This is a genomic window from Streptomyces sp. NPDC037288, assembly GCF_055603265.1.
Genome location: NZ_JBVJVY010000018.1, coordinates 115,344 through 160,259, shown reverse-complemented (window position 1 = coordinate 160,259; position 44,916 = coordinate 115,344). Strand labels below are relative to the sequence as shown.

The 44,916-nt window shown below is 73.3% G+C and carries 38 protein-coding genes and 1 pseudogene (1 of these 39 cut by a window edge); 20 read left to right on the top strand and 19 right to left on the bottom strand.

Going from position 1 to position 44,916, the window contains the following annotated elements; genetic code table 11:
* Positions 1-182 precede the first annotated feature (182 nt).
* Positions 183-506: pseudogene (locus ACZ7GZ_RS21575) on the top strand (short-chain dehydrogenase); the annotation flags it as partial.
* A 66-nt stretch (positions 507-572) separates the two neighbouring features.
* Here ACZ7GZ_RS21575 and ACZ7GZ_RS21570 read toward each other — a convergent pair.
* The gene (locus ACZ7GZ_RS21570) at positions 573-1,475 is read right to left on the bottom strand and encodes a LysR family transcriptional regulator (RefSeq protein ID WP_471026404.1); all 903 of its coding nucleotides are present in this window, start codon (positions 1,473-1,475) and stop codon (positions 573-575) included.
* A gap of 70 nt (positions 1,476-1,545) precedes the next feature.
* Between ACZ7GZ_RS21570 and ACZ7GZ_RS21565 the strand changes: the two genes are divergently transcribed.
* The 3 genes from ACZ7GZ_RS21565 (at position 1,546) to ACZ7GZ_RS21555 (ending at position 3,361) form a co-directional block, all read left to right on the top strand.
* A complete protein-coding gene (locus ACZ7GZ_RS21565) occupies positions 1,546-2,208 on the top strand; it encodes a maleylpyruvate isomerase family mycothiol-dependent enzyme (protein WP_471026402.1) in 663 nt (220 codons plus the stop codon).
* 113 nt (positions 2,209-2,321) lie between these two features.
* A complete protein-coding gene (locus ACZ7GZ_RS21560) occupies positions 2,322-3,017 on the top strand; it encodes a L,D-transpeptidase family protein (protein WP_471026400.1) in 696 nt (231 codons plus the stop codon).
* Between the two features lie 158 nt (positions 3,018-3,175).
* Positions 3,176-3,361: a hypothetical protein gene (locus ACZ7GZ_RS21555; RefSeq protein WP_471026398.1), complete on the top strand. Its 186-nt coding sequence runs from the start codon at positions 3,176-3,178 to the stop codon at positions 3,359-3,361.
* Positions 3,362-3,442: 81 nt separating this feature from the next.
* On the opposite strand, the gene ACZ7GZ_RS21550 is transcribed toward ACZ7GZ_RS21555, so the two are convergent.
* A complete protein-coding gene (locus ACZ7GZ_RS21550; protein WP_471026396.1) occupies positions 3,443-4,825 on the bottom strand; it encodes a S1 family peptidase in 1,383 nt (460 codons plus the stop codon).
* 136 nt (positions 4,826-4,961) lie between these two features.
* On the bottom strand, positions 4,962-5,792 hold the full coding sequence (locus ACZ7GZ_RS21545; RefSeq protein ID WP_471026394.1) for an SAM-dependent methyltransferase: 831 nt from the start codon (positions 5,790-5,792) through the stop codon (positions 4,962-4,964).
* Between the two features lie 147 nt (positions 5,793-5,939).
* Between ACZ7GZ_RS21545 and ACZ7GZ_RS21540 the strand changes: the two genes are divergently transcribed.
* Complete coding sequence (locus ACZ7GZ_RS21540) at positions 5,940-7,118, top strand: MalY/PatB family protein (RefSeq protein ID WP_471026392.1); 1,179 nt, start codon at positions 5,940-5,942, stop codon at positions 7,116-7,118.
* A gap of 43 nt (positions 7,119-7,161) precedes the next feature.
* A complete protein-coding gene (locus ACZ7GZ_RS21535; RefSeq protein WP_471026391.1) occupies positions 7,162-7,548 on the top strand; it encodes a PPOX class F420-dependent oxidoreductase in 387 nt (128 codons plus the stop codon).
* 21 nt (positions 7,549-7,569) lie between these two features.
* Here ACZ7GZ_RS21535 and ACZ7GZ_RS21530 read toward each other — a convergent pair whose 3' ends face one another.
* The 3 genes from ACZ7GZ_RS21530 to ACZ7GZ_RS21520 form a co-directional block, all read right to left on the bottom strand.
* Positions 7,570-10,347: an alpha/beta hydrolase gene (locus tag ACZ7GZ_RS21530; RefSeq protein WP_471026388.1), complete on the bottom strand. Its 2,778-nt coding sequence runs from the start codon at positions 10,345-10,347 to the stop codon at positions 7,570-7,572.
* Positions 10,348-11,073: 726 nt separating this feature from the next.
* Positions 11,074-11,493 carry a Zn-ribbon domain-containing OB-fold protein gene (locus ACZ7GZ_RS21525; protein WP_471026387.1) on the bottom strand — a complete coding sequence of 140 codons (420 nt, stop codon included), beginning with the start codon at positions 11,491-11,493 and terminating at the stop codon, positions 11,074-11,076.
* Between the two features lie 159 nt (positions 11,494-11,652).
* A complete protein-coding gene (locus tag ACZ7GZ_RS21520; protein WP_471026385.1) occupies positions 11,653-12,399 on the bottom strand; it encodes a TetR family transcriptional regulator in 747 nt (248 codons plus the stop codon).
* A 378-nt stretch (positions 12,400-12,777) separates the two neighbouring features.
* On the opposite strand from ACZ7GZ_RS21520, the gene ACZ7GZ_RS21515 reads away from it, so the two are divergent.
* Positions 12,778-13,620, top strand: a complete 843-nt coding sequence (locus tag ACZ7GZ_RS21515; protein ID WP_471026382.1) for an ATP-grasp domain-containing protein — start codon at positions 12,778-12,780, stop codon at positions 13,618-13,620.
* Here ACZ7GZ_RS21515 and ACZ7GZ_RS21510 read toward each other — a convergent pair.
* Positions 13,607-16,024 carry a polysaccharide lyase 8 family protein gene (locus ACZ7GZ_RS21510; protein ID WP_471026379.1) on the bottom strand — a complete coding sequence of 806 codons (2,418 nt, stop codon included), beginning with the start codon at positions 16,022-16,024 and terminating at the stop codon, positions 13,607-13,609. The two genes, ACZ7GZ_RS21515 and ACZ7GZ_RS21510, sit on opposite strands and share 14 nt — an antisense overlap.
* A gap of 195 nt (positions 16,025-16,219) precedes the next feature.
* Here ACZ7GZ_RS21510 and ACZ7GZ_RS21505 point away from each other — a divergent pair, with 195 nt between their 5' ends.
* Both ACZ7GZ_RS21505 and ACZ7GZ_RS21500 read left to right on the top strand, forming a co-directional pair.
* Positions 16,220-16,888: a peptidoglycan-binding protein gene (locus ACZ7GZ_RS21505; protein WP_471026377.1), complete on the top strand. Its 669-nt coding sequence runs from the start codon at positions 16,220-16,222 to the stop codon at positions 16,886-16,888.
* Positions 16,889-17,111: 223 nt separating this feature from the next.
* Positions 17,112-17,603 carry a flavin reductase family protein gene (locus ACZ7GZ_RS21500; RefSeq protein ID WP_471026423.1) on the top strand — a complete coding sequence of 164 codons (492 nt, stop codon included), beginning with the start codon at positions 17,112-17,114 and terminating at the stop codon, positions 17,601-17,603.
* Between the two features lie 322 nt (positions 17,604-17,925).
* Here the strand turns inward: ACZ7GZ_RS21500 and ACZ7GZ_RS21495 are convergent, their stop codons facing one another.
* The 6 genes from ACZ7GZ_RS21495 to ACZ7GZ_RS21470 form a co-directional block, all read right to left on the bottom strand.
* Positions 17,926-20,361, bottom strand: coding sequence for a SpoIIE family protein phosphatase (locus ACZ7GZ_RS21495; RefSeq protein ID WP_471026374.1), 2,436 nt, complete (start codon positions 20,359-20,361; stop codon positions 17,926-17,928).
* 232 nt (positions 20,362-20,593) lie between these two features.
* Positions 20,594-20,974, bottom strand: coding sequence for a hypothetical protein (locus ACZ7GZ_RS21490; protein ID WP_363220584.1), 381 nt, complete (start codon positions 20,972-20,974; stop codon positions 20,594-20,596).
* A gap of 474 nt (positions 20,975-21,448) precedes the next feature.
* Positions 21,449-22,366, bottom strand: a complete 918-nt coding sequence (locus tag ACZ7GZ_RS21485) for a MurR/RpiR family transcriptional regulator (RefSeq protein ID WP_471026372.1) — start codon at positions 22,364-22,366, stop codon at positions 21,449-21,451.
* A gap of 77 nt (positions 22,367-22,443) precedes the next feature.
* On the bottom strand, positions 22,444-24,531 hold the full coding sequence (locus ACZ7GZ_RS21480; protein ID WP_471026370.1) for a phospholipid carrier-dependent glycosyltransferase: 2,088 nt from the start codon (positions 24,529-24,531) through the stop codon (positions 22,444-22,446).
* Between the two features lie 253 nt (positions 24,532-24,784).
* The gene (locus tag ACZ7GZ_RS21475) at positions 24,785-25,294 is read right to left on the bottom strand and encodes a hypothetical protein (protein WP_471026368.1); all 510 of its coding nucleotides are present in this window, start codon (positions 25,292-25,294) and stop codon (positions 24,785-24,787) included.
* Positions 25,295-25,351: 57 nt separating this feature from the next.
* Positions 25,352-25,984: a nucleoside/nucleotide kinase family protein gene (locus tag ACZ7GZ_RS21470; RefSeq protein WP_471026367.1), complete on the bottom strand. Its 633-nt coding sequence runs from the start codon at positions 25,982-25,984 to the stop codon at positions 25,352-25,354.
* An 85-nt stretch (positions 25,985-26,069) separates the two neighbouring features.
* Here ACZ7GZ_RS21470 and ACZ7GZ_RS21465 point away from each other — a divergent pair, with 85 nt between their 5' ends.
* Together ACZ7GZ_RS21465 and ACZ7GZ_RS21460 are read left to right on the top strand one after the other, a co-directional pair.
* On the top strand, positions 26,070-26,810 hold the full coding sequence (locus ACZ7GZ_RS21465) for an HAD family hydrolase (RefSeq protein WP_471026365.1): 741 nt from the start codon (positions 26,070-26,072) through the stop codon (positions 26,808-26,810).
* Positions 26,807-29,161 carry a glycoside hydrolase family 65 protein gene (locus ACZ7GZ_RS21460; RefSeq protein WP_471026363.1) on the top strand — a complete coding sequence of 785 codons (2,355 nt, stop codon included), beginning with the start codon at positions 26,807-26,809 and terminating at the stop codon, positions 29,159-29,161. The genes ACZ7GZ_RS21465 and ACZ7GZ_RS21460 overlap by 4 nt, the downstream gene beginning before the upstream one ends.
* Positions 29,162-29,275: 114 nt before the next feature.
* On the opposite strand, the gene ACZ7GZ_RS21455 is transcribed toward ACZ7GZ_RS21460, so the two are convergent.
* The gene (locus ACZ7GZ_RS21455; RefSeq protein WP_471026361.1) at positions 29,276-30,163 is read right to left on the bottom strand and encodes a M48 family metalloprotease; all 888 of its coding nucleotides are present in this window, start codon (positions 30,161-30,163) and stop codon (positions 29,276-29,278) included.
* Complete coding sequence (locus tag ACZ7GZ_RS21450) at positions 30,160-30,543, bottom strand: BlaI/MecI/CopY family transcriptional regulator (RefSeq protein ID WP_471026358.1); 384 nt, start codon at positions 30,541-30,543, stop codon at positions 30,160-30,162. The genes ACZ7GZ_RS21455 and ACZ7GZ_RS21450 overlap by 4 nt, the downstream gene beginning before the upstream one ends.
* Before the next feature lie 136 nt (positions 30,544-30,679).
* Here ACZ7GZ_RS21450 and ACZ7GZ_RS21445 point away from each other — a divergent pair, with 136 nt between their 5' ends.
* The 3 genes from ACZ7GZ_RS21445 (at position 30,680) to prcB (ending at position 34,043) form a co-directional block, all read left to right on the top strand.
* Positions 30,680-32,164 carry a hypothetical protein gene (locus ACZ7GZ_RS21445; RefSeq protein WP_471026422.1) on the top strand — a complete coding sequence of 495 codons (1,485 nt, stop codon included), beginning with the start codon at positions 30,680-30,682 and terminating at the stop codon, positions 32,162-32,164.
* Complete coding sequence (locus ACZ7GZ_RS21440; RefSeq protein WP_471026357.1) at positions 32,161-33,108, top strand: lysylphosphatidylglycerol synthase transmembrane domain-containing protein; 948 nt, start codon at positions 32,161-32,163, stop codon at positions 33,106-33,108. The genes ACZ7GZ_RS21445 and ACZ7GZ_RS21440 overlap by 4 nt, the downstream gene beginning before the upstream one ends.
* A gap of 74 nt (positions 33,109-33,182) precedes the next feature.
* Positions 33,183-34,043: a proteasome subunit beta gene (gene prcB, locus ACZ7GZ_RS21435; protein WP_471026354.1), complete on the top strand. Its 861-nt coding sequence runs from the start codon at positions 33,183-33,185 to the stop codon at positions 34,041-34,043.
* Between the two features lie 92 nt (positions 34,044-34,135).
* On the opposite strand, the gene ACZ7GZ_RS21430 is transcribed toward prcB, so the two are convergent.
* Positions 34,136-34,798, bottom strand: a complete 663-nt coding sequence (locus tag ACZ7GZ_RS21430) for a DedA family protein (protein ID WP_471026351.1) — start codon at positions 34,796-34,798, stop codon at positions 34,136-34,138.
* Positions 34,799-35,073: 275 nt separating this feature from the next.
* Between ACZ7GZ_RS21430 and efeU the strand changes: the two genes are divergently transcribed.
* The 3 genes from efeU to ACZ7GZ_RS21415 all read left to right on the top strand — a co-directional run bounded on the left by efeU (position 35,074) and on the right by ACZ7GZ_RS21415 (position 38,989).
* Positions 35,074-37,104, top strand: a complete 2,031-nt coding sequence (efeU, locus tag ACZ7GZ_RS21425; protein WP_471026350.1) for an iron uptake transporter permease EfeU — start codon at positions 35,074-35,076, stop codon at positions 37,102-37,104.
* A 47-nt stretch (positions 37,105-37,151) separates the two neighbouring features.
* Complete coding sequence (gene efeB / locus ACZ7GZ_RS21420) at positions 37,152-38,423, top strand: iron uptake transporter deferrochelatase/peroxidase subunit (RefSeq protein ID WP_471026419.1); 1,272 nt, start codon at positions 37,152-37,154, stop codon at positions 38,421-38,423.
* Between the two features lie 89 nt (positions 38,424-38,512).
* Positions 38,513-38,989, top strand: a complete 477-nt coding sequence (locus ACZ7GZ_RS21415; RefSeq protein WP_471026348.1) for a DUF5709 domain-containing protein — start codon at positions 38,513-38,515, stop codon at positions 38,987-38,989.
* 6 nt (positions 38,990-38,995) lie between these two features.
* Here the strand turns inward: ACZ7GZ_RS21415 and sthA are convergent, their stop codons facing one another.
* The gene (gene sthA, locus ACZ7GZ_RS21410) at positions 38,996-40,396 is read right to left on the bottom strand and encodes a Si-specific NAD(P)(+) transhydrogenase (protein WP_471026346.1); all 1,401 of its coding nucleotides are present in this window, start codon (positions 40,394-40,396) and stop codon (positions 38,996-38,998) included.
* A gap of 133 nt (positions 40,397-40,529) precedes the next feature.
* Here sthA and ACZ7GZ_RS21405 point away from each other — a divergent pair, with 133 nt between their 5' ends.
* A complete protein-coding gene (locus tag ACZ7GZ_RS21405; RefSeq protein ID WP_471026345.1) occupies positions 40,530-41,663 on the top strand; it encodes a molybdopterin-dependent oxidoreductase in 1,134 nt (377 codons plus the stop codon).
* 118 nt (positions 41,664-41,781) lie between these two features.
* On the opposite strand, the gene ACZ7GZ_RS21400 is transcribed toward ACZ7GZ_RS21405, so the two are convergent.
* Positions 41,782-41,988, bottom strand: coding sequence for a hypothetical protein (locus ACZ7GZ_RS21400; protein WP_471026343.1), 207 nt, complete (start codon positions 41,986-41,988; stop codon positions 41,782-41,784).
* Between the two features lie 197 nt (positions 41,989-42,185).
* Between ACZ7GZ_RS21400 and ACZ7GZ_RS21395 the strand changes: the two genes are divergently transcribed.
* Together ACZ7GZ_RS21395 and ACZ7GZ_RS21390 are read left to right on the top strand one after the other, a co-directional pair.
* Positions 42,186-44,033, top strand: coding sequence for a glycoside hydrolase family 15 protein (locus ACZ7GZ_RS21395; RefSeq protein ID WP_471026341.1), 1,848 nt, complete (start codon positions 42,186-42,188; stop codon positions 44,031-44,033).
* Between the two features lie 86 nt (positions 44,034-44,119).
* A complete protein-coding gene (locus tag ACZ7GZ_RS21390) occupies positions 44,120-44,353 on the top strand; it encodes a hypothetical protein (protein WP_360081611.1) in 234 nt (77 codons plus the stop codon).
* Positions 44,354-44,590: 237 nt separating this feature from the next.
* Here the strand turns inward: ACZ7GZ_RS21390 and ACZ7GZ_RS21385 are convergent, their stop codons facing one another.
* Positions 44,591-44,916: the final stretch of a SpoIIE family protein phosphatase gene (locus tag ACZ7GZ_RS21385; protein WP_471026339.1), read on the bottom strand. Its footprint extends 2,413 nt past the window's final position; only the last 326 of its 2,739 coding nucleotides appear in the window; the start codon falls outside the window, past its right edge — the gene reads right to left on this strand; its stop codon occupies positions 44,591-44,593.

The following is a 44,916-nucleotide window of genomic DNA, read 5'->3' as shown; positions in this document are numbered from 1 at the left end:
GATCATGCGAGGGCCGTCCGCCTGTCCGGCGAATCCCCAGGTGAGTGACGGTGTGCGACCCGTCGTTCGAGGCCAGAGGTTAAATAACAAGCTGAGAACGCGCCGGCAATCCCGACAGAGGATGTCCGGCTTTCCCGCGACCGTGGACGGCGACAGCAGCCGAAGCGCACGGGAGGCCGGACATGCCAGGACCGCTCAAGGACAAGGTGGCGCTGGTCGCGGGGGCGACCCGCGGCGCCGGACGCGGCATCGCCGTGCCGGCCGACCACCTGGACCCGGCCGCCGTACGCGCCGTGGTGGACCGCATCGACGGCGAACAGGGTCGCCTGGACGTCCTCGTCAACGACATCTGGGGCGGCGAGAAACTCTTCGAGTGGAACACCCCCGTCTGGGAGCACGACCTGGACAACGGACTCAGACTGCTCCGGCTCGCTGTCGAGACACACGCCGTCACCAGCCACTTCGCGCTGCCGCTCCTGCCGACGGCACTGCCGTTCCCCGGGGGCGCGGGGAACGGCACGCGCAACCACGCCGGACCCGCGCCCGGCAAGGATCAAAGACCCCTATGGCGCTCACCCGCCCCCGCCCATCCCCTTCCGCAGCCGCCCCAGAAGCTCTCGCGCCGCCGGCGCCATGGGTCCCTCCGAGCGCCACGCCAGGGCCACCCGACCGCGGGCGCGGGGATCGGCCAAGGGCAGGGTGGCGAGGCCCGGCCGGGGGCCGAGACCGGGCAGGACGGCGACCCCGAGGCCGCGAGCCGCCAGCCGGCGCAGCGCGTCCGGGGTCGCCGCCTCGACCGGGATGTGCGGCTGGAAGCCCGCCTCGGCGCACAGCCGGTCCAGAACCCCGCGCATCCCGGTTCCGCGCGGCAGACTGATCAGCCGGTGCCCGCGCAGGGCCGCCGGCGGAACGGCATCGGCGCCGTCGTACTCGACGAGCAGGGGGTGTCCGGGCACGGCCGCCGCGGCCAGCGGTTCGTCGATCACCACATGCAGATCGACGCCCGCCGGCGGTGCCTCCCCGGCGACACCGACCACGGCCAGGTCCAGCTCGCCCCGGCGCAGCGCGGCCAGCATCCGGTCCGAGGTGTCCTCGCTGAGGGTGACCTCCACCCGAGGATGCGCGTCATGGAAGTCCGCCAGCTGCCCGGCCACGTCGAAGGCGTGCGCGAGGGTGCCGGGGACGAGACCGACGGCGACCCGGCCGCGCAGCAGGCCGGTGTACTCCTCCACCGTCTGCCGCACCCCCTCGACGGCCGCGAGCGCGGCCCGCGCGTACGGCAGGACCGCCTCACCCACCTCCGTCGGCCGCACCGAGCGGCCCGAGCGGTCCAGCAGCGGCTGCCCCAACTCCCGCTCCAGCTGCCGTACCTGTGCGCTCAGCCCCGGCTGGGCCAGGTGCAACCGCTCGGCGGCCCGGGTGAAGCCGCCCTCCTCCACCACCGTCACGAAGTACCGCAGCTGCCTCAACTCCATAACCGATCATGCTAGATGCGAGACACACCATGTCTTGGACTTCTGGCCGTGCCGTCACCACCCTGGAGGCATGGGGAAAGAAGCACGCACCGCAGCACGCACCGCGGCGGACACCGCCACCACGGCGGCCGCCATCGCCGCCGAACGACGAGAACTGGCCGATCTCTTCGAGGCGTTGACGCCCGATCAGTGGGACGCGCCCAGCCTGTGCGCGGGCTGGCGGGTGCGCGAGGTCGTGGCACACATGTCGATGGGCTTCCGCCACCCGACCTCCCGGGTCCTGCTGGAACTGGTCAAGGCGCGCGGCAGCCTGCACCGCACGACCGACCGGCTCGCCCGCCGCGACGCGGCCGCCCACCCCGACGCCGAACTCGCCGCCTTCCTGCGCGTCCACGCCCACCACCCGTGGACGCCCCCGATAGGCGGCCTCACCTCGGCCCTCGGCCACGATGTCGTCCACGGCCTGGACGTCACCGTCGCCCTCGGCCTGGACCGCGACATCCCCGTGGACCGGCTGCGGATCCTCCTCGACGCGATCGACCCGCGCGCCTTCCGTGTCTTCGGCACCGACCTCACCGGCGTACGGTTGTGCGCGGACGACCTCGACTGGTCCTTCGGCTCGGGAACGCCCCTGTACGGCCGTGGCCAGGACCTGCTGCTGGTCGCCTACGGCCGCAGACTCCCCGCCGGGCGGCTGCGCGGTGACGAAGTTCACCGTTTCGTCACAGCCTGACCGGAACCACAACCCCCGCGCCCCCGCGCAGGTCTAGTAGTCCGGTATTGCGGGAATCGCGCAGGGAGGCACCCGGGGCAGGCCCTGGGCGACAAGGGGAGAAGAAGATGCGCATGGGGGATGTACGCAGACGAGGTGTCGTCGCGCTCGGCGTCACGGGACTGATGGCACCGCTCACGCTGGCCCTCACCGCGGCACCGGCCCAGGCCGCGAGCTGCACCACGCAGGCGGGGCCGTACCAGAAGCAGGTGGAGAGGTTCCTCGGCCGGCCGGTCGACGGCAAGCAGTCCGCCGCCGACTGCACGGCCATCCAGGCCTTCCAGAACAGGCACGGCATCACGCCCGCCGTCGGCTACGCCGGACCGGTCACCTGGGGCGTGATGGACCTCATGAACAAGCAGAAGGCCGTCGGTAACAACCCCAACAAGGACGGCGCGTGCCCGGTGAACAAGGGCCGCGTCGCCTGCGTGAACCTCACGCTCCAGCTCAGCTGGATCCAGGACGGCAAGAAGCTCGTCCACGGTCCCGTTCCCGTGCGCACCGGCCGCAAGGGCTACACCACCCGCACCGGCCTGAAGAAGATCTACTGGCGGGACATCGACCACGTCTCGACCCTCTACAACGTGCCGATGCCCTACAGCCAGTTCTTCGACGGCGGCCAGGCCTTCCACTCGGTCAACCTGAGCATGTGGAACCCGCCGGGCTCGCACGGCTGCGTCAACATGACCACCAAGGACGCCAAGGCCTACTGGTCGCTGCTGAGGACGGGCGACGACGTCTTCGTCTACGGCCGCAAGCCGGGCACCTGAGCCGTTCCGTCACTTCTCGCTGGATGTGGCCGGGAACACGGGTGAGGGCCTGGTGTGAAGTCGTGTCCTGCTCTTGACACATTGACGTGATGAGTAACACGGTCCGGAATGTCCGCATCGAGTGTACTTACTCACAGCGCCTTCACGTTGATCAGCATATGCTTCACAGCATGTTCACCACTGTTGAAGCCGCCCCCGAGCGATCGGCCGCGGAGGTCAACGAGGAGATCAGGGCCCTGTGGCGCCGGTCGGGCGGGACACTGACCACCGAGCAGCGCGCGCAGTACCAGCGCCTCGTGATGGAGTGGGCCGCCGCGACCCCGAGGGCGCACCGGGCGGCCTGACCTCCCTCGCGCGGACCGCACCGCATTCGTCCAGGGCACCCGTGAGCGCACGGGTGCCCTTCGCGTAGCGCAGGGGTTTCCTCAGCCCCAGGTCGCCGAGTAGTACCGCCGATACGCCTTGCGGTCCTGCTCCGCCCGGATGTAGCGGGTGGCGACCAGCGCGATCAGACTGCCCGCGATCACCAGCAGCCCGGGACCGACGTTCCGGGTGTCCGTCAGCCGTGCCAGCAGCGTCTGCCCCGGCGTGCCCGTCACCGGCGCCGAGGAGCCGGGCGAGGCCGCGCTCGGTGCCACCGCGCCCTGTGCGGCCGAGGCGGACGGCGCGGGGGAGGAGCCCTGCCGGGCCGCGCCACCGGCGTTCTGCGCGGACACGATCAGCTTGACGTTCAGCGCCGCCATCGCCTTGGTCACCGGCTGGAAGAACGTCGTCCCGCCCGTCGTGCAGTCACCGCTGCCGCCCGAGGTGACACCGAGCGCGATCCCGTCGGAGAACAGCGGTCCGCCGCTGTCGCCGGGTTCGGCGCACACATTGGTCTCGATGAGTCCGGTGACCGTCCCCTCGGGATAGTTGACGGTCGCGTTCAGCGCCGTGACCGTCCCGTCATGCAGGCCGCTGGTGCTGCCGCTGCGGAACACCCGCTGCCCCACCGCCGCATCCGCGACGCCCGTGATCCGGACCCCGTTGCCGCCGCCGATCGCGACGACGTCGGCGCCGTCACCGGCCTTGCCGGAGGCGTACTGCACGAGGGAGAAGTCCGTGCCGGGGAAAGCGCTGCTCACCGTCCGGCCCAGCTGCTGGTTGCCCTGGTTGTCGGCGAACCAGGTGGATCCCGCGGGACCGCAGTGACCGGCCGTGAGAATGAAGTCGCTCTGCCCGTTGGTCACGTTGAACCCGGCCGAGCAGCGGCCACCGGTCGACAGGATCGGCTGGGCACCGTTCAGCCGTGTGGTGAACGTGCCCTTCATGCGCTCCATCCGCACGAAGCCGCCGATCCTCCCGGCGACGCGGCTCATCCGGGACCAGTCCCCGGCGGACACCGTGCTGTCCGCGCTCACCATGACCCGGTTGGTGCGGTAGTCCACCGCCCACGCGGTGCCCGCCACGCGTGGCGCCGCACGCAGCGCGGCCGTGGCCGACCTGAGCTCGTCCATGCTGTGCGACACGACCTTCGCCGCCGCGCCCGCGCTCCGTACCTCCCGCGCCGCCGCCTCGTCGGTGACCGCCACGACCGGCCGGCCGTCGGCGCCGATCCAGTTGCCCGCCGTCCGTGCCGTGCCGAGCCGCGCCACCAGCGTGGCGCCGGGGTCCGCGCCGCCGGTGGCCGAAGCGAACGGTCGGGTGGCGGCCGGAGGTGTCTCGCTCGCCATGGCCGCCTGGGTGACCATCGCGCCCCCCAGGAGGAGTCCGCCGACCGCCGTCAGGCGTGTCACCCGCCTGACGATCCGTCGTCGTGCGTGCCGCATGCAGGGCTCCCGAAGCCGAACGCGCGCTGCCGGTCGACGGCGGCGCGAGGCCCTCGGGTCGTCGAGGGCCCGCACCTCCATACGCGTCCGGCGGCCGGGGCGTTCACCGCCGGACGTGATCTGTGCTGTCCGGGCCTCAGTTCTTGCGGGCCACCCCGCCGAACATCGCGACCTCCTCCGGCTCGGCCCCGTGGTCGTGCTCGGGGCGCCAGCGCGAGCAGGACACGACGCCCGGCTCCAGCAGCTCGAGACCGTCGAAGAACCGGGCCACGTCCTCGGGGGTGCGCTGGGTCAGCTTCGGCGTGCCGTGCTCGTTCCAGAACCTCACCGCCTCGTCCACGTCCGGCATCGACGGGTGGGTGACGGTGTGCGACAGCACCAGGTGGCTGCCCGCCGGCAGCCGCTCGGTCAACTGCCGTACCAGACCGTACGGGTCCTCGTCGTCGCCGACGAAGATGACCACGCCGAGCAGCATCAGCGCCACCGGCTCGCTGAAGTCCAGTGTCCTCGCCGCGTGTTCGAGGATCGCGTCGACGTTGCGCAGGTCCTCGTCCAGATAGTCCGTACGGCCCTCCCGCGTGCTCGTCAGCAGGGCACGCGCGTGCGCGAGGACCAGCGGGTCGTTGTCGACGTACACGATCCGCGACTCGGGCGCGATGCGCTGGGCGACCTCGTGCGTGTTGTCGGCGGTGGGCAGCCCGGTGCCGATGTCCAGGAACTGCCGGATGCCGAGCTCACCGGCCAGATGGCGTACGGCCCGGCCGAGGAACAGCCGGTCGGCGCGCGCGTACTCCCCGATGCCCGGGTGCAGTTGCCGGATCTGGTCGCCGGCCGCGCGGTCGACGTCGTAGTTGTCCTTGCCACCGAGCCAGTAGTTCCAGATCCGGGCGGTGTGCGGCTGGCTGGTGTTGATACGGGCACGCAGCGACACGGCCACGTCGTCGGTGGCTGCCGGGTTGTCGGTCACGTGGGTCAGCTCCTGGATGCGGATGAGATGCCTGACGAGGGATACACACCGTGCAAGACGCAATCTAGACGCCCGAGTTGATCTCCGCCGCGCGTCCCCGGAACTGCGCCCGTGCCCCCTGCCCCCGCAGCCCCTATCGTGAGCCCCATGACCGGCATCCCGCACGACACCCCGGGCGAGGGCGACCCGCTGCGCGCCCTCGGCCTGGAGCAGCTGCGCCGTCGTACGAGCATGAAATGGCGCACCTACCCCGAGGATGTGCTGCCGCTGTGGGTGGCCGAGATGGACGTACCGCTCGCCGGGCCCGTGGTCCGCGCCGTGACCGACGCGCTCGCCCTCGGCGACACCGGGTACCCGGCCGGCACCGCCTACGCCGAGGCGCTGGCCGCGTTCGCCGCCGCACGCTGGAACTGGGACGGGATCGCCGTCGAGCGCACCGCGATCGTTCCGGACGTGATGCTCGGCGTCGTCGAGATGATCAAACTGGTCACCGGGCCCGGCGATCCGGTGATCGTCAACCCGCCGGTGTATCCGCCGTTCTTCCAGTTCGTCACCCACATGGACCGCCGGGTGGTGGAGGCCCCGCTCGGCGCCGACCTGCGTATCGACCCGGCCGCGCTGGAGGAGGCGTTCCGGCGGGCGACCGCCGGGTCCGGCCGCGCCGCCTTCCTGCTGTGCAGCCCGCACAACCCCACCGGCACCGTGCACACCGCCGCCGAACTGACGGCCGTCGCCGCCCTCGCCGACCGGTACGGCGTCCGGGTCGTCGCGGACGAGATCCACGCCCCGCTCGTCACCCCGGGCGTCCCCTTCGTGCCGTACCTGAGCGTTCCCGGAGCCGAGAACGGCCTGTCCCTGATGTCGGCCTCCAAGGGCTGGAACCTGGCCGGTCTCAAGGCCGCCGTCGCCCTCGCCGGACCGAAGGCCGCCGCCGACCTCGACCGGCTCCCCGAGGAGGTCGGCCACGGCCCCAGCCACGTCGGCGTCATCGCCCACACGGCCGCCCTGCGCGAGGGCACCGGCTGGCTGGACGCCCTGCTGGCCGGACTGCACGCCAACCGGGACCTGCTCGCCGCCCTGCTCGCCGAGCACCTGCCCGCGATCCGCCCGCAGCCCGCCGAGGCCACCTTTCTGGCCTGGCTCGACTGCCGCGCCCTCGGCCTCGGCGACGACCCCGCCCAGGTCTTCCTCGACCGCGGCCGGGTCGCCCTCAGCTCGGGCCTGCCCTTCGGCACCGGCGGCGCGGGGCACGTACGGCTGAACCTGGCCACCTCGCCGGAGATCCTCACCGAGGGCGTACGGCGCATGACGGCGGCCCTGACCTGACCGGGCCGGTCACGAAGGCGGCCGGCCTCCTAGACTGCCGGGCATGGACGACACGCGGCTGGACCGGCTCGGCTCCGGCAAGTACCTGCTGGTCACCAGCTACCGCAAGAACGGCACCCCGGTCGCCACCCCGGTGTGGGTGGTCCGTGACGGTGCCGGCCTCGGAGTGTGGACCGCCGCCGACAGCTTCAAGGTCAAGCGGATCCGGCGCCGCCCCGACGTCCTCGTCGGCCCCTGCGACCTGCGCGGCAACCCCACCGGCGAGCAACTGCCGGCCACCGCGCGGATCACGGACGCCGCCACCACGGCCCGCTACCGGAACCTCGTCGCCCGCAAGTACGGCATCGTCGGCCGCCTCACCCTGCTCGGCAGCAGGCTGCGGCGCGGCGCGGACGGCACGGTCGGCATCCGGGTGACCCTCGCCGAGTGAGGGCCACCCGGAACCGGCCCGCTACGACGCGTCCAGCACCGATCCGGACAGCACCAGCCCACCGGGGCGCGGCTCACCGGTCTGCATGTCGATCTGCCGGAAGCGCACCGACTCCGCCCGCTCCTTCACCCGGTCCTTGACCGTCGGCACGGTGATGTCCGCGCTCGTCCGCCCCGCCGGGATGTCGACCCACAGGGTGAGACCGCCGACCTTCGACAGGGGCCGCTCCGGGTCGGGCTTCGCCCCGGCGGTCTCCTCCAGCCAGCGCGCCGGGACGTCCTTCGTGGACAGCTCCGGCGCGGTGGCCGGCACCACCGCGAACATCGCGCTCATGTCGACGTCGACCGCCTCCGACAGGGACAGCCGCCACTTCAGGGACTGCCCCTCCGCCACCCGCCCGTCGACCGGCGTGACCGTCATCGCCGGAGCCGGATCGTCGTCGTGGACGCTGATCCCGCCCCGGTAGGAGCCGACGACCGCACCGCGCACCGCCTTGACCAGGACGTCGTACGACACGTCCGTGCCGTAGCGCGTGTTGCCCCGCACCTCGACCGGTACGTCGATGTCGTGGCCGCCGGGGTGCACCGTCACCAGCCGGTCCTCGGCCTTCCCGGTGGCCGGGTCGACGACGTACACCCGGACCTGCCCGCTGCCGTGGCCCGACACCCGGACCGGAACGCGGTACGTGCGCACGCCCGAGTCACCCTCGGCCACCGTGCGGCGGCCGATGTCCACGCGGGGCAGCGCCGCCGCCCGCGCCGCGGGCGTCCCCGGCCGCCAGCCCCACGCGTCCATCAGCCAGGCCTGCCCGGACGCCGAACGCGCCGTCAGCTCCATGGACTTGACCGAGCCGAGCCTGAGTCCGGCGCGGGTGGCCGCGGTCAGCGGCACCCGGAACTCGCGGGCCCAGTAGGACGTGGTCCGCTCGCTGCCGGGCAGCCCGTCGGCACTGATGCGGCCCAGCTTCGCCGTACGGCCCGAGGTGTCGGTGAGGGACACGTCCAGCTTCGTGCCCCGGGAGTTCGGCGGCACGAACAGCCGCAGCGCCAGCGCCTTGGCGCCGGACAGCGACACGGGCCGCTTCAGGCTTGTCCGTGCCGGTGCACCGGCACGCGTCCAGCGCAGCGCGATCGCGTGCCGGCCGGTCTCCCGGCCGGTCTCCCACTGTGCGAAGTGCGGTGACGCGCCCTTCGCGCCCTGCCCCAGACAGGCCCTTGCCGGGCTGGGGTCCACCGCGGCGCACAGCCGGGCGCCGGTCACCGTCACTCCGCCGTCGGGAAGGAACCCGGCATCCCGGCGCGCGCCCACCGCGTGGCTGAGCACCCGCGCCGGGTCCGCCGAGGGGGCCCGCTTCCCGGAGCCGTCCAGCAGCGGCCGCACCCGGTCGTCGCCGGCGAGGAACAGCCGCGCGGCGGTCGCGATGTACGTCGAACCGGCCCGGTGCTGCTGGTCGGCGGTCAGCCGGGTCGCCGCGTGTTCGCCGCAGACCGGGTCCGGGTGGTCCGGGTCGTCGGAGAAGTCGTCCTCCGCGGGCGCCGCGGCCTGGCCCGGCGTCCACTCGGAGTTGAAGAAGTTGTGGTCGGCGCCGATGACGTACACGGCACTGTGCAGCGCGCTGCCGTCGCTGACCGCGCGGGTGCCGTCGACGTAGACCTCGCCCTCCAGGTCGGAGACGTCACCGTCGCAGCCGGGCAGGATCGTCACGGACGGCACGTCGGGCACCGGGTTCTGACCGAAGGCGGTGGGACCGATGAGGACCGTGCCACGGATGGTCCAGCGGACCGGACCGTGATAGCCGTCCTGGTCGGCGGACGGCGGATACAGGCTGTCCAGGGCCGCCCGGTCGACGCCCTCGCCGCCCCGGGAATGCCCGACGAGCAGCACGCGCGACAGGTCGGTGCGGGGTGCCTGGCGGACGGCGGACGGCGCGGTCCCGGGGTGCGCGGCCCAGTCGGCCCATCGAGCCAGGTGCAGCCGCACCAGCGAGGAGCGGGCCTGCGCGCCGCCGTCCTCGGCCGCGGAGTCCTGGCCGTTGATCCCGTTGGCGGAGACCGAGACGGTCACATAGCCCTGGGAGGCGAGGAGTCTTTGGTCGCGCAGGTAACCGCGGTGGCTCGGCACGGGCCTCGTGCCGGACTTGCACGGCCAGTCACCGGTGATGCCCTGGCCCTTGTAGCAGGTGAAGTGGCGGCCGTGCAGGAACAGCGCGAGCGGACGCCGGCCGGATACGCCGACCGGGGCGACGACCACGGCGCGCATCTCCACCGGCGCCGAAAGGCCGGGCAGCTTCACCGACTTCAGGCTGTACTCGCCGGTCCGGGTCCGGTACGGACCGGGCTTTCCGGGATCGACCTCGTTCGCGGGCAGCGGGGCCGGCGGCCGGGGCGCGGACGAGGCCCCGAGGCTGTTGTGCGCGCCGGTGGTGGGCCGCGCGTCCAACCGCCGCCCACCGGACCACACCTGCAGCCCCTGCAGCTCCGTGGCCCGGTGCCCGTCCAGCGGCAGCCGGAAGGAACGCCCGTCCGGGCCGGGCCGGGGCACTCCCAACAGCCGCCCGTCCGACCGGAATTCGACCCGGGCATCACCCATCGGCACCGGCCGGTCCGACCGCCACACCAGCTGCGGCGCCGACCGGCCGCCGGCGATCCCCCACCCCGGTGGCAGCGTTCCGTCCTCCGGGGAATCCAACGACCCCGTGTGTGACGGTGGTTGGGCATGAGCCACTGCCGCCCCTGGGGATGCCCCCGCCACCGCGAGCAACGCGGCGGCGGTCACCCATATACGCCGGGCACGGACCACTGTTCCTCCTTCAGCCCCCGACCTCGGGCGTCCCGTCCGTCCCGGGAGCCCCTCGCCCCCGGAGGACGGAAGGCGGAGTCTGTGGGTTGCCTGTGCAGGAGACGTGACCGATCACATCGTGCCACTACGGCAACGGCGGTCGGCAGCGGTCCAGTTGCCCGGAGGGCCGCCCGGTGGCGGTCCCGGCCGGCCGGCGACACGGGAGCCGACGACCCGGCACGCGTCCGCTCCGGCGAAGGCGGCTGGCAGGTGGGCGAGTGCCGCTTCCTCCGTCGGCCCCGGGGCGCGTTCGCCGGGCGGCGCCGGCACGCGGTCGGCTCCTTCGGGGGCCGCGGGGAGCCCGGGGCGGTCGGCGTGTGAGCCTGTGCCGTACGGAACAGACCGTGGAGGGCGGACCCGGCCGGGCTCGGCTCCGCGGCATCGGGAGCCGGTCCGCCGCCGCCTCTCGTACCCCGGCACGGCGGCACGGCAGGCCGGCGGCGTACGGCTCACCGCCCGCCCGCTGCGGCATCCCCCGGCGGAGATCCCGCCGCGGGCCGCCGGCGAGGCACGCGGCGTCGGGGACCCGCGGATGCCGGACGCCTGGCGTGGACCGGTGGACGGGGAGGGTGACCGCGCCGGCGGTCCCGCTCACGGCTCGGCGGCCACCGAACCCCGTGTCTCGTCCCGACAAGGGAGTTGGTGTCCGGGTTGGGGCGCCGGTGACGGCAAGCGCGAGGCCCGGTGTCAGGTCCAGGCGCTCCGGTACGACTCGTCCAGCAGCTGGAAGACCGGCTCGCCGCGCACCGGATCCAGGGCGGTGGACAGCCGGACCCGGTCTCCGCTGTGGATGCCGACCGGCGGACCCATGACCCGGCCCCGTACGACGAACCCCTCGGCCATCTCTATCAGCGAGACATTGCGTGCCGCGGGCGTGTTGCGGTGCACCACGGTGGAGTGCCGGACCGTCCCGACGCCCTCGCTGCGCTCCGTGCGCAGCTCGCTGCCCTGGCACACCGGACACAGCAGCCGGTGGTACATCGCGGTGCCGCACCAGGTGCACCGCTGGAAGAGGATGGCGTCCTTGGAGTCCGCGGAGACGGGATCGAGAACTCCCGCCGCGGAACCGGCCGCCGGATGCGAGGCGTTTGCTGAGTGGTGGTACACGCTGGTCAACTCCCTGCGCTCGGCCGGAATCCCGCGTGTCCGGCGCGCACCGGGCACACGCGTGCGCGGCAGCCGTGCCACCGTGCACGCCGACAGAGTATGGCACTGAGTGTCACTCGTAAAGGCACTCCGTACCCCTATTTCGGCGAGGGGGTGCCCTCAGGCGCGACCGAGTGCCGTCTCCAGCTCCTGCACCACCCGCCACAGCGGGGCGTCCCGGCGGGAGACCAGCACCACCACGTCGTCGGGACGGCCCTCCGGCTCGCCGCCCGGCACCGGTCCGGTCAGGGCGATCCGGGCGGCGGGCCCCGGGGCACGCCCGAACGCCGTCTGCACATGCCCCAGCGCGTGGTCCACCGCCGCGCCCGCGTCGCCGAGGCCGTCCGAACGCAGCCAGGAGCGCAGGGCGTTGTTGTGCGCGGCGACGACCGCGGCCGCGACGACGTCGGCCCGCAGCGTCCCGTCGGGCCGTCCGGCGAACCGCCCGCGCAGGTACTCGGCGAGCGCGCGCTCGTAGCGCCACACCACCGACAGCTCGTAGGCGCGCAGGCCCGGAACCTGCTTGGTGAGGCGGTAGCGCTGCACGGAGAACGTCGGGTTCTCCGCGTACATCCCCAGCACCAGGCGGGCCGCGTCGCACACCCGCCGCACCGGTTCGTGTTCTTCACCGCTCTCGGCGAGGAACGCGGTCATGTCGGCGAGACAGCGCTCGTGGTCGGGGAAGACCACGTCCTCCTTGGAGGGGAAGTAGCGGAAGAACGAACGCCGGCCGACCCCGGCGAGGGCCACGATGTCGTCCACGGTGGTCTGCTCGTACCCGCGTTCCAGGAAGAGCCGGAAGGCGGCCGCGACGAGGGCCTCACGCATCGGCGGCTTCGCGGCCGGCGCCGCGCTGCTGGAGCTCATGGAGGGGAACGTAGCATCCGGACGGGCTGGGTGACACTCAGTGCAATTCGAGCCCCCTTGTGGGGGAACTGAGTGCTTTGAGAGCACGGTACCGAGCATGGTCGACACCCTCACCGGACCTGCCCACCCCGCACCTCGACGCCCTCACGGCCGCAGGATTCCCCGGTCGAGGTGGACGACGGCACGTCCACCACGTCCGGCCCCTGCTGGGCGGCGGGCCTCTGACGCCGGAGCGGACCCCGCCCGCCCCCGCCGCCCGCCCTGCGACGTAACCTTTCTGCACCGTGCCGGGACCGGCCCGTGCCGGCAGGCCCCCCGCCTCCGGGCGCCGGGCGACCGGCCGCCCCGACACCGGCGCACCGCCCGAGGAGATGCCCCATGCCCGCCGCCCGCCCCCGCCTGCTCTACGTCACCGACCTGGCGTACGAGGCCCGCGGGCGCCGCTACTGCGACGAGGACATCTTCCTCACCTCACGGCTCCGCGCCCGATTCGACCTCGCCCTGTGCCATCCGGGGGACGCCGTGGCGCTGATGGACGGCTTCGACGCCGTGGTCGTCCGCAACAGCGGCCCCGTCCTCACCCACCAGCGCGGGTACGACGCCTTCCGTGCCCGTGCGCTCGGCACCGGGACGCGCGTGTACAACCCGCTCACCGGCAAGGCGGACATGGCCGGCAAGCAGTACCTGCTCGACCTGAGCGCCGCCGGTTTCCCCGTCATCCCGACGGTCGGCCGCGCCGAGGACTTGGGTCTGCTGCCGGCCGCCGAGCGGTACGTCGTCAAGCCGATGCTCGGCGCGGACTCCTTCGGCCTGCGGGTCGCCCCCGCCGAGCGGGTCGCCGCGCTCGCCACCGGCCGGGTGCTGATCCAGCCCTGCGTCGACTTCCTCCACGAGGTGTCCTTCTATTTCGTCGACGACGACTTCCAGTACGCCCTGTACGCCCCCGACCCGGAGCGCCGCTGGGAGCTCGAGCCCTATGCGGCCACCGCCGCCGACCTGGAGTTCGCCCGCCGCTTCATCGACTGGAACGACCTCGGCAACGGCATCCAGCGCGTCGACGCCTGCCGCACCCGCGACGGCGGCCTCCTGCTGGTCGAACTGGGGGAGCTCAACCCCTACTTGTCGCTCGAGGCCCTGCCGGAGGAGGCCAGGGACGCCTTCGTCACCGCGTTCACGGCGTCCCTGAGCCGGTTCGTGCAGGGAGCGCTCAGCCCAGCCTGACCGTGACCCGCTGGGTGGCGCCCGCGGTGGCGGTGAGATCGCCGAAGGTCAGTGTCAGTGCGGAGCCGGTGGCCGCCGAGGCGAGCGTGCCCGGTGCCGACGTCACCGCGGCGACCGCCCGCCGCCAGGTCAGGGTGAGGCTCGTGCGCGTGCGCATCGGATCGCTCACGGCGATCACCGCGGTGCCCTCCCGCTTCTCGCTGATCATCACGCAGCACGGATCGCTCGCGGTGAGCGTTGCGACCGTACCGCCGAACCAGAAGTTCACCCCGGTGAACCCGAGCGAGGTGACGGCCACCCCCTGCTGGTTGTTCGTGTTGACGAGCACGGTCAGCCAGTGCGCGTCCGCGGCGCGGGCCTGTGTACGGGCCGCGGTGGCACCCGGCAGCAGGAGGTAGGCGTACGACGCGTTCGCCGGGTCGGTGCCGTGATCGACGTACATCGTCAGGTACTTGCGGTTCAGGACGGTGTCCGAGCCACCCTTGTTGATCGTGCCCCAGCTGCCGTCGCGGGCGTCGCGCAGCGCGCGCACCGTCGCCCCGCCCGGGAAGACATAGCCGCCGTGCCCGCCGATGTGCGCCCACTTCGCCCCGGTCAGTGTGGCCGACCACGGGTAGGAGGCGGGCTCGACCGTGCCGTCCACCGTGAACGGCGCGCCGCCGGCCGGGCCGAGGTTGCGGTTCTCGACCGTCGTCTCCACGGCCGCGCCGTCCCCGCACGTGATGCCCGCGCCCAGACAGACGACCGCGTCGTCCAGGAAGAACCACGACTTCTTCGCCACGAGCGTCGACTGCAGGCCCTTGAGGTACTGCCCGACGGCGGCCCGCTGCCCGTCCGTCGCCCCGCCCACCCAGTTCACGTCCGGCTTCGGGGCGCCCCAGTCACCGCCCGCGGCGTCGGCCAGCACCTTGCGCGAGACGGTCGTACCGGGCAGCCGGCAGGGGTCGACCGTGGGCCAGAAGGCGTCGCTGTACTGGCCGTTGCCGAAGGTGTCGCCCCACCAGTAGAGCATCCCGGAACCGGTGTGCCAGCCGCGCAGGTTCTCGCCGTTGCCGGTCTCGTAGTACGTGATCCTCTTGTCGGCCATGCTCAGCGCGGCCGCCCAGCCGGGCCTGCGGTGGGTCGCCCGCGCCATGGACGGGAACAGCCGGTGTCCGGTCGGCTCGGCCGCCGCCGTCACCGACCCGTCTTCCTGGACTCCCTTGAGCCGGGCCAGATGCGGCAGGCTCAGCACCGGGTCGGCGAGCGGAGGGCTGTAGTGGTCCCGCTGCATCCAGCCCTTCACCAGAGCGCGCCAGCGGGTGTTCTCGGCCGCGCTCGCCCCCTGCCCGAGCAGCACGATCGACCCGAGGACCGGATGACCGCGCAGGTGATCGTCCTGCTGGACCTGCTTCGGGTCCGCCGCCGAGAGCCCACGGCTGATCGCCCGGCCCGCAACACCGTCCATGACGAGGCCGTTGTGGAGGAACGGCGCCCAGGCGTGTTCCACCGCGTCGAACACGATCTGCCGGGCCGGGTCCGTCACCGCCCAGCTCGAGCCCGCGAGCAGCGCGAACAGCAGCCCGAGACCGCCGAGCAGGACCGAGCCGTACGAGCCGGTGTACGGCACCGTCGTGTGCTGGACGAACGAGCCATCGGCGTACAGACCGTCGCCGGAGGTGACGTACGGGAAGACGGGGGAGAGGGCGTCGCGGGCCAGCGCCACCTTCGCCGTGCTCGCCCCGACGACACCGCGCAGCGCCAGTACCCGGCACAGATCGACCCGGTTCGCGCCCGTGCTGGTGCCGCTGTAGCTGCCCACCGCCGAGTCGGGCACGAAGTGGTCCACGGCGGCGAGGTAGCCGGCGATCCGCGCGTCCGGCAGGGCGTCGTACATCAGCACGCACACGTCCAGCAGCGCCTGTGGGGCGCCGATCTGCCAGCTGTACCAGTTGCCGTACCAGGTCTGGCCCGCGTGGTAGACGTCGTCGTGCAGATGCTCCAGGCCCGTGAGGATCGCGTCCCGCAGGTCGGTGTCGCCGGTCAGGCCGGTGCCGGGCTGGCAGTAGGCCTGCGCGAGCGTGCTCAGCCGGGTGTAGCTGGTGTTCATGTTCCCGGAGTAGCCGACCGACTCCTGGTCGGTGTCCGGATCCGGGTCGGCGTAGCCCAGGTCGGGCCACAGGGAGCCGGCGGCGGGGGCCATCGTGGCCCGGTACCGGCTCGCCGTCGTCCCCAGGTCGGCGAGCCGGCTCTTGAACGGTTCGGCCAGGGCGCTGAACCCCTCGCCGAGGACCAGGGTCCGCCACCTCGCGCGCAGCGTCGCGAACTCGTCCGACGCCGCGGACGCCCGGGTACCGAGCCCCAGGGCGAGAGCGGTTCCCGAACAGACGGTCAGAAAACCACGGCGTGACCAAGGAGTCGTCATGACGGCGCTTTCTAGCACGCGCTTTCTCAAGCGCTCAACAGTTCTTGCGGAGTTGAGCGTTTCAATCGCTCGATGGGGGTGGCCAAAGGCCGTTCGGTGGAGTGGGCCGCGGGCTTGAACGGGGTCGCCGCCCGGACCGTATCTCAGCACGGGGAGCTCGGAAGTCCCGTCCGTACGGGACGGAAGGAGAGCCAGGTGCCGACACCGCTCGATCCTGAACGTCCGCACTCCGGACCGGTCCTGGAACCCGTCCGGGTCGAGCGGCTCCGCCGTTTCGACGCCCTCGCGGAGCTCATGCGCGAGATGGAGACCGCCCCGGCGCGAGCAGCGCACACCGACGAGGCCGAGACGCAGGAGCTGCCGCCCGTACCACCGGCCCCTGCCCCTCCCGGTGCCGCGGGCCCGGCCCGCGGTCTGCACCTGCCGGTCGTCGCCGGGGCCGTGGCAGCCGCCGCACTCCTCGGCTTCGGCTGCGCCCTGCTGCTGCCCGTTCGCCACGAGGCAGCCGTGAGCGCGCGTCCACCCCGGCAGACGGCCACGGCATCACCCCCCGCCACCGCGCCGGCTCCGACACCCACCCCCACCCCGTCCCACGCCCCCGCCGCCACCACCGATCCCGACGGCCCCGGCACCCTCCGCCAGGGCGACACCGGCCCCGACGTCACCGATCTGCAGCGACGCCTGCTGCGCGTCCCGGACGTCTACCGCGACGGCTCGACCAGCGGTACCTACGACGCCACCCTCACCGCGGCCGTGGCCCGGTTCCAGCTCTGGTACGGCATCAGCGGCGACGAGACCGGCGTCTACGGCGACGACACGCGCCGCGCGCTTGAGTCGCGGACCGGCCCCGGCGACGATGCGTGAGCGGCACGCGGGAGACACCGGGTAGCGCGGGCCGCGCCCGTCCTCGCCGCGCAAGCCGAGGCCGGGCCGGAGCGGCGGACGGGAGCACAGCGGGATGGCGGACGTGGAGGGTGCGACGGACGGCAGGTCGGACGCGGACGGCAGGTCGGACGCGGACGGCGGCGCGGGCACGGCGAGCGGCGGCCCGAGGGGCGGCAGGACCGGCATGGCCGGCACGGACCGCATGGCCGACACCACCGGCATGGGCGGTTTCTTCGGCCGGCTGGATCCGGACATGTGCGTGGTCACGGCCGTGGCCGACGGTGAGCGGGCCGGGTGTCTGGTCGGCTTCGCCTCGCAGTGCTCCATCCGGCCGCCCCGGTTCACCGTGTGGCTGTCCAAGGCCAACCACACCTACCGGGTCGCCCGGGCCGCGCAGCACCTCGCCGTGCACCTGCTCACCCGCGACCAGCGGGACCTCGCGGAACTCTTCGGCGGCGAGACCGGCGACGAGACCGACAAGTTCGCACACCTGGACTGGGCCGGGGGATACGCCGGCGCGGTGGTCCTGCGGCAGACGGCGGCCTGGTTCGTGGGCACCATCCTGCACCGCACCGACGGCGGTGACCACGTCGGCTTCGTCCTGGACCCGGTGGAGTGGGGCGAGGGGCGGGACGGCCCGCTGCTGCGGCTGTCCGACGCGGCCGGCATCGAAGCCGGCCACCCCGTGGACTGACCGGATTCGTACGTGGGGCAACACTTCGGGAAAGCCACCGACGGGAGCGGTGGCCCGGCCCCATCCTGGTCAGCCCGCGGCCTACGGTCGCGTGTTCCGCACAACGGCCGAAGGCCAGCCCGATGAACGGCTCCCGCATCCCGGGCCTGCTCGTGCCCGCCGTCTTCCTGCTGGCGCTGGTCGTCGGCGTGTGCTGGTACTGGCGACACCGCGACGACGACTGACAGACGACGGACACCGCACCGCCACCCGAACACCGGCACCGGCGCCGCTCCCCGGAAACACTCACCCGGGCCCCGCCACCGCGGACCGTCACCGTGCCCTACGCGTCCGTCTCCGTCGCGTCCGTCGCGTCGGCCACACCCTCCAGCGGCAGCCTGATGTCCAGCACGCACACGTCGTCCCGCCGCTCGTCCGCGAGCATCGTGGCGAGCAGCGCGTCCAGGGAGCCCGACTCGCCGCAGCCCTGGGCGCGCACCGCCTCGGCCAGCCGTTCCAGGCCCGTGTCGAGGCTCTCGCCGGGACGTTCGACCAGGCCGTCGGTGTAGAGCAGCAGCCGGTCGCCGGGTTCCAGGCGGAGTTCCGCCGACTCGTAGGCGGGGGACGCGGTCGCGCCGAGCAGCATGCCGCCGGGCCGGTCGAGGTAGCGCACCTCGCCATGGCGCACGAGCAGCGGCGGCAGGTGGCCGGCCTGCGCCCAGGCGAGGACGCGCCGGCCGGGGTGGTAGCGGGCGAGCACGAGGGTGGCGGTGGTCTGGCTGTCGCGGGAGTGCAGCAGCAGGTAGTTGAGCCGGGCCAGCGCCCCGGTCAGCGAGGAGCCGGTGGTGACCATGCCCTTCGCGGTGAATCTGAGCTGGGCCATCGTGGCCACCGCGCCGATGCCGTGGCCCGCCACGTCGCCGACCACGAACAGCGCGTCGTCGTCGGGCAGTTCGATGGCGCTGAACCAGTCGCCGCCGACGTGGATGCCGGACTGCGCGGGCAGGTACGCCACCTCGACGCGCAGCCCGGCCAGCCGCACCGGCTTGCTCGGCAGCGGCAGCAGGGCGTGCTGCAGCCGGGCGGCCAGGGCCCGTTCGGCTTGCAGGATCCCGCGCTGCAGCAGTATCGCCCGCTCGCTCTCCACCAGCGCCAGCTCGGCGTTGCGCTGCGGGGTGAGGTCCTGGATGAAGCCGTGCACCTCGACCGTGGTGCCGTCCGGCGCGGTGACGGCCTCGGCGACCAGCCGCAGGTGCCGGACACCCCCGGGTGCGTCGATACGGAACGGCACATCGAACGGCCGGGCGTGGCGGACCAGTCCGGCTATCGCGTGGGCGAGCGGGCCCGCGTCCTCCGGCAGTGCCAGGTCCGGCAGCTGTTCGAGACCGAGCGGCTGCTGTCGGGGGGTCCGGCCGAGGACGGCGTACGTCTGCTCGGACCAGGAGACCTCCTGGGTGACCAGGTTCCAGTTGGCCCAGCCGAGGTTGCCGAGCCGCTGCACGTCGGACAGGCGCTGCTCCTGCCGGTCCGCGCGGTCGTGCCGCAGCCAGCTGACCAGCAGGCCCCCGCCCAGCGGAGCGGCCCGCACCGAGTAGGTGGCGGTCACCGGCAGTTCGCCGACCATGTCCTGGTAGACGAACGGCTCGCTCTCGAACGGCACTCCCGTCCGCAGCGCCTCCAGATAGCCGTGCCACAGCGGCTCGCCCGCGACGGACGGATAGCTCTCCAGGACGTGGCTGCCGACCATCTGCCGGCCGGTCCGGCCGAACACGTCGACCGCCTCAGGGGTGGCGGCCTCGATCCGGTAGTCCTCCACCTCGCCGGTGGCGGCGTGCAGCGGGGTCAGCAGGATCGCCGCGCCCGGCAGTGCGTCGAGCACCGCCTGCACGCTCCGGGCGGCACCGTCGTCCGCGCGTCCCTGGGGGGCGTCGAAGGCGCGCAGCCGGCCGGCGCACAGCCGGGCCACGGCCCGCAGCAGCTCGCGTTCCCGCGGCGCGAACGGCCCGCCGCTCCGGCGCAGCACACCGAGGGCGACACGGGCGGTGTTCCCGGCCGGCACGGGCAGCCAGGCCTGGCTGGGCCAGCGCTCCGGCGACTCCCCGATCAGCAGGAACCGGTCGCCCTCCGCGACGAGGTCCTCCAGCCAGCGGGGCTCACCGCACCGCAGGGCGTCGAGCGGGACCACACCGGTCACCGGGGGCACGTACCGCCACTGCGCGGCGAGGGTCGCGTCGATGCCGGCGTGGCCGATCAGTTCGAGCCCGCCCTCGGGCAGCTGCTCGTACAGCATCACGGCGTCGGCGTCCATCTGGGGTGCGACGTGGTCCAGCAGGCAGTGGGCCAGCTCGGGCGGCGTACCGACCCTGACCAGGTCCCGGCCTATGTGCCCGAGTATCTTCGCCAGGTCCACCGTGCCGGTGGGCGCGACCTCCCAGGTGCCGGCGGCCGGCGGTGCGGCGGGGGCCCACCGCGGGACCGGCGGCTGCTCCTTCGGGGGCAGCAGGGCGCCCAGGGTAAGCCAGCACTGTTCGAGGAGCGTGCGGTTGCCGTCCTCGGCGCGCTGCAGCAGCTCCTCGTGCGCGGCTTCCGGGGTGCACCCGGTGACGGCCATCAGTACGCCCTTGGCCCGCTCCACGACCGCCGAGCCTGCGGCCAGGTCCCGAAGCCGTTCCATCTCCGCGCGCTGTCGCGCCACGACCTTGGCCAACGCCGCCGGATCGGCGCCGGTGGGGTCAAGCGGGTGCACGGGCTCGCTCGTCACGCGACGAGCATGGCACATTCGGGCCCCTTCGATCACTCGTCTGCCGGGTCCGGATTCATATGAGCTGCACACTGGCTTCGTGCCGACGGTTCACCCGAGCCTGCGGCGGAGGCCGGGCGACGCCCGAAAACCGTTCACACGAAAGAGGGCGAGCCGCTGCGGGCCGTTGACCGGCGGAGCCGGGCGGGCCGGTGGAGCCGGGCGGGCCGGTGGAGCCGGGCGGGCCGGTGGAGCCGGGCGGGCCGGTGGATCAGCGGCCCGTGCCCCGTGCGGCCAGGGCCTCGCTGACCGCGCGGACGCTGCGGGCGATGTGCTGGAGCTGCAGGACCTCGGCGGCGTAGAGCTTGATCGTGTGCTCGATGACCGACTCGGGCAGTCCGAGCATGGGCAGCTCGGCCCGTGCGGTCTGCAATGCGGTCCGGGCCACCCGGATCTCCTGCTGGACCTGCAGCTGTGCGTGCCGGGCGAGCAGGACGGGGTGGCGGATGAGGGCCGGATAGCTGGCGTAGCGCGCGGGGATCAGCTCGCGCAGCCACTTGGCCGCCGAGCGCTCCCAGTCGTACGAGCCCGGCGTCTTGACCTGACAGGGCCAGTCGTGGCTGATACGGGTGCTGGTCAGAGGCATGATCATCGCTTCCGGTGGGCGGCGTCGTGAGGGTGGTCCGACGGGTGCGGGGGGGGGGGGGGGAGGGGGGGGGGGTGGTGGGGGGGGGGGGGGGGGGGGGGGGGGGCGGGGGGGGGGGGGGGGGGGGGGGGGGGGCGCCCCCCCCCCCCCCCCACGGGCGCGTCGCGCAGACGACGCGCCCCGGTGCACCTCCGGCGCCGACGCGGGTAGGGGACGGCGGCTGGGGGTGTCCGTGCGGGGGCCCCGGGCGTCGCGAACCGGCGCTGCGTGGGGACGTGCGTACGCATGGGCGGTCCGTCGGCTTTCTCGGGGCGGTGTGCGAGCGGTGAGGCCGCGGGGTGAAGTATTTATATATACCGTTCGCTTTGCAAGACGTATGAAAACATTCATGCGTGATTTGTCGTGGAAGATCCCCGTCCTTGGCAGGGGAACCGCAGGATCTTCACCGCACCCGGCGCACAGGCGCACGAACTGGCGGGTTCAGTCCTTCATGAAGAACTGGTGCTGGTCGGAGAGCTGCTCGTACTTCTCCAGGCGGGCCTGGGTGCGCTCCGGATCGGCGTCGGTCATGGCCTGCAGCAGCGCGGCGGCCATCATGCCCGGCGCGGCGTAGGAGTCGAACACCAGCCGTGAGCCGGTGCCGGTGGCGAAGGTGACGTCGGCCTCGTCGGCCACCGGCCCGAGCGCCAGGTCGGTCACCAGGGCGACCTTCAGTCCGGCGCTTCGCGCCACGCGGACCGCCTGGAGCGTCTCCTGGGAGTGCCGGGGCATGGCGAAGGCCAGCACCCAGGTGCCGCCGGCCTCCCGGCACTGCATCAGCGCGTCGTAGGCCACGCTGCCGCCCCGGGTGACCAGCCGCACGTCGGGGTGGATCCGGCGGGCGGCGTAACCGAAGTACTCGGCCAGCGACTCCGAGATGCGCAGGCCCAGCACGGTCAGCGGGGTGGAGCGGGACAGCTCACGGCCGACCCGGATGACCCGGTCCGGGTCGGCGAAGTCACGCCGCAGGTTCTCCAGGTTCTCGATCTCGGCGTCGACGGCCGCCTGCAGCTCGTTGGCGCGGTCCTCCTCGCCCGGCCCGCCGGCCAGGGTGCTCAGCGCGATCGCCTGGAGCCTCTCGCGCAGCGCGGGATATCCGCTGAAGCCGACGGCGGCGGCGAAGCGGGTGACGGAGGGCTGGCTGACCCCGACCCGGTCGGCCAGCTCGGTGATGGACAGGAACGCGGCCTCGGTGATGTGCTCGATCAGATACTGGGCGATGCGCCGCTGCCCGGGCGACAGACGTGGGCCGTCGAAGAGTTCCCTGAGCCGGGAGGTCGGTGCGGCCTCGGCCTCGGGCACGGCTTTGCCCGAGGTGATCGCTGACGCCTGCGCGCGGGCCTGCTGCGGCGAGGGCACCGTTCCGTCTCCTTTGTCTGCCACAAGCACTCAACATAGCTCACCGACCGTGGTGAACAGGGGCTTGAGCAGGAGGTTCAGCGCCGGAAGAGGCTGATCGAACTGCCCACCCCACCGGCCGGCCTGCTGCTGCGGACCAGCTCGGCGAGCCGTCCGCGCGCCTTGGCGAGCGCGGAGTCCGACACCACCAGCAGGCCGTGCACCCGCTCCGGCGGCACCGTCCGCGGATCGGCTGCGTGGATGCCGTAGTACGACGGCACGCCGCTGCCCTTGTACACCAGCCACACCCGCTCGTCCGGATACCGCTGCCGGAGCCGGTCGGCGAGCCGGCCCAGGTCCTGTCCCCAGTCGACGTTGGAGTCGTGCAGCAGCCGATGGGTGTTCGCCGGGCCGCCGAACGCCTCGTTGGAGTACGGCAGGTAGTAAGGGAACGTCCGCGCCGAACTCACGGCCGTGAGCAGCACCAGCGCGGCCGTCGCGGCTGCCGTCCACCGCCGGCCGGGCCGCGGCACACAGGCCGCCGCCACCGCGAGGAACATCGGCACGCACAGCGCGTACCTCGTCCCGAAGTCCCGGGACCCCGTCATGGCCGCCGCGAGGAGCACCCCGGGCGGAAGCAGCAGATACGGCGCCGCGGGCCGCAGCCGCCGCAGCGCCACGACCGTCACGGCACCGGCCGCGCCCAGTGCCAGCAGCCCGAGCGGCGTCTTCACCAGCAGGGCGGCCGGCAGGTAGTACCAGAGCGCGCCGGTGTACAGGTGGCCGAACAGATAGCCCTGCCACGGCTGGTTCTCCAGCCCGAACTGCACCCGCATACCGGCCCGGTACGCGCCCGGCACCGGCAGCAGGTCCACCAGGAGCCCGTGCAGCCCGTGCAGGGCCGGCACGGGCTCGGCGGGGCTGAACCGCAGACGCGGATCGACGGCCAGATACGCGGCCCAGACGACCCCGACCGCCACCAGCAGCACGACGCCCGCCCCGGCGAGGGCCCACAGCGCTTTCCGCCACCGCCCGCCGACCGGTCCCGCGAGCGGGACCCCGAACGCACCCGAGAGCAGAGACAGACCTCGGCGGTGGTGCGTACCGGCGGCCGTGCTCGCGAGGCCGGGCAGGGTCTTGCGGGGGCGAGTGCCGGCCGTGCCCGCGAGGGTGTTCAGGGCCGCTCGCCGACGCTCGCCGACCGCGCCCGCGAGCGCGGAGAGCAGCTGCCGTTCCCGGCCCGCGCCCCCGTCCGACCTGCCCGGCGGTACTCCTCGCACGGGGCCCGTGCCGATGTCCGGAATACCCGGGATATCCGTCGGCGGAACCTGAGGTCTTCGGCCGGTGTTCGTGTGCGGCGTGCCCGGCGGGACCTGTTGTCCCCGGCCGGTGCTCGTGTGCGGCCCGCCCGGCTGGACCCGCCGTTCCCGGCCCGTGCCGGTGTCCAGCGCGCCCGTCGGTGAGGTCCGGCGTCTGCGGACCGTGCTCTCCTCCGGCCCACCCCCCGGTCGCACCATCCGTCCCCGGCTCGCGGTGACGGCGGACAGCGCGGCCAGGCCCATCAGTACCGGTACCGCCGGCAGCGCACTCATCTTGGTGGCCACGGCCGCGCCGAGGGCCGCGCCGGCGAGCGGCAGGTACGGCAGGGGCCGCCGCCGGGCCCGCCAGACCAGCCAGGCCGACGTCAGGACGAACCCGGCCATCGGCACGTCAAGCGTGGCCAGCGAGCCATGCGCGATCAGGTCGGGCGAGAAGGCGTACAGGGCGAGCGCCACCAGACCGCCCGCCGTGCCCGTCAACTCGCGGGCGAACGCGAACGCGACCAGCCCGAACAGCAGCGTCAGCACGATCACCGGCAGCCGGGACCAGAACATCAGCCGCCAGGGGTCGTTGCCGGACTCGTACAGCAGATGCCGGCCCACGTCCCCTTGCGTGCCGGTGTACGACGGGTCGTAGTGCGGGCCGGCCACCGACACACCGGCCGCGATCAGCAGCTTGCCGAGCGGCGGATGCTCGGGGTTGTAGCGGATCCGGTGCTCGCGCAGATAGTCGGTGGCCGTCGCCACGTACACCGGCTCGTCGATCGTCGGAGTCTGCTGGACGGCCGTGGTGACCATCGCCGTGGCCATCTGCGCGAGCAGCAGCGCGGCCAGCAGCGGCACCAGCCACCGCCGGCGGCGGCGCATCCAGGCGTACCTGCGGCCGGGGGCCGGCCGTGACGGCCTCTCGGCCGGGGTTTCCCGGGTGAGAACCAGGTGCTGTGCGCGCGCCATCATCCGCCCTGCGGTGGCACCGGCCGAGGGACGGCGGGAACGGCGGCGGGCCGGATCATGGCCCTACTGTCGCACCGCTCCCGCCGCCGCAGGCGTCACCGCTCCACGAGTCGTACCGACAGACCTTCTGCCGTGTACACGGGTACGGCCCGCAGCCGGTCGGAGTTCACCTCGATCCGGGTGAACCGGCCGCGCAGCCGGGTGCGTCCAGCACCGGCAGGGTGCCGGCCACCGCCGGCGGCCGATCCGCGTCGAGCCGTAGCGACGGCACCGCCGAGCCGCCCGGCACGACCAGGTGCCGGACCGTCAGCGGCGCCCTGCGGCCGACGCGCCGGGGATCTCCGGTGTGCCCGCGTCCTGCGCGAACGCGCCGCGCACCCGCGGCCGTTCGGCCACCCCCGGCATGCCGCCCGATACGCGCACGTCCCCGTGGCCGAGGGCGTCTTCGGCGCGCAGCACGTTCCGGGCCCGGCGGGGTGCCGGTGTTCCAGGCGGAGCCGGTCTTCCACACCGGGGCGAAGCCGCCGAGGACGCGGACCACCGCGTCGGTCCCCTGCCTGAGGTGGGCGACGAGGTCGCTCCGTCGGTCGTCCGCGAACGCGGCGGGGGACGCCGCGGCCTTCGCGTCGGTGGCCGGCAGCCAGGCCGGGGCGGCGAGCACACCGGTGGGCTCCACACGGTCGGCGGGTGAACGCGGGGCGCACGAGGCACGGAAACGCGCCTTCGGGGGCGCTCAGGGGACCGGTACCACCAAGTCCGCCCGCCCGCGCGTCGCCGCCACCAGGTCGGCGTTGCGCTGGTCCGTGCCCCGTACCCAGGCCACGGCCGTCTGGTGGTCCTTGCCGAACTCCTCGTGCCGGGCGACCAGCCGGCCGATCCGCTCGGCCTCGTCCGTCTCGCAGAACCACACCTCGTCCAGGCACGGCCGCACCCGCGCCCACGAACCCTCCGTCACCAGGAGGTAGTTGCCCTCGGTCACCACCAGCCGGGCCGTCGGCGGCACCGGGATCGCGCCCGCGATCGGCTGCTCCAGCACCCGCTCGAACCCGGGCGCGTACACCACCTCGTCGGTGTCCTCGCGCAACCGCCGCAACAGCGCCGCGTACCCGGCCGCGTCGAACGTGTCCGGCGCCCCCTTGCGATTCCGGCGGCCGAGCCGGTCCAGTTCGGCGTCGGCGAGGTGGAAGCCGTCCATGGGCACGTGCGCGGCCCACGGCGGCCCGTCGGCATTCAGGGCGCGCACCAGACGCTCGGCGAGGGTGGTCTTGCCCGCACCGGGGCTGCCCGCGATGCCGAGCAGGGCGCGCCGGCCGTCCCGGGGGAGCGCGCGGGCACGGGCGAGGAGATCGTCGAAGGTCAGCGGCACACAGCAGAGTGTGTCATCAGGAGTTCGCGCGCTGTGTGGCGTGCGCCACTCACTGGACGGCGCCCCAGGGGGAACAGTGCTGGGTATGACTCAGCTCGGTCTTCCCGACACGATCCAGGCCTGTCTCTTCGACCTCGACGGGGTGGTCACGAAGACCGCCGTCGTGCACGCGGCCGCCTGGAAGGAGACGTTCGACGCGTTCCTGCGGGACTACGAGGGGGAGCGGGGACGGCCGTTCGACCCGGTCGCCGACTACGACGAGTACGTCGACGGCCGCCCCCGCGCCGACGGCGTCCGCGCCTTCCTCGACTCGCGCGGCATCCACCTGCCCGAGGGCACCCCCGAGGACCCACCGGGCACCCGTAGCGTGCACGGCCTCGGCAACCGCAAGAACGTCCTGCTGCTGGAGAGGATCCGCACCGGCGGCGTCGAGGCCTACGAGGGCACCCTGCGCTATCTGGAGGCCGTCCGTGCCGAGGGGCTGCGCACGGCGATCGTCTCCTCCAGCGCCAACTGCCAGGACGTGCTGCGCTCCGTCGGCGCCGAGCACTTCTTCGACGTACGGATCGACGGGGTGGTCGCCGCCGAACGGCACCTGCCGGGCAAGCCGCACCCCGACACCTTCCTCGCCGCCGCCCGCGACCTGGGCGTCGCGCCGCAGCGGGCCGCCGTCTTCGAGGACGCGCTGGCCGGCATGGACGCGGGCCGCGCGGGCGGCTTCGGGTACGTCGTCGGCGTGGACCGGGTCGGGCAGACCGACGCGCTGTACGCGCACGGCGCGAGCGTCGTCGTCAAGGACCTCGCCGAGCTGGGAGGCAAGCAGTGATCACCGACCGGTCGTACGCCGTCGAGCCGTGGGCCGTCCGGGAGACCGCCCTCGCCCTCGACGTCCTCGCCCAGAGCGAGTCGGTGTTCGCGCTGTCCAACGGCCATGTCGGCTGGCGCGGCAACCTCGACGAGGGCGAACCGCACGGCCTGCCCGGCAGCTACCTCAACGGTGTCCACGAGGTGCATCCGCTGCCGTACGCGGAGGCCGGCTACGGCTATCCGGAGTCGGGCCAGACGGTCATCAACGTCACCAACGGCAAGATCGTCCGGCTGCTCGTCGACGATGAGCCGTTCGACCTGCGCTACGGCCGGCTCGTCGCCCACGAGCGGGTCCTGGACCTGCGCCGCGGAGTTCTGGAGCGCACCTGCGAGTGGACCTCCCCGGCGGGCTCCACGGTCCGGGTGCGTTCGACCAGGCTGGTGTCGCTGACCCAGCGCGCGGTGGCCGCGATCGCCTACGAGGTGGAGGCCGTCGGCTGCCGCAGCCGGGTGGTGATCCAGTCCGAGCTGGTCGCCAACGAGTCCCTGCCGGAGTCCAACGGCGACCCGCGCGCGGCCATGGCACTGCAGTCACCGCTGGAGCAGGAGGACCACTTCGCCTCCGGCAGCCGGCTGCGGCTGGTGCACCGCACCCGGCGCAGCGGCCTGCGGGTGGCCGTGGCCGCCGACCACGTCGTCAGCGGCCCCGAGCGCACCACCACCCGCAGCGAGAGCGGCAGCGACGTGGCCCGGCTGACCGTCACCTCGGTACTGGAGCCCGGGCAGACGCTGCGGATGGAGAAGCTGGTCGCCCACGGCTGGTCCGGCGCCCGTTCGCTGCCCGCGATGGCCGACCAGGTGGACGCCGCGCTCGCCGCCGCCGCGCACGACGGCTGGCAGGGCCTGCTGGCGGACCAGCGGGCCTGTCTGGACGACTTCTGGGCCCGCGCCGACGTCGAGGTGGAGGGCGACGAGGAGGTCCAGCAGGCCGTCCGCTTCGCCCTGTTCCACGTCCTGCAGGCGGGCAGCCGCGCCGAGCAGCGCGCCATCCCGGCGAAGGGCCTGACCGGCTCCGGCTACGACGGGCACGCCTTCTGGGACACCGAGATGTTCGTGCTGCCCGTGCTCACCCACACCGCGCCCGCGGCCGTCGCCGAGGCGCTGCGCTGGCGGTACAGCACCCTGGACGAGGCCCGTGAGCGCGCGGCCCAACTGGGGCTCGCCGGGGCCGCGTTCCCCTGGCGGACCATCGCCGGACCGGAGGGCTCGGCGTACTGGCCGGCCGGCACCGCCGCCTTCCATGTGAACGCCGCCATAGCCGACGCCGTCGTCCGGTACGCCGAGGCCACCGGCGACACCGTGTTCGAGCGCGAGGCCGGCGTGGAGCTGCTGGTGGAGACGGCCCGGCTGTGGCGCTCGCTGGGCCACCACGACGGGCACGGCGCCTTCCACATCGACGGCGTCACCGGCCCCGACGAGTACAGCGCGGTCGCCGACGACAACACGTACACCAACCTCATGGCCCGGCAGAACCTGCTCGCCGCGGCCGACGCCACCGAACGCCACCCGCGCGAGGCGGCCCGGCTCGGCGTGGACGCGGAGGAGGCAGCCTCCTGGCGGGACGCCGCCGAGGCGATCCACATCCCCTACAACGAGGAACTGCGCGTCCACGAACAGCACGCCGGGTTCACCCGCTACCAGCGCTGGGACTTCGGTGGCACCCGCGCCGACCAGTACCCGCTGCTGCTGCACTTCCCCTACTTCGACCTCTACCGCAAGCAGGTCGTCAAGCAGGCCGACCTGGTGCTGGCCATGTACACGTGCGGCGACTACTTCGACGCGGACCACGACGAGGAGCAGATCGCCCGGAACCTCGCCTACTACGAGCCGCTGACCGTCCGGGACTCCTCCCTGTCGGCCTGCTGCCAGGCCGTCCTCGCCGCCCAGGTGGGCCATCTGGACCTCGCCTACGCCTACACCACCGAGGCGGCGCTGATGGATCTGCAGGACCTGGAGCACAACACCCGCGACGGGCTGCACATCGCCTCGCTCGCCGGTACCTGGATGGCGCTGGTGGCGGGCTTCGGCGGGATGCGCCGCGACGGCGAGCGCCTGCGGTTCGCGCCGCGCCTGCCCGAGCGGCTGAGCCGGCTCGCCTTCCACGTCGAGTTCCGCGGCCGGAGGCTGCGCGTGGAGATCGGCGCGGACAAGGCGACGTACGCGCTGCTGGACGGGCCGCCGTTGAGCCTGCGGCATCATGGGGAGCCGCTCACCGTGAGTACGGACGAGCCGGCGGTGCGGGCCCTTGCGCCGGTGGTACGACGGCCCGCACCGGAGCAGCCGCTGCATCGCGCGCCGAACGGGGGTTGAGCGCCTCGCTCCGCGGGGAGTGCCGAGGAGCAGACAGTGCCGGAATGTGCCGTCGGTCGTCCGCTGCGCCGTCGTGGCTGGTCGCGCAGTTCCTCGCGCCCCTTCGGGGCGCTTTCAGTGCAGCGCGCCCGATAGCAGCCGCAGCAGGTCGCCCGTCGCGTCGGCGGCGAGCAGGGCGGAGAGGGCGCCCAGCAGGAGGACGGCCAGCGCGGCGGGCCACAGCCTCGGGGGCGGGCTCGTCCGAAGGGCCGCGATGCGTCGGGTGACGGCCCGGTCGGTGAAGCCCAGCGGGCACGGCCTGGCCCGGCCCGCGGTGAGCGCGGCCCGGGCCAGCGCCCGGGCGGTGGTGCGCCGGTCGCAGACCGTGGCCGCCTGCTCGTCCGCCCAGCGCTCCACGAGAAACGTGATGGCCGAACGCACCTGGGCCAGCAGCGGGTTGGCCGCCGCGGCGAGCGTGGCCGCCGTCACCAGCCGCCCGTGCCGGTGCGTGAGATGGGCGCGCTCGTGGGCGAGCAGCGCCCGCCGCTCGCCCGGCGCGAGCGCGCCCAGCATCGCCGAGGTGACCAGGATCCGGCCCGGACGGCCCGGGACCGCGAACGCCTGCGCTGTTGCGGAGGCGGCGACGATCAGCTCGGTGTCCGCCGGATGCCCCGCGCACAGCCGACGCAGGGCCCGCCGGGTGCGCAGTTCGGCGTGTACGGCCCGCCGCACCCGCAGGGCGATCGCCACCAGGGCCAGGCCCGCGGCGAGCCCGATCGCCTCGGGCACCGGATCGGTGAGCGGACGCCCGTCCTCGCGGGCCTCGCGGATCACCGGCGGCACGTGCCCGAGGAGCGCGGCGGCCAGCAGGGCCAGCGACCAGGTGGTGGCCACGGCGGTCAGCACGGCCGCCGAGGTCAGCACGCGCGCGGCGAGCGCGGGAGCGACCCGCCGGGCGACCACCGGCCCGACCGCCGACAGCAGCAGCGACAGCACCAGCGGGCCGTACACGTCGAACGTCATGCGCCGCCTCCGGCGAGCAGCTCGCGCAGCGCCCGCTCCTCATCGGGACTCAGGCCGGTCACGAACTGCTGAAGCGCGGCGATCGGGTCGGGGCCCCGGTCCAGGGCCTCGTGCATCGCCTCGGCGGTCAGCTCGGCCGCGTTCTTCGCCGGACGGTACGCGCCGCGCCGCCCGTCGGCGTCCCGCAGTACCAGCCCCTTGTCATAGAGGCGTTTGAGGATCGTGTGCACCGTGTTGTAGGCGAGTGCGCCGTCGACCTCGGCCTGGATCTCCGCCGGGGTCAACGGCCGCTCGGTCGCCCAGAGAGCGGCCAGTACCTCGCTCTCCAGCGCACCGGCGCTGCGCCGCTCCGCCCTCCCGCGGGACCCTGTGCCAGCCATGTCCCAACCTTACAGCGCGTAGTGCCGTCGGCCGGATGGCCCCGTCTGTCCGGCTGCGGGCAGACCTTTGGGATAGTTTGGCGGTGTTTTCCCTGCGGGGTGACAGGGGTCCGCACGCCGAGGGACAGGGGTGATGATGGCCGGCAGCGCGCACGCCACGCTCGCCGGGCTGCGGCGCGAGCGCTCACACCACACGTCCGGCGGCGCCCGGCGGACCCGGTGCCCGGTCGCGCTCGCGGCTGTGACGGCGGCCTTCACCCTGGCCCAACTGCTCCTCGTCCGGCCCGGCATGGGCCTCGGCTGGGACGAGACGGTCTACGTCAGCCAGGTCAGCGCCCATGCCCCCGCCGCCTTCTTCAGCGCACCCCGCGCCCGGGGCGTCTCCCTGCTCGTCGCGCCCGTCGCCTCCTGGTCGTCCTCGACGCCCCTGCTGCGGATCTACCTCGCGGTCCTGTCCGGACTCGCCCTGTTCCTGGCCCTGCGCGCGTGGCGCGGCCTGTTCCCGGCCCGTGTCCTAGCCCTCGCCGGCGCCCTGTTCGCCTCCCTGTGGGTGACCCTGTTCTACGGCCCGCAGGCCATGCCCAACTACTGGGTGGCCGTGGGTGCCCTGGCCGCCGTCGCCTGCTTCCTGCGCGCCCGCGCCGGCCAGGGGCGTTCCCCGTACCGGGGCCTGGCGGCGAGTGCCGCGCTCATGGCCTGGATGCGGCCCATGGACGCCGTCTGGGCGGTGCTGCCGCTGCTCGCCCTCGCCCTCGCCCGCCGCCACTGGCGGCCCCTCGCGGTGCTGCTCGCCGGGCTCGCGGCCGGCGCCGCCGAGTGGATCGTCGAGGCCTGTGTCAGCTACGGCGGCCCGGTTCGCCGGCTGGCCGACGCCTCGGCGATCCAGGGCGGCCTCGGCCGGCACTTCGCCGTCGCCGACCAGCTGCGCAGCCTCGGCGGCCGGACCCTGTGCCGGCCCTGCACCGGCGACCTGCCCCACCCGGTGGTCATCGCCTGGTGGTTCGTCCTGCCCCTGCTCGCCGTGCTCGGGCTCGCCGTCGCCGTCCGCGCCCGGCGTACGGCGGCCACACTGCTGCCGTTCGCCTGCGCGGCGACCGCCGCCTTCCCCTACCTGTTCCTGATCGACTACGCGGCCCCGCGGTTCCTGCTGCCCGCCTACGCGCTGCTCGCCCTCCCGGTCGCCGACGCCCTGACCCACCTGGTCAGCGCACCGCGCCGGCCCTGGCGCCCGGTCGTCGCCACGCTTCTCGCCCTGGGACTCGCCGTCCACCTCACGGTGCAACTGGCCGTCCTGGTCCACACGGTGGACACCACCACCGCGCAACACCGCGGCTGGTCCCGCACGGCCGCCGCCCTGCACCGGCTCGGTGTCCGCCCGCCCTGTCTGCTCACCGGGAACGAGGCCATCCCGATCGCGTTCTACGCCGGGTGCGCCTCGGCCGCGACCAGCGGGCACAACGCCAACAGCACCGACAGCGCCATCGCCGGGACCGCCCGGCGGGCCCCGGTCGCCGTACTGGTGCCCGCCGGCTCCGGGCCGCCCGGGTACGCCCGCGACTGGCGGGCCGAGCCCTTCGACGGCGGGCGGCTGTACTTCACCGTGCCCGAGAGCGGCCGATGACCTCACCGGCGCACCTCGCCGCCTGCCTGGGCCGGCGCCGTGCCTGCTGGCACACGGGCGTGGTGCTCGCCGTCCTGCTCGGCGGGCTGTATCTGGCCCGCCGGCACTGGCCCGCCCTCGAGAACGGGGCCTGGCGGCTGGCCGGCGCCGATCGGGGCTGGCTGCTGGCCGGCGCGGCGGCGGCCGTCGGCACCTGGGCGGCGTCGGCGCTCGCCCAGCAGGGCGCGGTGGTACGACGGCTGCCCGGATTCCGGTTGGTCGCCGCCCAGTTCGCCGCCTCCGCCGCGGGGCACCTGCTGCCCGCCGGGCTCGGCGCGGCGGCGATCAACCTGCGGTTCCTGATGCGCTGCGGGCTGCCCGCGGGCCGCTCGGCCAGCGCCATCGCCGTCAAGGCCACCGCCGGTGCCACCGTCCGCCTGACGCTGATCGCCGTGCTCGCCCCCGCCTGCCCCGGCCTGCTGCGCCTGCCGCGGCTGAGCCCCACCGCCGTCGCCGTCTGCGTGGGCGGCCTCGCCCTGCTCGCGGCCCTGCCGGCGAGCCCCTGGTGGGGACGGTGCCGACGGGCCCTGTCGGCCGTCCGGGCCGACATCCGCGCCCTGCACGTCAGCCGCGCGCGGGCCGCTGCCCTGTGGGGCGGCTCCCTCGCCTTCGCCGCGCTGCACTGTCTGGTCCTCGTCGCCGTCACCCGGGCGGTCGCACTGCCGCTGCCCCCGCTCCAGGTGGCCCTGCTGTACCTCGCCGCGAGCAGTGCCGCCGCGTTGCTGCCGACCCCGGGCGGTCTCGGCTCCCTCGACGCGGCGCTCGCCCTCGCCCTCACCGTCTCCGGCGCTCCCACGGTGGCCGCCGCCTCCGCCGTGCTCGGCTACCGGCTGCTGACCGTGTGGTTCCCGCTGCTCCCGGGGCTGTTCGTGCTCGGGGTGCTGGTGCGGCGCAAGGCTCTGTGAGGAAGGGGGGTTTCCGGCGCACCCGCCGCAGGTAGGAGTCGGATGTCACGTGCCGCCACACGAGGGGGAGAGCCATGGCGGGGAGCGACACCGCGGGGCTGCCGAGCGAGGCGTTCTTCACGCCGGGGACGTCGTCCTTCACCGAGTTCCTGGCCGCGCACCGACCCGGGCTGCTGCCCACCGCGCGCTCGCTGCCCGAGGGCGTACGCATGGCCCCCGACCGGTTTCCGCACGGCACCACCGTGCTCACCCTCAGCTACCGCGACGGCGTGCTCATAGCCGGCGACCGGCGGGCCACCATGGGCAACCTCATCGCCCAGCGCGACCTGGAGAAGGTGCACCCCGCCGACGACTTCACGGCCGTCGCCTTCGCCGGCACCGTCGGCCTCGCCGTCGACATGGTGCGGCTCTACCAGGTCGAGCTCACGCACTTCGAGAAGATCGAGGGCACCGCGATGACCCTGGCCGGCAAGGCGACGCGCCTCGCGGCCATGATCCGGCAGAACCTCGCCCAGGCCCTGCAGGGCCTCGCCGTCGTCCCGCTGCTCGCCGGATACGACCTCACGGCGCCCGACGGCGGACGCGGCCGCGTCTTCGGCTTCGACGCGGCCGGCGGTCTCTACGAGAAACGGGACTTCTACGCCGAGGGCTCCGGCTCCCCGTACGCCCGCGGCGCCCTGAAGAAGCTGTACCGGCCGGGCCTCACCCGCCGTGAGGCCGCCCTCGCCGCGCTCCATGCGCTGTACGACGCGGCGGACGACGACTCGGCCACCGGCGGTCCCGACCTGAACCGCCGTATCTTCCCCGTCGTCTGCGTCATCACCGCGGACGGCTTCGAGCGGCTGCCGGAACGGGAGACCGAGGAACTCAGCCGGGAGATGGTCGACCAGCGCACCACCCGCCCGGACGGACCGCAGGCCATGCCGTCCGCCTGAACCCCGATCCCGCCCGCCGCCCCGTCCCGGCCGGTTCCCGACCGCGAGCAGCGGACCTGCGCGGCCGGCGGGGCGGACCTCATCCGCGGACCTCATCCGCGGACCTCCTTCGCCGCCTTGCGGGAGCGCAGCACCTCGGCGGCGACCGGAAGGAGGGAGGCGAGGACGATCAGCGCGATCACCGGCAGCAGGTACTGGTCGACGTTCGGGATCGAGGAGCCCAGCGCGTAGCCGCCGAGCGTCAGGCCGAGGCTCCAGACGAGCCCGCCCGCCACCTGCCAGAGGGTGAAGGTCCGCGCCGGGACGCCGAGCGCGCCCGCCATCGGGTTCAGCACCGTGCGCACCACCGGGACGAACCGGGCCAGCACGATCGCCTTCGCGTGGCCGTACCGCCCCAGCAGTTCCTCGGCCCGCCGTGCGCCCTCGCGCAGCTTCGCCGACCGGCTGCGGGCCAGCAGCGCGCCGCCCGCCTTCCGGCCGAGCAGGAACCCGCACTGGGAGCCGGCCAGGGCACCGACGGCCGCCGCGACGAGCAGCGGCCCGAGCGACAGGTGCAACCCCCGGTCGGACGCTCCCGTGCACAGCAGCCCCGCCGTGAACAGCAGGGAGTCTCCGGGCAGGAAGAACCCGATCAGCAGGCCCGTCTCCGCGAAGAGCACCACACCGACGCCGAGTACGCCGAAGGCGGCGAGCAGGGAATGGGCGTCGAGCACGTTGACCGCGAGCTGAGACACCAGGGGTGGGGGAGCGGCCATCGCCGTACGCCCTTTCTCCGACAGGATCCAACGACAGATCCAACGACAGGTCCACTGACAGGTCCAACGAGAGGATCCAACGACGGATCCGGTGACAAGATGCGACTACACATTTGTAGACGGTTTTGGTGCCGCGGATGCACGGTCCGTGGCAGGCGCTCCTGGCCTTTGCCCGTCCATTGCCGCTTTATGACCGGCTGACTACACGGCCGTCGTCATGATGGTCCGCGAAGGTAAGGCATGCCTTCACTAAGTGCCAGGGAGGGCAGCAGGGCATGTGGGACGACGCGTTTCCGAGTTTCCTGATCGGACTCAGGGAGGGACTCGAAGCCGGACTGATCGTCTCCATCCTGGTCGCCACCCTGGTGAGAGCCGGGGCACGCTCCCGGCTGCCCCAGGTGTGGACCGGTGTGCTGGCCGCCGTCGCCGTGGCGATGAGCTTCGGCGCCGTGCTCACCTTCACCGCCGCGTCCATGCCGCAGACCGCCCAGGAGGCGTTCGGCGGCACCCTCAGCGTGATCGCCGTCGCGTTCGTCACCGCCATGGTGTTCTGGATGCGCCGCTCGGCCCGCAGCCTGTCCGGCGAGCTGAAGGAGAAGGTGACCGGCGCCCTCGCCATGGGCTCCGGCGTGCTGATCCTCACCTCCTTCCTCGCGGTCGGCCGTGAGGGCCTGGAGACGGCCCTGTTCCTGTGGACCACCGCGCAGGCCGCCGGTGAGTCGGCCGGACCGCTGACCGGCGCCGGCATCGGCCTCGTCCTCGCGGCGGGGCTGTGCTGGGGCCTGTACCGGCGCGTCCTGAAGATCAACCTGACGAAGTTCTTCACCGCCACCGGCGCCGTCCTGATCGTCATCGCCGCCGGCGTCCTCGGCTACGGCCTGCGCGACCTCCAGGAGGGCGGCGTGCTGCCGGGCAGGACCGCCTACGCGGTCGACCTCGCGGGCAGCGTCGACGCCGGCTCCTGGTACAGCACCCTGGTCCAGGGCGTCTTCAACCTCACCCCGACCATGACCTGGCTCCAGGTGGTCGCCTACGTCGCCTACCTGGCCGTCGTGATGACCCTGTTCGTGCGCGGCGTGCGGGGCACGGCCCCGAAGCAGGCGAAGGACCGGCCCGCGCGGGAGCCGGCGGCCGCCCGGCCCGAGCGGCGCCGGCCGGGCTGGGTGGTGCCGGCCGCCGTCGTCGCCGTGCCCGCCGTGATCGCCGGACTCGTCGTCGCCTTCGCCCGTCCCAAGCCCACCGGTGACCAGACGGTCGCCGTCTCCGAGACCGAGTGCGGCAAGGGCTTCACCGCGCCCGAGCCGGGGCGGCAGACCTTCCAGATGCACAACACCGGCGGCAAGACCTCCGAGGTGTACCTGGTCGACCCGTCCACCGACGCGGTCTACGGCGAGATCGAGGGCCTGGCCCCCGGCACCACCCGCGACCTCGTCGCCACCGTCGCCGGCGGCACCTACGCCTGGCGCTGTGTCCCGACCGGCGGCAAAGCCGTCACCTCCCAGCCGGTCACCGTGAGCGGCGGCGGCGCGGCCAAGCCGGTCGTCCCCGTCTCCGAGCAGGACCTCGCCACACCCCTGAAGGCGTACAAGACGTACGTCGAGCAGGGCCTGAGCACCCTCGTCACCCAGACGCACAGCCTCGACGACGACATCGAGCACGGCCATCTGGACAAGGCCCGCACCGACTGGCTCACCGCCCACCGCACCTACGCCTCCCTCGGCGCCGCCTACGGCACCTTCGAGGACTACGACCAGAAGATCGACGGCCGCGCCGACGGACTCCCGGACGGTGAGCGGGACAAGGACTTCACCGGCTTCCTGCGGATCGAGTACGGCCTGTGGCACGGGGAGTCCGCGGCCGGTCTGCGTGGCCCCGCCCGGCAGCTCGCCGCAGACGCCGCAGGGCTGCGGAAGGCCTTCCCGGCCCAGGCCTTCGATCCCGGCGACCTGCCGCTGCGCGCGCACGAGATTCTGGAGAACACCCTCCAGTTCGAGCTGACCGGCGACACCGACGAGGGCAGCGGCACCGGCCTCGCCACCGCCGACGCCAACCTCGCCGGCACCCGCGAACTGCTCACCGTGCTCAAGCCGCTGCTCACCACCCGCGCACCCCGGCTGCTCCCGACGGTCGGCACGGACATCGCCCGCCTGCAGAAGCTCCTGGACGCCGCCCACCACGGCACCGACTGGACTCCCGTCGACAAGCTCGCAGCCGCCGACAGGCAGCGCCTCGACGGTGCCACCGGGCAACTGCTGGAAGACCTCGCCCCCGTCCCGGACCTCCTCGAGATCCGGAAGTCCGCCTGATGACCACCGCGCACCCGCACCCCGAGCACCCCGAAGGGACCCCGACGATGCCGACCGCCGACACGCCGACCTGCCCCGCCGGCCCCGCCCGCCGCTCCTTCGTGCGGACCGCCCTGGGCGCCGGAGCCGCCGGAGCGGTCCTGGCCGGCGGCGGCTTCGCCCTCGGTGAGAGCGGCGGCACGGCCCAGGCCCGGACCGCCAACGCGGACGGCAGCGCCAAGGTCCCCTTCCACGGCGCCCACCAGGCCGGCATCATCACCCCGGCACCGGCCGCCGCCACCTTCGTCTCCCTGGACGTCATCGCCGACGACCGCAAGGGCCTGACCGAGCTGCTGAAGACCATCACCGAGCGGGCCCGCTTCCTCACCTCCGGCGGTGCCCCCGCCGACCTGGGCGTCGGCGCGCCGCCCTCCGACAACGGCATCCTCGGCCCCGAGGTCCCCTCGGACCGCCTCACCGTGACCGTCGGCGTCGGTGCCTCCCTCTTCGACGACCGTTACGGCCTCGCCAAGGCCCGGCCCGCCCGGCTCACCCCGATGCGGACCTTCCCCAACGACAACCTGAACGCGGCCGAGTGCCACGGCGACCTCTCCCTGCAGATCTGCGCCCAGAGCCAGGACACCGTGCTGCACGCGCTGCGCGACATCGCCCGGCACACCCGGGGCGCGATGCAGATCAAGTGGCGCGTCGACGGCTTCCAGAACGCCCCGCGCCCCGCCGGCGCCCAGCGCAACCTGCTCGGCTTCAAGGACGGCATCGCCAACCCGGACGTCACCTCCGCCCGCGAGACGGACAAGCTGATCTGGGTCGGCGACGGCCAGGGCGAGCCCGCCTGGACCCGGGGCGGCAGTTACCAGGTCATCCGGATCATCCGGATGCTGGTCGAGTTCTGGGACCGGGTCTCGCTCAGCGAGCAGGAGAAGATGTTCGGCCGCCGCAAGGACACCGGCGCCCCGCTCGACGGCGCCCAGGAGACCGACGTCCCCAACTACGCCAAGGACCCGCACGGCACCGCGATCCCGCTCGACTCCCACATCCGCCTCGCCAACCCGCGCACCGCGAAGACCGACAGCTCCCGCATCCTGCGCCGCGGCTACAACTACGACCGGGGCGTGGACGACGTCGGCAACCTCGACATGGGCCTGGTGTTCTGCTGCTACCAGCAGGACGTCAAGCGGCAGTTCGAGGCCGTGCAGACCCGGCTGATCGACGAGCCCCTGGTCGACTACATCTCCCCGACGGGCGGCGGCTACTTCTTCGCCCTCCCCGGCGTCCGGGACACCGGGGACTGGCTGGGCCGGGGCATGGTCTCCGCCTGACGTCGGCCCGATCGTGCGCCGACGGGGTTAACGACCCGGCTGCGGGAAACGCGGACGGGGACCGCCCGCGAGCCGCGAAGGAGGCGACCATGAGCGACCAGCAGTCCGAACAGACCCCGATGGCGGACGACGCCTACCAGCCCACCGGTACCAACGAGGAGCAGGAGGACGCCGGTCCCCTGGACCTCCAGGACGCGGTCGACGAGCGCACCTACGACGACGTCCTCGACGAGGGCTACTCCCCGCCCGAACGCCCCCTCGGCGTCACCAAGCACGGCACCACCGCAGCCGAGCAGCACGCGGGGGAGACCCTCGACGAACGGCTCGCCCAGGAGGTACCGGACGCGCAGCCGACGGCAGGCGACGAGATCGGCGACCTGCCCGGCGGCGAGGGCGAGCCGGTGGACCCGGAGGCGGGCGACTCCCGCGCGGGCCGCCTGGTGGCCCCCGACGAGGGTGCCCACCCCGACACCGTCAAGGAGGAGATCGCCCAGGACGTGGGCATCGACGGGGGAGCGGCAGGCGCGGAAGAGGCCGCGGTCCACGTGGTGGAGGAAGAGACCTGAACGGCGCTAGTCCAGTCGGTCGATCTGCCGGAGGCGATTGGTGGCATCCAGCGCGGCGACCTTGTACGACTCCGCCAGCGTCGGATAGTTGAACACCGCGTTGACCAGGTAGTCCACGGTCCCCCCACACCCCATCACGGACTGCCCGATGTGAATCAACTCCGTCGCACCGGAACCGAAACAGTGCACCCCGAGCAGCGTCCGGTCCACCGCGGACACCAGCAGCTTGAGCACGCCGTGCGAGTCCCCGATGATCTGCCCGCGGGCCAGCTCCCGGTACCGGGCCACCCCCACCTCGAACGGCACCCGGTCCTCGGTCAGCTGGTCCTCGGTCCGTCCGACGAAACTGATCTCCGGGATGGTGTAGATGCCGATCGGCTGCAGATGGTGCATCCGCCCGGCCGGCTCCCCGCACGCGTGGTACGCCGCCGCGCGGCCCTGCTCCATCGAGGTCGCGGCGAGCGCCGGGAAGCCGATGACGTCACCGACGGCGTAGATGTGCGGCACCTCGGTGCGGTAGTTCTCGTCCACCGTGATCCGGCCGCGCGCGTCCGCCGCCAGCCCCGCCCGGTCCAGGTCGAGTTCCTCGGTCAGGCCCTGCCGGCCCGCCGAGTACATCACCGTGTCCGCGGGGATCCTCTTGCCGCTCTCCAGCACGGTGAGCGTGCCCCGCGGATGGCGTTCGACGCCGGCGACGGTCTCGCCGAACCGGAAGGTGACGGCCAGGTCCCGCAGGTGGTACCTGAGCGACTCCACGATCTCGACGTCGCACAGGTCCAGCATCCCGGGCCGCTTCTCCACCACGGTCACCTTGCTGCCCAGCGCCGCGAACATCGAGGCGTACTCCATGCCGACGACACCCGCGCCGACGATCACCATGGACCGCGGCACCCGCTCCAGCGAGAGCACGTTGTCGGAGTCCATGATCGTCCGCCCGTCGAACGCGACGCTGTCCGGACGCGCCGGCCGGGTGCCGGTGGCGATGACGACGTGCCCCGCGCTCAAGTGCCGTTCCCGGCCGGACGGGTCGGACACGACGATGGTGTGCGGGTCGGCGAAGCGGGCCGTACCGGAGTGGACGGTGACGTGGTTACGGGCGAGCTGGCTGCGGACGACGTCCACCTCGCGGGCGACGACGTGCCGGGTGCGCGCGGTCAGGTCGGCGACGGTGATGTCGTCCTTCAACCGGTAGCTCTGCCCGTACAGGTCGCGCTGGGTGAGACCGGTCAGGTACAGCACCGCCTCGCGCAGGGTCTTGGAGGGGATGGTCCCGGTGTGCAGGGAGACCCCGCCGAGCATGTCGGGGCGGTCGACGACGGCGACGCGGCGGCCCAGCTTGGCCGCGGCGATGGCGGCCTTCTGGCCGCCGGGTCCGGATCCGATGACGAGCATGTCGAAGTCGGGCACCCTCGGGAGTCTGACAGCCCTCCGGCCCCCTCCGGAAGGGATCGCCACCGCCGGAATCCCCAGAATCGTAAGGGAGTTGCCGTCGGCGCCCCCTCTCCTCGCCGCGCGGGTCTCCCGGGAGGACAATGACACCATGGGCCAGCGACCCGGCGACCTGAGCGCTCCCGCCCGGCTGGCCGACCCCCACGAGGGCATCGGCGCCGACGAACTCGCGCTCGCCACCCGGAACCACGGTCTGCCCCTGGAAGCCCTCCGCTACGACATCACCCCGCCCGGACTGCACTACGTCCTCACGCACTACGACATCCCGTACGTACCGCACGCCGGTGCCTGGCGGCTGACCGTCGACGGACGAGTGCGTACCCCGCTCGATCTGTCCCTCGCCGACCTGCTGTCGTTCCCGCAGGTCACCACCCGTGTGACCCTGGAGTGCGCGGGCAACGGACGGGCGCTGCTGACCCCCCGGCCGGTCAGCCAGCCCTGGCTGGTGGAGGCGGTCGGCACCGCCGACTGGACCGGCGTACCGCTCAGAGTGCTGCTCGCCGAGGCGGGTGCGGACCCGGCGGCCGCGGACGTCGTCTTCACCGGCGCCGACCACGGGGTCGAGCGCGGTGCCGAACAGGACTACCAGCGGGCCCTGCCCCTCGGCGTGGCCGTCGGCGACGACCCGGAGGTCCTGGTCGCCACCGCCATGAACGGCGCGCCGCTGCCGCCGCAGCACGGCCGGCCGCTGCGGTTGGTCGTGCCCGGCTGGTACGGCATGGCCCACGTGAAGTGGCTGCGCTCGGTCACCGTCAGCGGCGTACCGTTCACGGGCTTCCAGCAGTCGGTCGCCTACCGGATCCGCCGCACCGCCGACGAGGAGGGCGAGCCGGTCACGCGGATCGCACCGCGTGCGTTGTTCGTGCCGCCGGGGTTTCCCGACTTCATGTCGCGCACGCGGGTGGTGCGGCCGGGGCCCGTGACGCTGCTCGGCCGCGCTTGGTCCGGCCAGCTGCCCGTCTCCTCGGTGGAGGTGAGTACGGACCATGGCGGGAGCTGGAGGCCGGCCGTTCTCGATCCGGTCCGGGACGGGCAGCGGTGGGCTTGGCGTGCCTGGCACTACGACTGGACCGCGGTCCCCGGCGATCATGTCGTGGGCGCGCGTGCGACCGGCCCGGGCGGTCGCACTCAGCCTCTTGAACAGCGCTGGAACCGCGGTGGCTTCGCCAACAACGCGGTCCGCTTTGTTCGGGTGGTGTGTGTTGCCGACGCCTCTGCGCCGTAGGACTTCACGCCGCCCGGCGGGCGCGGGCGTTCCGCGGTTGCTCGCGCGGTTCCCCGCGCCCCTTCGGGCCGGCTGTTGTCCCCCCGTTTGACAGGAGCCCTTGATTCCCCGGACCGCCCTACGGCAGCAGCCTCTCGATGGCCGTCGGGCCCTCCTTCTCCATCTTGCGGCGTGCCCAGGCGAGGTTCTTCGGATTGACGTCCCTGCCCGCCGCCATCACCAGGTCCTCCGGGGTGATGTCCCGGGAGGGAGCGGAGTGGAGCAGGGCGTCCGGGGTGCAGTGGTCGTCGGGCGACCGGGACTCGTCAGGTGTGGATGTCGACATGATGCCTCCTCCTCGGTCCGGATGACCGCATCCGTGCCGGTGCCGCCGAACGGGGCACACTCTCACCATTGCCCGCATCCGCGCACCCTGCATCTTCAGGCGCCCGGGAAGCGGGTGAGGAGCGTCTTCCCGTCCCACGGCGAAGCACTCGCTCCTAAGCTGGGAAACAGCTCGCACCACTCACCGGGAGGCCGCCGATGGCCGAGACCCCGTTTCCCGAGGACACCCGTCCCGGCCCCCGCTACCTGCCGATCGCCGAGCACGGGCTCATCGGCGACCTGCGCAGCGTGGCCCTGGTCGGCACGAACGGCACGATCGACTGGTACTGCTGTCCGTCCTTCGACGCTCCCAGTGTCTTCGCGGCGATCCTCGACGCCGAGCGCGGCGGCCGCTTCGAGCTGACCGCCGCCGTACCCGCGCGTACCAAGCAGTTCTACTTCCCCGACACCAACGTACTGATCACCCGGTTCTTCACCGAGGACGGCGTCGGCGAGGTACAGGACTTCATGCCGGTGACCTCGGACGACGCGGTCGGCGCGGGCGAGGCGGGGCGGCACCGGCTGATCCGGCGCGTGGTCTGCGTCCGTGGCACCGTGCCCTTCCGGGTGCTGGTCGCCCCCCGTTTCGGCTACGGCGCCGTCCCGCACACCCTGAACACCGTCGACGGCACCGTCGTCTTCGAGTCCGCCGAGCGGTCCCTGGCGCTCACCTCCACGGTCACCCTGGAGTGCGACGCCCGGGACGCGCGCGCCGACTTCAAGCTCGGCGAGGGCGAGACCGCGGTGTTCGCCCTGGACCAGCTCGCAGCCGCGGTGGCCCCCCGCGGCTGCGCCCACGCCGAGGCCGAGCACGAGTTCAACGCCACGGTCGCCTACTGGCGCGGCTGGCTGCGCCAGTCCCGCTACCGGGGCCGCTGGCGCGAGATGGTGCACCGCTCCGCGCTCACCCTGAAACTGCTCACCTACGCCCCCACCGGCGCCATCGTCGCCGCCCCCACCACCAGCCTGCCCGAGCAGCTCGGCGGCGAGCGCAACTGGGACTACCGGTATGTGTGGGTGCGCGACGCCGCCTTCGCCGTCTACGCGCTGCTACGGCTCGGCTTCGCCGGCGAGGCCGAGGCGTTCATGCGGTTCCTCACCACCCACATCACCCCGCGCGACGCTGACGGCTCCGCCCCGCTGCAGATCATGTACGGCATCGACGGCCGCTCCGAACTGCCCGAGCGCCTGCTCCCGCACCTGGAGGGCCATCTGGGCTCCGCCCCGGTCCGGGTCGGCAACGCCGCCGCCGGCCAGCTCCAGCTGGACATCTACGGCGCGCTGATCGACTCGATCTACCTGTACGACAAGTGGGCCCAGCCGATCTCCAGCGGCCAGTGGGACGACGTGTGCCACCTGGTCGACTGGGTGTGCGACCACTGGGACCAGCCCGACGAGGGCGTGTGGGAGACCCGCGGGGGCCGCAAGAACTTCCTGTACTCGCGGCTGATGTGCTGGGTCGCGATCGAGCGGGCCATCCGGCTCGCCAACCGGCGCGGACTGCCCGCCGAGCTGCCCCGCTGGCGGCAGGCGCGCGACACGATCTACCGGCGGATCATGGACCGCGGCTGGTCCGGGGAGCGCGGGGCCTTCGTGCAGTACGAGGGCGGCGACGTCCTGGACGCGTCCCTGCTGATGATGCCGCTCGCCAAGTTCGTCGCCCCCACCGACCCCAAGTGGCTGTCCACCCTGGACGCCCTGACCGAGGACCTGGTCTCCGACTCCCTCGTCTACCGCTACGACCCGCAGGCCAGCCCCGACGGACTGCGCGGCGACGAGGGCACCTTCTCGATCTGCTCCTTCTGGTACGTGGAGGCACAGGTGCGGGCGGGCAGGCTGGACGAGGCCCGGCTGGCCTTCGAGAAGATGCTCACCTACGCCAACCACCTCGGCCTGTACGCGGAGGAGATCGGCCGCACCGGCGAGCAACAGGGCAACTTCCCGCAGGCGTTCACCCATCTGTCCCTGATCAGCGCCGCGTTCAACCTCGACCGCGCCCTCGGCTGACTCGCCTGTGTACCGGCAGGTCGCCCGGGTACCCGGTGCCTGCCAAGGACTACATCCACACAGGGTCCGCAGAAGGAGGAGGCCCGATGACCAGCACCAGCGAGACCGGTGGTGTCACCGGCACGCGCGACAAGAACTACGACCTGATCTGGTACGTGGAGGCGTGCCTGGACAACGCCCTGCGCCTGGAGACGTACATCCAGGACGCCGAACGCGAGCATGACAACGAGCTCGTGGACCTGTTCCACAAGGCACAGGCCGACAGCCGCAAGGGCGCCGAGATGGGGAAGCAGCTGCTGCGCTCGCGGTTGAGCGCCTGACCCCCTCCTCCGCTCAGGCGAACCGGGAACCCGGAACGGGTCCGGCGGAGCGCACACGCGCCCGGCCGCGGCGCCGGCCAGCCCTGACGGCCCGGCGCACGCGCAGACGTGCGCGTCGTCGCCCGCCGGGCCCTCGTCGTCCCCGCGTGTCGGCGCCCGGGTCTGCCGAAGTCCCCTCGATGGCGACGAGTCCGTGGGTCCCCCCGCCTCGAAGAGGCCGGCGGGTCCGCGGCAGGGTCAGGGCAAGGGCTGCTCCGCCCAGATGATCTTGCCGTGCGGGGTGTACCGGGTGCCCCAGCGGTCCGCGAGCTGCGCGACCAGGAACAGGCCCCGGCCGCCCTCGTCGGTGCTCGCCGCGTACCGCAGGTGCGGCGAGGTGGTGCTGCGGTCGGAGACCTCGCAGATCAGCGTCCGGTCGCGCAGCAGCCGTACGCCGATGGGGCCGCGCCCGTAGCGGATGGCGTTGGTGACCAGCTCGCTCAGGATCAGCTCCGTCGTGAAGTCCAGCTCCGTCAGGCCCCAGTCGGCGAGCCGCCGTGTCACCGACGACCGGATCTCCGACA

Coding starts and splice junctions, on each gene's coding strand:
- ACZ7GZ_RS21570 (WP_471026404.1), bottom strand. CDS start 1,475: ATGGAGTTGAGGCAGCTGCGGTACTTCGTGACGGTGGTGGAGGAGGGC.
- ACZ7GZ_RS21565 (WP_471026402.1), top strand. CDS start 1,546: ATGGGGAAAGAAGCACGCACCGCAGCACGCACCGCGGCGGACACCGCC.
- ACZ7GZ_RS21560 (WP_471026400.1), top strand. CDS start 2,322: ATGGGGGATGTACGCAGACGAGGTGTCGTCGCGCTCGGCGTCACGGGA.
- ACZ7GZ_RS21555 (WP_471026398.1), top strand. CDS start 3,176: ATGCTTCACAGCATGTTCACCACTGTTGAAGCCGCCCCCGAGCGATCG.
- ACZ7GZ_RS21550 (WP_471026396.1), bottom strand. CDS start 4,825: ATGCGGCACGCACGACGACGGATCGTCAGGCGGGTGACACGCCTGACG.
- ACZ7GZ_RS21540 (WP_471026392.1), top strand. CDS start 5,940: ATGACCGGCATCCCGCACGACACCCCGGGCGAGGGCGACCCGCTGCGC.
- ACZ7GZ_RS21535 (WP_471026391.1), top strand. CDS start 7,162: ATGGACGACACGCGGCTGGACCGGCTCGGCTCCGGCAAGTACCTGCTG.
- ACZ7GZ_RS21520 (WP_471026385.1), bottom strand. CDS start 12,399: ATGAGCTCCAGCAGCGCGGCGCCGGCCGCGAAGCCGCCGATGCGTGAG.
- ACZ7GZ_RS21515 (WP_471026382.1), top strand. CDS start 12,778: ATGCCCGCCGCCCGCCCCCGCCTGCTCTACGTCACCGACCTGGCGTAC.
- ACZ7GZ_RS21510 (WP_471026379.1), bottom strand. CDS start 16,024: ATGACGACTCCTTGGTCACGCCGTGGTTTTCTGACCGTCTGTTCGGGA.
- ACZ7GZ_RS21500 (WP_471026423.1), top strand. CDS start 17,112: ATGGCCGACACCACCGGCATGGGCGGTTTCTTCGGCCGGCTGGATCCG.
- ACZ7GZ_RS21495 (WP_471026374.1), bottom strand. CDS start 20,361: ATGTGCCATGCTCGTCGCGTGACGAGCGAGCCCGTGCACCCGCTTGAC.
- ACZ7GZ_RS21490 (WP_363220584.1), bottom strand. CDS start 20,974: ATGATCATGCCTCTGACCAGCACCCGTATCAGCCACGACTGGCCCTGT.
- ACZ7GZ_RS21480 (WP_471026370.1), bottom strand. CDS start 24,531: ATGCGCCGCCGCCGGCGGTGGCTGGTGCCGCTGCTGGCCGCGCTGCTG.
- ACZ7GZ_RS21465 (WP_471026365.1), top strand. CDS start 26,070: ATGACTCAGCTCGGTCTTCCCGACACGATCCAGGCCTGTCTCTTCGAC.
- ACZ7GZ_RS21455 (WP_471026361.1), bottom strand. CDS start 30,163: ATGACGTTCGACGTGTACGGCCCGCTGGTGCTGTCGCTGCTGCTGTCG.
- ACZ7GZ_RS21450 (WP_471026358.1), bottom strand. CDS start 30,543: ATGGCTGGCACAGGGTCCCGCGGGAGGGCGGAGCGGCGCAGCGCCGGT.
- ACZ7GZ_RS21445 (WP_471026422.1), top strand. CDS start 30,680: ATGGCCGGCAGCGCGCACGCCACGCTCGCCGGGCTGCGGCGCGAGCGC.
- ACZ7GZ_RS21440 (WP_471026357.1), top strand. CDS start 32,161: ATGACCTCACCGGCGCACCTCGCCGCCTGCCTGGGCCGGCGCCGTGCC.
- prcB (WP_471026354.1), top strand. CDS start 33,183: ATGGCGGGGAGCGACACCGCGGGGCTGCCGAGCGAGGCGTTCTTCACG.
- ACZ7GZ_RS21430 (WP_471026351.1), bottom strand. CDS start 34,798: ATGGCCGCTCCCCCACCCCTGGTGTCTCAGCTCGCGGTCAACGTGCTC.
- efeU (WP_471026350.1), top strand. CDS start 35,074: ATGTGGGACGACGCGTTTCCGAGTTTCCTGATCGGACTCAGGGAGGGA.
- efeB (WP_471026419.1), top strand. CDS start 37,152: ATGCCGACCGCCGACACGCCGACCTGCCCCGCCGGCCCCGCCCGCCGC.
- ACZ7GZ_RS21415 (WP_471026348.1), top strand. CDS start 38,513: ATGAGCGACCAGCAGTCCGAACAGACCCCGATGGCGGACGACGCCTAC.
- ACZ7GZ_RS21405 (WP_471026345.1), top strand. CDS start 40,530: ATGGGCCAGCGACCCGGCGACCTGAGCGCTCCCGCCCGGCTGGCCGAC.
- ACZ7GZ_RS21400 (WP_471026343.1), bottom strand. CDS start 41,988: ATGTCGACATCCACACCTGACGAGTCCCGGTCGCCCGACGACCACTGC.
- ACZ7GZ_RS21395 (WP_471026341.1), top strand. CDS start 42,186: ATGGCCGAGACCCCGTTTCCCGAGGACACCCGTCCCGGCCCCCGCTAC.
- ACZ7GZ_RS21390 (WP_360081611.1), top strand. CDS start 44,120: ATGACCAGCACCAGCGAGACCGGTGGTGTCACCGGCACGCGCGACAAG.